Origin of the sequence: Streptomyces sp. NPDC058052 (genome assembly GCF_042885515.1) — a bacterium.
Lineage (GTDB): Bacteria > Actinomycetota > Actinomycetes > Streptomycetales > Streptomycetaceae > Streptomyces.
In genome coordinates, this window is sequence record NZ_JBHVRX010000048.1 from 1 (window position 1) to 48,904 (window position 48,904).

45 protein-coding genes and 1 tRNA gene are annotated in these 48,904 nt (G+C 73.4%); 26 read left to right on the forward strand and 20 right to left on the reverse strand.

From position 1 onward, the window contains the following. On the reverse strand, positions 1–1,994 hold a 1,994-nt coding region (locus tag ACFVU3_RS37115; protein ID WP_390073199.1), incomplete at its 3' end, for a homocysteine S-methyltransferase family protein. A 256-nt stretch (positions 1,995–2,250) separates the two neighbouring features. On the opposite strand from ACFVU3_RS37115, the gene ACFVU3_RS37120 reads away from it, so the two are divergent. The 6 genes from ACFVU3_RS37120 to ACFVU3_RS37145 all read left to right on the forward strand — a co-directional run bounded on the left by ACFVU3_RS37120 (position 2,251) and on the right by ACFVU3_RS37145 (position 9,875). Further along, positions 2,251–3,015 (forward strand): IclR family transcriptional regulator, encoded by a 765-nt coding sequence (locus ACFVU3_RS37120; RefSeq protein WP_390073200.1) that lies wholly within the window; start codon positions 2,251–2,253, stop codon positions 3,013–3,015. A 277-nt stretch (positions 3,016–3,292) separates the two neighbouring features. Beyond that, on the forward strand, positions 3,293–4,051 hold the full coding sequence (locus ACFVU3_RS37125; protein WP_390073201.1) for an MIP/aquaporin family protein: 759 nt from the start codon (positions 3,293–3,295) through the stop codon (positions 4,049–4,051). A 59-nt stretch (positions 4,052–4,110) separates the two neighbouring features. Beyond that, on the forward strand, positions 4,111–5,637 hold the full coding sequence (gene glpK / locus ACFVU3_RS37130; protein ID WP_390073202.1) for a glycerol kinase GlpK: 1,527 nt from the start codon (positions 4,111–4,113) through the stop codon (positions 5,635–5,637). A 16-nt stretch (positions 5,638–5,653) separates the two neighbouring features. Then, complete coding sequence (locus ACFVU3_RS37135; protein ID WP_390073203.1) at positions 5,654–7,261, forward strand: FAD-dependent oxidoreductase; 1,608 nt, start codon at positions 5,654–5,656, stop codon at positions 7,259–7,261. 258 nt (positions 7,262–7,519) lie between these two features. Beyond that, the gene (locus tag ACFVU3_RS37140; RefSeq protein ID WP_390073204.1) at positions 7,520–8,581 is read left to right on the forward strand and encodes an LLM class flavin-dependent oxidoreductase; all 1,062 of its coding nucleotides are present in this window, start codon (positions 7,520–7,522) and stop codon (positions 8,579–8,581) included. Positions 8,582–8,723: 142 nt separating this feature from the next. After that, complete coding sequence (locus ACFVU3_RS37145; protein ID WP_390073205.1) at positions 8,724–9,875, forward strand: PAC2 family protein; 1,152 nt, start codon at positions 8,724–8,726, stop codon at positions 9,873–9,875. Between the two features lie 69 nt (positions 9,876–9,944). Here the strand turns inward: ACFVU3_RS37145 and mshC are convergent, their stop codons facing one another. The 4 genes from mshC to ACFVU3_RS37165 form a co-directional block, all read right to left on the reverse strand. After that, positions 9,945–11,174 (reverse strand): cysteine--1-D-myo-inosityl 2-amino-2-deoxy-alpha-D-glucopyranoside ligase, encoded by a 1,230-nt coding sequence (gene mshC / locus ACFVU3_RS37150; protein WP_390073206.1) that lies wholly within the window; start codon positions 11,172–11,174, stop codon positions 9,945–9,947. A gap of 220 nt (positions 11,175–11,394) precedes the next feature. After that, on the reverse strand, positions 11,395–12,201 hold the full coding sequence (locus tag ACFVU3_RS37155; RefSeq protein ID WP_390073207.1) for an SCO1664 family protein: 807 nt from the start codon (positions 12,199–12,201) through the stop codon (positions 11,395–11,397). Further along, positions 12,198–12,788 (reverse strand): DUF3090 domain-containing protein, encoded by a 591-nt coding sequence (locus ACFVU3_RS37160; RefSeq protein WP_390073208.1) that lies wholly within the window; start codon positions 12,786–12,788, stop codon positions 12,198–12,200. The genes ACFVU3_RS37155 and ACFVU3_RS37160 overlap by 4 nt, the downstream gene beginning before the upstream one ends. A gap of 67 nt (positions 12,789–12,855) precedes the next feature. Further along, positions 12,856–13,545 (reverse strand): histidine phosphatase family protein, encoded by a 690-nt coding sequence (locus tag ACFVU3_RS37165; RefSeq protein WP_390073209.1) that lies wholly within the window; start codon positions 13,543–13,545, stop codon positions 12,856–12,858. An 85-nt stretch (positions 13,546–13,630) separates the two neighbouring features. Here ACFVU3_RS37165 and corA point away from each other — a divergent pair, with 85 nt between their 5' ends. Further along, complete coding sequence (corA, locus tag ACFVU3_RS37170; protein ID WP_390073239.1) at positions 13,631–14,623, forward strand: magnesium/cobalt transporter CorA; 993 nt, start codon at positions 13,631–13,633, stop codon at positions 14,621–14,623. Positions 14,624–14,657: 34 nt separating this feature from the next. Here corA and ACFVU3_RS37175 read toward each other — a convergent pair whose 3' ends face one another. Both ACFVU3_RS37175 and ACFVU3_RS37180 read right to left on the reverse strand, forming a co-directional pair. After that, a complete protein-coding gene (locus ACFVU3_RS37175) occupies positions 14,658–15,443 on the reverse strand; it encodes a ferritin-like domain-containing protein (protein ID WP_390073210.1) in 786 nt (261 codons plus the stop codon). Positions 15,444–15,664: 221 nt separating this feature from the next. Beyond that, positions 15,665–16,714, reverse strand: coding sequence for an LLM class F420-dependent oxidoreductase (locus ACFVU3_RS37180; RefSeq protein WP_390073211.1), 1,050 nt, complete (start codon positions 16,712–16,714; stop codon positions 15,665–15,667). A 153-nt stretch (positions 16,715–16,867) separates the two neighbouring features. Here ACFVU3_RS37180 and ACFVU3_RS37185 point away from each other — a divergent pair, with 153 nt between their 5' ends. After that, the gene (locus ACFVU3_RS37185; protein WP_390073212.1) at positions 16,868–17,845 is read left to right on the forward strand and encodes an aldo/keto reductase; all 978 of its coding nucleotides are present in this window, start codon (positions 16,868–16,870) and stop codon (positions 17,843–17,845) included. Next, on the forward strand, positions 17,842–20,142 hold the full coding sequence (locus ACFVU3_RS37190) for a helix-hairpin-helix domain-containing protein (protein WP_390073213.1): 2,301 nt from the start codon (positions 17,842–17,844) through the stop codon (positions 20,140–20,142). Before ACFVU3_RS37185 ends, ACFVU3_RS37190 begins: the two co-directional genes overlap by 4 nt. Positions 20,143–20,223: 81 nt before the next feature. Here the strand turns inward: ACFVU3_RS37190 and ACFVU3_RS37195 are convergent, their stop codons facing one another. Next, positions 20,224–20,877 carry a hypothetical protein gene (locus tag ACFVU3_RS37195; RefSeq protein WP_390073214.1) on the reverse strand — a complete coding sequence of 218 codons (654 nt, stop codon included), beginning with the start codon at positions 20,875–20,877 and terminating at the stop codon, positions 20,224–20,226. Between the two features lie 47 nt (positions 20,878–20,924). Here ACFVU3_RS37195 and ACFVU3_RS37200 point away from each other — a divergent pair, with 47 nt between their 5' ends. Beyond that, positions 20,925–21,113 carry a DUF5703 family protein gene (locus ACFVU3_RS37200; protein WP_319013159.1) on the forward strand — a complete coding sequence of 63 codons (189 nt, stop codon included), beginning with the start codon at positions 20,925–20,927 and terminating at the stop codon, positions 21,111–21,113. Positions 21,114–21,170: 57 nt separating this feature from the next. Here the strand turns inward: ACFVU3_RS37200 and ACFVU3_RS37205 are convergent, their stop codons facing one another. The 3 genes from ACFVU3_RS37205 to ACFVU3_RS37215 form a co-directional block, all read right to left on the reverse strand. Further along, a complete protein-coding gene (locus tag ACFVU3_RS37205) occupies positions 21,171–22,025 on the reverse strand; it encodes a chaplin (RefSeq protein WP_390073215.1) in 855 nt (284 codons plus the stop codon). A 156-nt stretch (positions 22,026–22,181) separates the two neighbouring features. After that, positions 22,182–22,415 (reverse strand): chaplin ChpH, encoded by a 234-nt coding sequence (gene chpH, locus ACFVU3_RS37210; RefSeq protein WP_015032475.1) that lies wholly within the window; start codon positions 22,413–22,415, stop codon positions 22,182–22,184. A gap of 151 nt (positions 22,416–22,566) precedes the next feature. Next, positions 22,567–23,892 carry a M20/M25/M40 family metallo-hydrolase gene (locus ACFVU3_RS37215; RefSeq protein WP_390073216.1) on the reverse strand — a complete coding sequence of 442 codons (1,326 nt, stop codon included), beginning with the start codon at positions 23,890–23,892 and terminating at the stop codon, positions 22,567–22,569. Positions 23,893–24,134: 242 nt separating this feature from the next. Between ACFVU3_RS37215 and ACFVU3_RS37220 the strand changes: the two genes are divergently transcribed. Together ACFVU3_RS37220 and ACFVU3_RS37225 are read left to right on the forward strand one after the other, a co-directional pair. Further along, positions 24,135–24,222, forward strand: a tRNA-Leu gene (locus tag ACFVU3_RS37220). An 87-nt stretch (positions 24,223–24,309) separates the two neighbouring features. Further along, positions 24,310–25,236 (forward strand): RluA family pseudouridine synthase, encoded by a 927-nt coding sequence (locus tag ACFVU3_RS37225; RefSeq protein WP_390073217.1) that lies wholly within the window; start codon positions 24,310–24,312, stop codon positions 25,234–25,236. On the opposite strand, the gene ACFVU3_RS37230 is transcribed toward ACFVU3_RS37225, so the two are convergent. From ACFVU3_RS37230 to ACFVU3_RS37245, 4 genes are all read right to left on the reverse strand, one after another. Beyond that, positions 25,220–25,849: an MBL fold metallo-hydrolase gene (locus ACFVU3_RS37230; RefSeq protein WP_390073218.1), complete on the reverse strand. Its 630-nt coding sequence runs from the start codon at positions 25,847–25,849 to the stop codon at positions 25,220–25,222. The genes ACFVU3_RS37225 and ACFVU3_RS37230 overlap by 17 nt on opposite strands. Further along, positions 25,849–26,934, reverse strand: coding sequence for an S-(hydroxymethyl)mycothiol dehydrogenase (locus ACFVU3_RS37235; protein ID WP_390073219.1), 1,086 nt, complete (start codon positions 26,932–26,934; stop codon positions 25,849–25,851). Before ACFVU3_RS37235 ends, ACFVU3_RS37230 begins: the two co-directional genes overlap by 1 nt. Before the next feature lie 136 nt (positions 26,935–27,070). Next, positions 27,071–28,528 carry an amino acid permease gene (locus ACFVU3_RS37240; RefSeq protein WP_390073220.1) on the reverse strand — a complete coding sequence of 486 codons (1,458 nt, stop codon included), beginning with the start codon at positions 28,526–28,528 and terminating at the stop codon, positions 27,071–27,073. 218 nt (positions 28,529–28,746) lie between these two features. Further along, positions 28,747–29,448: a FadR/GntR family transcriptional regulator gene (locus tag ACFVU3_RS37245; protein WP_390073221.1), complete on the reverse strand. Its 702-nt coding sequence runs from the start codon at positions 29,446–29,448 to the stop codon at positions 28,747–28,749. A gap of 192 nt (positions 29,449–29,640) precedes the next feature. Between ACFVU3_RS37245 and ACFVU3_RS37250 the strand changes: the two genes are divergently transcribed. Together ACFVU3_RS37250 and ACFVU3_RS37255 are read left to right on the forward strand one after the other, a co-directional pair. Then, on the forward strand, positions 29,641–30,183 hold the full coding sequence (locus ACFVU3_RS37250; protein WP_390073222.1) for a gluconokinase: 543 nt from the start codon (positions 29,641–29,643) through the stop codon (positions 30,181–30,183). Positions 30,184–30,279: 96 nt separating this feature from the next. After that, on the forward strand, positions 30,280–31,677 hold the full coding sequence (locus ACFVU3_RS37255) for a gluconate:H+ symporter (protein WP_390073223.1): 1,398 nt from the start codon (positions 30,280–30,282) through the stop codon (positions 31,675–31,677). Positions 31,678–31,808: 131 nt separating this feature from the next. Here the strand turns inward: ACFVU3_RS37255 and ACFVU3_RS37260 are convergent, their stop codons facing one another. Both ACFVU3_RS37260 and ACFVU3_RS37265 read right to left on the reverse strand, forming a co-directional pair. After that, positions 31,809–32,693: a TIGR03619 family F420-dependent LLM class oxidoreductase gene (locus ACFVU3_RS37260; protein ID WP_390073224.1), complete on the reverse strand. Its 885-nt coding sequence runs from the start codon at positions 32,691–32,693 to the stop codon at positions 31,809–31,811. A 198-nt stretch (positions 32,694–32,891) separates the two neighbouring features. Beyond that, positions 32,892–34,547, reverse strand: a complete 1,656-nt coding sequence (locus ACFVU3_RS37265; protein WP_390073225.1) for an FAD-binding dehydrogenase — start codon at positions 34,545–34,547, stop codon at positions 32,892–32,894. Between the two features lie 94 nt (positions 34,548–34,641). On the opposite strand from ACFVU3_RS37265, the gene ACFVU3_RS37270 reads away from it, so the two are divergent. Genes ACFVU3_RS37270 through ACFVU3_RS37290 form a run of 5 tightly spaced genes read left to right on the forward strand, consistent with a single transcriptional unit; the run spans position 34,642 to position 37,380 of the window. After that, positions 34,642–35,271: a TetR/AcrR family transcriptional regulator gene (locus ACFVU3_RS37270; RefSeq protein WP_390073226.1), complete on the forward strand. Its 630-nt coding sequence runs from the start codon at positions 34,642–34,644 to the stop codon at positions 35,269–35,271. 29 nt (positions 35,272–35,300) lie between these two features. After that, positions 35,301–36,065 carry a glucose 1-dehydrogenase gene (locus ACFVU3_RS37275; protein ID WP_390073227.1) on the forward strand — a complete coding sequence of 255 codons (765 nt, stop codon included), beginning with the start codon at positions 35,301–35,303 and terminating at the stop codon, positions 36,063–36,065. Positions 36,066–36,110: 45 nt separating this feature from the next. Further along, complete coding sequence (locus tag ACFVU3_RS37280; protein ID WP_390073228.1) at positions 36,111–36,638, forward strand: NUDIX hydrolase; 528 nt, start codon at positions 36,111–36,113, stop codon at positions 36,636–36,638. 23 nt (positions 36,639–36,661) lie between these two features. Further along, on the forward strand, positions 36,662–37,054 hold the full coding sequence (locus ACFVU3_RS37285) for a YidH family protein (RefSeq protein WP_390073229.1): 393 nt from the start codon (positions 36,662–36,664) through the stop codon (positions 37,052–37,054). Further along, complete coding sequence (locus tag ACFVU3_RS37290) at positions 37,054–37,380, forward strand: DUF202 domain-containing protein (protein ID WP_390073230.1); 327 nt, start codon at positions 37,054–37,056, stop codon at positions 37,378–37,380. Before ACFVU3_RS37285 ends, ACFVU3_RS37290 begins: the two co-directional genes overlap by 1 nt. Positions 37,381–37,507: 127 nt before the next feature. Here the strand turns inward: ACFVU3_RS37290 and ACFVU3_RS37295 are convergent, their stop codons facing one another. Further along, the gene (locus ACFVU3_RS37295) at positions 37,508–38,437 is read right to left on the reverse strand and encodes an NADP-dependent oxidoreductase (RefSeq protein ID WP_390073231.1); all 930 of its coding nucleotides are present in this window, start codon (positions 38,435–38,437) and stop codon (positions 37,508–37,510) included. A gap of 152 nt (positions 38,438–38,589) precedes the next feature. Here ACFVU3_RS37295 and ACFVU3_RS37300 point away from each other — a divergent pair, with 152 nt between their 5' ends. From ACFVU3_RS37300 to ACFVU3_RS37310, 3 genes are all read left to right on the forward strand, one after another. Beyond that, positions 38,590–39,501 carry an MBL fold metallo-hydrolase gene (locus tag ACFVU3_RS37300; protein ID WP_390073232.1) on the forward strand — a complete coding sequence of 304 codons (912 nt, stop codon included), beginning with the start codon at positions 38,590–38,592 and terminating at the stop codon, positions 39,499–39,501. A gap of 269 nt (positions 39,502–39,770) precedes the next feature. Further along, the gene (locus ACFVU3_RS37305; protein ID WP_390073233.1) at positions 39,771–40,796 is read left to right on the forward strand and encodes a phosphotransferase family protein; all 1,026 of its coding nucleotides are present in this window, start codon (positions 39,771–39,773) and stop codon (positions 40,794–40,796) included. A gap of 6 nt (positions 40,797–40,802) precedes the next feature. Further along, positions 40,803–42,017 carry an acyl-CoA dehydrogenase family protein gene (locus ACFVU3_RS37310; RefSeq protein WP_390073234.1) on the forward strand — a complete coding sequence of 405 codons (1,215 nt, stop codon included), beginning with the start codon at positions 40,803–40,805 and terminating at the stop codon, positions 42,015–42,017. 4 nt (positions 42,018–42,021) lie between these two features. On the opposite strand, the gene ACFVU3_RS37315 is transcribed toward ACFVU3_RS37310, so the two are convergent. Together ACFVU3_RS37315 and ACFVU3_RS37320 are read right to left on the reverse strand one after the other, a co-directional pair. Beyond that, positions 42,022–42,615 (reverse strand): TetR/AcrR family transcriptional regulator, encoded by a 594-nt coding sequence (locus ACFVU3_RS37315; protein WP_390073235.1) that lies wholly within the window; start codon positions 42,613–42,615, stop codon positions 42,022–42,024. A gap of 84 nt (positions 42,616–42,699) precedes the next feature. Beyond that, a complete protein-coding gene (locus ACFVU3_RS37320; RefSeq protein ID WP_390073236.1) occupies positions 42,700–43,476 on the reverse strand; it encodes an SDR family oxidoreductase in 777 nt (258 codons plus the stop codon). A gap of 165 nt (positions 43,477–43,641) precedes the next feature. Here ACFVU3_RS37320 and ACFVU3_RS37325 point away from each other — a divergent pair, with 165 nt between their 5' ends. The 4 genes from ACFVU3_RS37325 to ACFVU3_RS37340 all read left to right on the forward strand — a co-directional run bounded on the left by ACFVU3_RS37325 (position 43,642) and on the right by ACFVU3_RS37340 (position 48,373). Beyond that, positions 43,642–44,898, forward strand: coding sequence for an exo-beta-N-acetylmuramidase NamZ domain-containing protein (locus ACFVU3_RS37325; RefSeq protein ID WP_390073240.1), 1,257 nt, complete (start codon positions 43,642–43,644; stop codon positions 44,896–44,898). Positions 44,899–44,973: 75 nt separating this feature from the next. Next, on the forward strand, positions 44,974–46,311 hold the full coding sequence (locus ACFVU3_RS37330) for an erythromycin esterase family protein (protein WP_390073237.1): 1,338 nt from the start codon (positions 44,974–44,976) through the stop codon (positions 46,309–46,311). A 124-nt stretch (positions 46,312–46,435) separates the two neighbouring features. Further along, the gene (locus ACFVU3_RS37335; RefSeq protein ID WP_390073241.1) at positions 46,436–47,632 is read left to right on the forward strand and encodes a serine-threonine protein kinase; all 1,197 of its coding nucleotides are present in this window, start codon (positions 46,436–46,438) and stop codon (positions 47,630–47,632) included. 129 nt (positions 47,633–47,761) lie between these two features. After that, on the forward strand, positions 47,762–48,373 hold the full coding sequence (locus ACFVU3_RS37340) for a hypothetical protein (RefSeq protein ID WP_390073238.1): 612 nt from the start codon (positions 47,762–47,764) through the stop codon (positions 48,371–48,373). The last annotated feature ends 531 nt before the right edge of the window (positions 48,374–48,904 follow it).

The window sequence follows — 48,904 nt, forward strand, 5'->3', positions numbered from 1 at the left end:
TTCTCGCCGTCGATGATCCGCCGCTTGAGGCGCTCCTCCAGCGGCAGCGCGGCCAGCTCCTCGGCCTTGCCGGCCTTCAGGGACTTGGTGGTGGCGCCCTCGAAGAGGGCCATCAGCTTCTGCAGCGGGTCGTAGCCCTCGGCACGCCGGTCGTAGATCAGGTCGAGGGCGGTGGTGACCTGCTCCTCGTCGAAGCGGGCGATCGGCAGGATCTTCGAGGCGTGCACGATCGCCGAGTCCAGGCCGGCCTTGACGCACTCGTCGAGGAAGACCGAGTTGAGCAGGATCCGGGCGGCCGGGTTGAGACCGAAGGAGATGTTCGACAGACCCAGCGTCGTCTGCACCTCGGGGTGGCGGCGCTTGAGCTCGCGGATCGCCTCGATCGTGGCGATGCCGTCCTTGCGGGACTCCTCCTGGCCGGTGCAGATGGTGAAGGTCAGCGTGTCGATGAGGATGTCCGACTCGTGGATGCCCCAGTTGCCCGTCAGATCCGCGATCAGCCGCTGGGCGATGGCGACCTTGTGCTCGACGGTCCGGGCCTGGCCCTCCTCGTCGATGGTCAGGGCGATCAGCGCGGCACCGTGCTCCCGGGCGAGCCGGGTGACCTTCGCGAAGCGGGACTCCGGACCGTCGCCGTCCTCGTAGTTGACCGAGTTGATGACCGCGCGGCCGCCCAGCTTCTCCAGCCCGGCGCGCAGAACGCCGACCTCGGTGGAGTCCAGCACGATCGGAAGGGTGGAGGCGGTGGCGAAACGGCCGGCCAGCTCCTCCATGTCCGCGACACCGTCCCGGCCCACATAGTCCACACACAGGTCCAGCATGTGCGCGCCCTCACGGATCTGGTCCCGCGCCATCTCCACACAGTCGTCCCAGCGGCCCTCCAGCATGGCCTCGCGGAACTTCTTCGACCCGTTCGCGTTCGTCCGCTCGCCGATCGCCAGGTACGACGTGTCCTGCCGGAACGGCACGGTCTGGTAGAGCGAGGCGGCACCGGGCTCGGGGCGCGGGTCGCGCGGGCTGGGCGTGAGGTCGCGGACGCGCTCGACGACCTGGCGCAGGTGCTCGGGGGTGGTGCCGCAGCAGCCGCCGACGAGGGAGAGGCCGTACTCGCGGACGAAGGTCTCCTGGGCGTCGGCGAGCTCGGCCGCGGAGAGCGGGTAGTGGGCGCCGTCGGAGGTGAGGACCGGCAGACCGGCGTTGGGCATGACCGACAGCGGGATCCGTGCGTGCCGGGCGAGGTAGCGGAGGTGCTCGCTCATCTCGGCGGGGCCGGTGGCGCAGTTCAGGCCGATCATGTCGATGCCGAGCGGCTCCAGGGCCGTCAGGGCGGCGCCGATCTCGGAGCCCAGGAGCATCGTGCCGGTGGTCTCCACGGTGACGGAGACGATGAGGGGCACGTCGGCGCCGAGCGCCTCCAGGGCGCGGCGGGCGCCGATGACGGACGCCTTGGTCTGGAGCAGGTCCTGGGTGGTCTCGACGATGAGCGCGTCGGAGCCGCCGGCGAGGAGGCCCTCGGCGTTCTGCTGGTAGGCGTCGCGCAGGACGGTGTAGGGGGCGTGGCCGAGGGTCGGGAGCTTGGTGCCGGGGCCGATGGAGCCGAGCACCCAGCGCTGGCGGCCGTCGGCGGCGGTGAACTCGTCGGCGACCTCGCGGGCGACGCGGGCGCCGGCCTCGGAGAGCTCGTGGACGCGGTGGGCGATGTCGTACTCGCCGAGGGCCGCGTGGTTGGCGCCGAAGGTGTTGGTCTCGACGCAGTCGACACCGGCGGCGAAGTACTCGCGGTGGACGGAGGCGACGATGTCGGGCCGGGTGAGGCTGAGGATCTCGTTGCAGCCTTCGAGGTTCTCGAAGTCCTCGAGGGTGGGCTCCTGGGCCTGGAGCATGGTGCCCATGGCTCCGTCGGCGACGACGACGCGACTGGCGAGTGCCTCGCGGAGGGCGGCGGCGCGGCTCCGGCTGTCGGCGGAGACGGAAGGGGTAGGCGACGAGGCCATGAAGGAGCTCCCTGGGATGCGACGGCTGTCGGCTTTGCACCCTGGGCACAGGGTGCACGGGCTCAGCGTAACCGCGGATCGACCGGGGCGGACACGGCGTCCCACGTGGCGGACGGCATCCTTTGTGCGAGGACTCCCGGTACGGCCCCTTCTTCGAGGACACTGTCAGGTGCGAGGCAAGGTCGGCATCGACCGATAGTGTTCAGCATTGTCGAACGTCGGTATCTGTGCGTACGTGAGGGAGAAGGGCCGGGCGATGGCGAAGAACATCCAGTCGCTTGAACGGGCGGCGGCGATGCTGCGACTGCTCGCGGGTGGCGAGCGCCGGCTCGGACTGTCCGACATCGCGTCCTCGCTCGGACTGGCCAAGGGCACCGCCCACGGCATCCTGCGCACCCTCCAGGCGGAGGGCTTCGTGGAGCAGGACGCCCCCTCGGGCCGGTACCAGCTGGGCGCCGAGCTGCTGCGTCTGGGCAACAGCTATCTGGACGTGCACGAGCTGCGGGCGCGGGCGCTGGTGTGGACGGACGACCTGGCGCGGTCCAGCGGGGAGAGCGTGCACCTGGGAGTGCTGCACCAGTCGGGCGTACTGATCGTCCACCACGTCTTCCGGCCGGACGACAGCCGGCAGGTCCTGGAGGTGGGGGCGATGCAGCCGCTGCACTCCACGGCGCTGGGCAAGGTGCTGTCGGCGTACGACCCGGTCGCGCACAGCCAGGCCGTGGAGGTGGAGCGGGAGCCGTTCACGCCGCGCACGGTCACCGGCCTGGAGGACTTCGAGGCGCTGCTCGACATGACGCGGGCGCGCGGCTGGGCGGCGGACGAGGAGGAGACCTGGGAGGGCGTGGCCTCGGTGGCGGCGCCGATCCACGACCGGCGCCGGATGCCGGTGGGGGCCGTGGCGGTCACCGGGGCGGTGGAGCGGGTCTGCCCGGCCGGCGAGCTGCGCCCGGAGCTGGTGGCGGCGGTGCGGGACTGCGCCCGGGCGGTCTCCCGGGACCTGGGGGCGGGCCGCTTCTGAGCCCGCGCCGCGGGGGCCGGTGAGCCGGTCCGCACGGAGAGCGAACCCGTCGGTAACGATCGCGTTATCGGCGGGTCTTTCGTTTCCCAGACCCTTGACGCGCTGTTAACCCCGGGGCAAAACTTCCGTTCATCGGTCGGCATTGTCGAACACCTACCGGCAATACGCGTTAGAGTGTGGCAGTGCCAAGGGCCGTGGACGCCCTCACACGAGGGCGCGGACCACCGGCGAGATCCGGGGTCCGCCATCCCCTGGACGAAGGACAAAGGAGTCGCGGGTGTCCAGCTCCGACATCTTCCTCGGCGAGACCATCGGTACCGCCGTACTCATTCTTCTCGGCGGCGGCGTGTGCGCCGCCGTGACGCTCAAGAGCTCCAAGGCCCGTGGCGCGGGCTGGCTCGCGATCACCTTCGGGTGGGGCTTCGCCGTCATGACGGCGGTCTACATGACCGCTTCCCTCTCCGGCGCCCATCTGAACCCCGCCGTCACCGTCGGCATCGCCGTCAAGGACGGCGAGTGGGGCGACGTGCCCGTCTACATCGCCGGCCAGATGCTCGGCGCGATGATCGGCGCCGCCCTGGTCTGGGTCGCCTACTACGGCCAGTTCCTCGCCCACCTCACCGACCCGGAGACGGTCGGCGAGAAGCCCGCCGAGGGCCCCGGCCCCGTGCTCGGCATCTTCTCCACGGGACCCGAGATCCGGAACACCTGGCAGAACCTCGCCACCGAGATCATCGGCACCGTCGTGCTCGTCCTCGCCGTGCTCACCCAGGGCCTCAACGACAGCGGCAAGGGCCTCGGCGTCCTGGGCGCCCTCATCACGGCCTTCGTCGTGGTCTCGATCGGCCTCTCGCTCGGCGGCCCGACCGGTTACGCGATCAACCCGGCGCGCGACCTCGGCCCGCGCCTCGTGCACGCCCTGCTCCCGCTGCCGAACAAGGGCGGCTCCGACTGGAGCTACGCCTGGATCCCGGTCGCCGGTCCGCTGATCGGTGGAGCGCTCGCCGCGGGTATCTACAACATCGCGTTCGCCTGAGCCGTAGAACAGCACCAGAGCCCCGAGCCGTCCTTCCCAGACTTTCCCAGGAGCACACCGTGACCGACGCCCACACCGCCGGCCCGTTCATCGCCGCCATCGACCAGGGCACCACCTCGTCCCGCTGCATCGTCTTCGACAAGGACGGCCGGATCGTCTCGGTCGACCAGAAGGAGCACGAGCAGATCTTCCCGAAGCCGGGCTGGGTCGAGCACGACGCCACCGAGATCTGGACCAACGTCCAGGAGGTCGTCGCCGGCGCCATCGTCAAGGCCGGCATCACCGCCGCCGACGTCAAGGCCATCGGCATCACCAACCAGCGCGAGACCACGCTGATGTGGGACAAGAACACCGGCGAGCCCGTGCACAACGCGCTCGTCTGGCAGGACACCCGCACCGACGCCCTCTGCAAGGAGCTCGGCCGCAACGTCGGCCAGGACCGCTTCCGCCGCGAGACCGGCCTCCCGCTCGCCTCCTACTTCTCCGGCCCGAAGGTCCGCTGGCTGCTCGACAACGTCGAGGGCCTGCGCGAGCGCGCCGAGCGCGGCGACATCCTCTTCGGCACCATGGACTCCTGGGTCATCTGGAACCTCACCGGCGGCACCGAGGGCGGCGTCCACGTCACCGACGTCACCAACGCCTCCCGCACCCTCCTGATGAACCTGCACGAGATGGCCTGGGACGAGCGCATCCTCCAGTCGATCGACATCCCGGCCGCCGTCCTCCCCGAGATCCGCTCCTCCGCCGAGGTGTACGGCGCGGTCAAGGGCGGCGTCCTCGACGGCGTCCCGGTCGCCTCGGCGCTCGGCGACCAGCAGGCCGCCCTCTTCGGCCAGACCTGTTTCGCCGAGGGCGAGGCCAAGTCGACGTACGGCACCGGCACCTTCATGCTGATGAACACCGGCGACAAGATCATCAACTCCTACAGCGGCCTGCTGACCACGGTCGGCTACCAGATCGGCGACGCCAAGCCGGTCTACGCCCTGGAGGGCTCCATCGCCGTCACCGGCTCGCTCGTCCAGTGGATGCGCGACCAGATGGGCCTGATCAAGTCCGCGGCCGAGATCGAGACCCTGGCCTCCTCCGTCGAGGACAACGGCGGCGCCTACTTCGTGCCCGCCTTCTCCGGCCTCTTCGCCCCGTACTGGCGCTCCGACGCCCGCGGTGTCATCGCCGGCCTCACCCGGTACGTCACCAAGGCGCACATCGCCCGTGCCGTCCTGGAGGCCACCGCCTGGCAGACCCGCGAGATCACCGACGCCATGACCAAGGACTCCGGCGTCGAGCTGACCGCGCTCAAGGTCGACGGCGGCATGACCTCCAACAACCTGCTGATGCAGACCCTCTCGGACTTCCTGGACGCCCCCGTGGTGCGCCCCATGGTCGCCGAGACCACCTGCCTCGGTGCCGCCTACGCCGCCGGCCTGGCCGTCGGCTTCTGGCCGGACACCGACGCGCTGCGCGCCAACTGGCGCCGTGCCGCGGAGTGGACCCCGCGCATGGACGCCGACAAGCGCGACAGCGAGTACAAGAACTGGCTCAAGGCCGTGGAGCGCTCCATGGGCTGGCTCGAAGAAGAGAAGTGACGAGGAGTAGACCGAGATGACCACCCCGCAGACCGTTCCCGCCCTCGGAACGCACCCGGCCGCCGGCTCGCTTCCGACCCGCGCCGAGACCAGAGAGCAGCTTGCCAAGGCGACGTACGACCTCCTGGTGATCGGCGGCGGCATCCTGGGCATCTCCACCGCCTGGCACGCCGCGCAGTCCGGTCTGCGGGTGGCCCTGGTGGACGCCGGCGACTTCGCCGGCGCCACCTCCTCGGCCTCCTCCAAGCTCCTCCACGGCGGCCTGCGCTACCTGCAGACCGGCGCCGTGAAGCTCGTCGCCGAGAACCACTTCGAGCGGCGCGCCGTCTCCCGGCAGGTCGCCCCCCACCTGTCCAACCCGCTCACCTTCTACCTGCCCGTCTACAAGGGCGGCCCGCACGGCGCCGCCAAGCTGGGCGCCGGCGTGTTCGCGTACTCCGCGCTCTCCGCCTTCGGTGACGGCGTCGGCCACCTCCTCTCCCCCGCCAAGGCGGCCCAGGACGTGCCCGAGCTGCGCACCGACAACCTCAAGGCCGTCGCCGTCTACGGCGACGACCAGATGAACGACGCCCGCATGGCGCTCATGACGGTCCGCGCGGCCGTCGACGCCGGCGCCGTCGTCCTCAACCACGCCGAGGTCACCGGGCTGCGCTTCACCAAGGGCCGGGTCACCGGCGCCGAGCTGCGGGACCGCATGTCCGGCGAGGAGTTCGGCGTCACCGCGCGGCTCGTCCTCAACGCCACCGGCCCGTGGGTGGACCACCTGCGCCGCATGGAGGACCCCAACGCGGCCCCCTCCATCCGCCTCTCCAAGGGCGCCCACCTGGTCCTCAAGCGGACCGCCCCGTGGAAGGCCGCGCTGGCCACCCCGATCGACAAGTACCGGATCACCTTCGCCCTCCCCTGGGAGGACATGCTCCTGCTCGGCACCACCGACGAGGAGTACGAGGGCGACCCGGGCGAGGTCGCGGTCACCGAGAAGGACACCGCCCAGATCCTGGACGAGGCCGCCTTCTCCATCCGCGACCAGCAGCTCGACCGCTCCCTCATCACCTACGCCTTCGCCGGCCTGCGGGTGCTCCCGGGCGGTCCCGGTGACACCTCCAAGGCCAAGCGCGAGACGGTCGTCACCGAGGGCCGCGGCGGGATGCTGTCGGTCGCCGGCGGCAAGTGGACCACCTTCCGCCACATCGGCCGCACCATCATGAAGAAGCTGGAGGCGCTCCCCGGCCACCCGCTGGGCGAGGACTACGAGTCGGTCTCCACGCTCCCGAAGCGGCTGCCGCTCCCGGGCATCGCCAACCCCAACGCGGTCGCCCACCGCCTGCTCGTCGACGGCCCGGCCCCCGGCCCCCGGATGGCCGCCGACACCGCCAAGCACCTGGCCACGCACTACGGTTCGCTCTCCTTCGACATCGCCCGGATGGCGAACGAGAACCCGGAGCTGGCCCGCCGGATCCACCCGGACGCGCCGGAGATCTGGGCCCAGGTCGCCTACGCCCGCGACCACGAGTGGGCCGAGACCGCCGACGACGTGCTGCGCCGCCGCACCACGCTGACCATCCGCGGCCTCGCCACCGACGGGATCCGCGCCGAGGTCGACGCGATGCTGCGCGCGAAGTAGTCCCCCGAACCGAGGGGCGGTCTTCTCCGGGGAGGGTGGAGGCCGCCCCTCGCGCATGCCCGCCGGCGGCGTGGTCCGCGTGGCGGCGTGGTCCGCGTGGCGGCGTGGTCCGCGTGGCGGCGTGTTCCGCGTGGCGGCGTGGCGGCGTGTTCCGCGCGTGGCGGCGTGTTCCGCGTGGCGGCGGGGGGGCTCCCGCGGCCCGGGCGCGTGCCACGCGGCCGCCACACCGCCGCAACACTCGGCGCGCAGAGTGGGGGCATGAAGTTTCAGGTGCTCTCGATCGTCCCCCACTCCCCGCACCCGCTCACCGGTGGACTTCTCTCGGCGGCCGACAGGCTGGAGCAGGTCGTGGCGCTCGGCGAGGCCGCCGAGCGGCTCGGCTTCGACGCGTACGCGATCGGCGAGCGGCACGCCGGTCCGTTCCTCTCCTCCGCGCCGACCGTGCTGCTCGCCGCGCTCGCCGCCCGCACCTCCCGGATCCGGCTCCTCACCGGCGTCACCGTGGTCGCGATCCTCGACCCGGTCCGGGTCGCCGAGGACTACGCCACCCTCGACCAGCTCTCCCGCGGCCGGCTCGAACTCGTCGTCGGCAAGGGCGCGGAGGCCGGCCACTTCGACCTCTTCGGCCTTGACGAGGAGCGGCAGTGGGAGCTCCAGAAGGAGAAGTACGAGCTCCTGCGCCGGCTCTGGACCGAGGAGGGCGTCGACTGGGAGGGCGGCTCCCGGCCGCCGCTGAGGAACGTCACCACGATCCCCCGGCCGTACGCCGGTCCGCCGAGGATCTGGCACGGCTCGGCCACCAGCCTGCACTCCCCCGAACTCGCCGCCCGCCACGGCGACCCGCTCTTCACCGCCAACGCGATCCAGCCCCGCGAGGCGTACGCGCGGCTGATCGCCCACTACCGCGAGCGGTTCGAGGCGTACGGGCACGACCCCGCGCACGCGCGCGTGGCGGCCGGTTCGGGCGGGCTGCTCATCGCGGACACCCCCGAGCAGGCCGTACGGCGGTACAAGGAGCTGTACGAGGCGAAGGTGGCGCAGAGCTTCCGGCCGCACCTGGAGGGCAGGGCCGGGTACAACACCCCCTTCCGCACCGTCGAGGAGGCGATCGCGGACGGTCCGCAGCTGATCGGCTCCCCCGAGCAGATCGCGGAGAAGATCCTCGGCTTCCACGCCGACTACGGCCATGACCTCCAGTCCGTGACGGTGGACGGTTTCGGACAGTCGACGGCCGAACAGACCGAGACCCTGGAACGGTTCGCCGAGGAGATAGCGCCGGTGCTCAGGAAGGAGGCGCCGAGCACGCTCTGGGAGGTGTGACGTGACCGTGTGCGGGGCCTCGTTCGTGGGTAGTCGATCAGCGCCGCACGGGTTCTCGGGCGAGTCCGGGGGCTGCGGACGGACGACCGGGAAGCCGTAAGGTTGCTCCGTACGACACGAACTTCGAAGAAGGAGGCGCTGGGTGATCGAGCTCGAGGGGGTACCCGAGCTGATCGACCCGGTCATGGTGGCCGCGTTCGAGGGCTGGAACGACGCCGGCGACGCCGCCTCCACCGCGGTCGCTCATCTGGACCGGGAATGGAAGGGCGAGGTCTTCGCGGCGCTCGACGCCGAGGACTACTACGACTTCCAGGTCAACCGTCCGACGGTGTTCCTGGAGAACGGCGTCCGGAAGATCACCTGGCCGACGACCCGGCTCTCCGTGGTCCGGATCGGCGGCGACAAGCCCCGCGACCTGGTTCTGGTCCGGGGCATCGAGCCCTCGATGCGCTGGCGCTCCTTCTGCAACGAGCTGCTGGGCTTCGCGCACGAGCTGGGCGTGGAGATGGTGGTGATCCTGGGCGCGCTGCTCGGCGACACCCCGCACACGCGTCCGGTTCCGGTCAGCGGCGTCACCTCCGACCCGGACCTGGCGCGGACGATGGACCTGGAGGAGACCCGGTACGAGGGGCCGACGGGCATCGTCGGGATCCTCCAGGAGGCGTGCACCCACGCGGGCGTGCCGGCGGTGAGCCTGTGGGCGGCCGTGCCGCACTACGTGTCGCAGCCGCCGAACCCGAAGGCGACGCTGGCGCTGCTGAACCGGCTGGAGGACCTGATCGGGCTGCGGATCCCGCTGGGCGAGCTGCCCGAGGACGCGCGGGCCTGGCAGCTGGGGGTGGACCAGCTGGCGGCGGAGGACAGCGAGGTCGCCGAGTATGTGCAGACGCTGGAGGAGGCCCGGGACACCGCGGAGCTCCCGGAGGCGTCGGGCGAGGCGATCGCGCGCGAGTTCGAGCGCTATCTGCGGCGGCGCGACCCGGGCGCGGGCCCGGCCGGCGGCGGTCCGGGGCTGGCGACGGAGAGCGGGGACACCTCGTACCTGCGGGATCCGGGCAGCGGCCGGACCCGCCCGCCCAAGCCGGAACAGCCCGGTCGGCCGGACCAGGCCGAGCAGGCCGAGCAGACCGAGCAGACCGAACCGGACGAGTCGGCCGCACAGGCGGAGGAGACCGGTCCGGCGGAGCAGGCCGAACAGGCCGGACAGCCGGGAACGGTCGAGCGGGCCGGACAGGCGGAGCCGCCGGAGACGTCCGGGGAGCCCGAGGCGGGCGAGGCGGGCGACGAGACGTAGGGCCGGGAACGGAGAGACGGAGAGGGAGGGGCGGCCGCGGCCGCCCCTCCCTCTCCGTCTCGTCCTGGGTTACAGCGCGACGCCGAGGAGCGCGTCAACCGTGCGGGAGACGAGTCCGGGGGCGGACTCGTCGGTGCCTCCGTCCGCCTCCTGGCGGGCGGCCCAGCGGTCGACCGCGGCGAGCGCGGCCGGGGCGTCGAGGTCGTCGGAGAGGGCCTCGCGGACCTCCTCGACCAGGGCGTCGGCGGACGGGCCGTCGGGCCGGGAGACCGCGGCGCGCCAGCGGTCGAGGCGGTCGACGGCGTCCTGGAGGACCTGGTCGGTCCACTCCCAGTCGGCGCGGTAGTGGTGGGCGAGGAGGGCGAGCCGGACGGCGGCCGGGTCGACGCCCTCGCGGCGGAGCGCGGAGACGAAGACCAGGTTGCCCTTGGACTTGGACATCTTCTCGCCGTGCAGGGCGACCATGCCGGCGTGGACGTACGCCTTGGCCATGGGGAACTCGCCGGTGAGGGCCTGGGCGTGCGAGGCGCCCATCTCGTGGTGCGGGAAGATCAGGTCGGATCCGCCGCCCTGCACGTCGAAGCCCATGCCGAGGTGGTCGAGGGCGATGGCGACGCACTCGATGTGCCAGCCGGGGCGGCCGGCGCCGAGGCTGCCGCCGTCCCAGCTGGGCTCGCCCTCGCGGGCGGCCATCCACAGCATCGGGTCGAGCGGGTTCTTCTTGCCGGGACGGTCGGGGTCGCCGCCGCGCTCGGCGGAGAGGTGCCGCATCAGCTCGGTGTCGTAGTGCGAGACCTCGCCGAAGTGCGGGTCGGCCTCGACGGAGAAGTAGATGTCGCCGTCGAGCTCGTAGGCCGCGCCGGAGTCCCGGAGCCGCTCCACCAGCGGGATGATGGACGGTATCGACTCGACCGCGCCGACGTAGTGGCGCGGGGGCAGCATCCGCAGGGCGGTCATGTCCTCGCGGAAGAGGGCCGTCTCGCGCTCGGCCAGGCCGACCCAGTCGATGCCGTCGCGCAGCGCCCGCTCCAGGAGCGGATCGTCGACGTCCGTGACGTTCTGGACGTAGTGGACCTGCCGCTTGGTGTCGAGCCACACGCGCTGAACGAGGTCGAACGCGTTGTAGGTCGCCGCGTGACCCATGTGGGTCGCGTCGTACGGCGTGATGCCGCAGACGTAGATACGGGCGACGGGGCCAGGGGCGAGGGTCACTCGTCCGCCGGTCGCGGTGTCGTGGATCCGGAGGTCGCGGCCCTTGCCAGGAAGGGCGGGGACCTCGGAAGCGGGCCAGGCATGCATGACCCGAGCGTAACCGGACAGCTGTTTCGGATACGAACCGGATCCGGAATCTTGTCCGATCATGCGCTCTTGCGGGTGAGCGAGGTGTGTGTATACCCCCCAGGGGTCCGGAGGGCTCCGGGAGGCCCCGCGCGGGCGTGGCCGAAACCACACGGTTCCGGGGCCCCTTCCCGGACCGGCCGCTCCTGGGCCGTCTCTTCCGGGTCCTGCCGGGCTCGTCCTAGACCGGCGGCCACGGGATCGCCGGCCACTGGCCGGACGGCTCCGGATGGCGCCCGGAGGCCAGCAGCGCCGCCACCCGTTCCCGTACGGCGGACACCTCGGCGGCCGTGAGCAGTTCCCCCAGGCGGGTGGCGAGGGGCGCTCCGGGGGCCAGCGCGCCATCGAGCGTCCCGAGGACCTCGGTGGCCTCCTGGGGCAGCTCCTGGCCCGCCCAGCCCCACAGCAGGGTGCGCAGCTTGTCCTCGACGTGGAAGGAGACTCCGTGGTCGATGCCGTAGAGCCGGCCGCCGGGGGCGGGGAGCAGATGGCCGCCCTTGCGGTCGCCGTTGTTCATCACCGCGTCGAGGACGGCGAGCCGGCGCAGACCGGTGGTGTCGGCGTGGACGAGGAGCGCGGTGCGGCCCTCCCCCACCTCGGCGGGACCGATCGCCTTCCAGCCCTCGCCGGCCTCCTCGTCCTCGGTGAGGGCGAGCAGCCGGGCCTCGGGGTCGGCCTCGACCCAGAGCTGGACCATGCCCTCGCCGTACGGGCCGTCCCGCAGCACCGTGGGCGGGACCAGGCCCCAGCCGGTGGCCTCGGAGAGCTCGTACGCGGCGACCTCGCGCTCGGCGAGGGTGCCGTCGGGGAAGTCCCACAGGGGGCGCTCCCCCGCGACCGGCTTGTAGACGCAGGCGGCTTCCCGGCCCTCGTACGCGACCGTGCAGTAGAGCACCGCGTTGGACGCCTCGCGGACCTGCCCCCGCACGGTGAGCTCACCGCGGGCGAGCAGCTCGACGTCCTGCGGGAACTCGGGGCTGCTGCTCATGCTCCGCGGCGGTATCCGTTCTGGCGGGGACAGACGTGGCCCTCCGGGTCCAGCGGGAGGCTGCACAGCGGGCACGGCGGGCGCCCGGCGTTGACCACGTCCAGGGCCCGCTTGGCGAAGGCGCGGGCCTGGGCGCCGCTGAGGCGGACGCGGAGCATCGGCGGGCCGTTCTCCTCGTCCTGGAGCAGCCGCTCCTCGGCCGCGGCGAGGTCCTCCTCGGAGTCCGCGTCGAGTTCGACGAGGGCCTGGGCCTCGACGATCATGCGCTGCTCCTCGCCGTCCCAGGCGAGCGCCATGGTGCCGACCCGGAACTCCTCCTCGACGGGGGTGTCGAGGGGGGCGGTGTCGGCGATGTCGGCGGGGGCGACGGCGGGCACCGGGGCGTTGCCCCCGGTGCGGCGCAGCACCTCGTCGAGGAGTTCGTCCATGCGCTCGGCCAGGGCGGCCACCTGGGTCTTCTCCAGGGCGACGCTGGTGATCCGGCCGGACGCGGACGCCTGGAGGAAGAACGTCCGGCGGCCAGGCAGCCCGACCGTGCCGGCCACGAAACGCTCCGGAGGGTCGTAGAGGAACACCTGACGGGACACGCTTCCGGCTCCCTTGACTGTCGACTGTCGTACTGCAACGGCGAGTCCACCCTACTGCGCGGGGGGATCACGGTGCGCCCGCACCGCCCCCGACCTCGGCCGTCCCACTGGTGCCGGGGGTCTCACGGGGGGCCAGGGCGGCGAGGTCGCCGGTGTCGCCGAGGCGGACCAGGAAGGGGCGCAGCCGGGTGTAGCGGATCACCGTGAGCGAGCAGGGGTCGACGTGGATGCGCTGGAAGAGGTCGAGGTGGAGGCCGAGGGCGTCGGCGACGAGGGACTTGATGATGTCGCCGTGGGAGCACATGGCGTAGACGGCGTCCTCGCCGTGCTCGGCGTCGATCCGCGCGTTCCAGTCGCGCACCGCCTCGACGGCCCTGGTCTGCATGGCGCGCATGGACTCGCCGCCGGGGAAGGCGGCGGCGGAGGCGTGGGCCTGGACGACCTCCATCAGCGGCTCGTCGTTGAGCTCGGCGAGCTTGCGGCCCGACCAGTCGCCGTAGTCGCACTCGTTGATCCGCTCCTCGACGTGGAGCGGGAGGTCCGGGCGGGCGTCCAGGAGCGGCCGGAGGGTCTCGCGGCAGCGCTGGAGGGGGCTGGAGACGGCGGCGGCGAGCGGGACGCCGGCGAGCCGGGCGGGCAGGGCGGCGGCCTGGGCGGCCCCGCGCTCGTCGAGCGCCACGCCCGGCGTGCGCCCGGCGAGCAGACCGGAGGTGTTGGCGGTGGAGCGTCCGTGCCGGACGAGGATCAGCGTGGCCATGCCGGCCAGCCTACGGCGCACGCGCGCGTGTCGGACGGTGCGCGGCGGGTAGGCGCGCGTGCGGAACCGGCGGCACGGAGGGAGAATACGGCGCGTGATCGTCGACTCTGCCCTCTACCGCGACGGCCGCCGCACGGAGTGCGGCGGCGACCTCTCCCGGTCCCTGGCGGAGGCGCGGGCCATCGGACACGCCTTCCTGTGGGTGGGCCTCTACGAACCGACGGAGGCCGAGTTCGACCACGTGGCCTCCGAGTTCGCGCTGCACCCGCTGGCGGTCGAGGACGCGCTGAAGGCGCATCAGCGGCCCAAGCTGGAGGTCTACGACGACTCCCTCTTCGTGGTGCTGAAGCCGGTCGTCTACGAGCCGGAGAGCGACCGGGTCTCGTCCGGGGAGCTGATGCTCTTCCTCGGCGACTCCTTCGTGGTGACGGTCCGGCACGGCGAGGGCGCGCCCCTGGCGGCCGTGCGCAAGCGCCTGGAGACCCATCCGGAGGTGCTGCGGCACGGGCCGACCGCGGTGCTGTACGCGGTGAGCGACGCCGTGGTGGACCACTACCTGGACGTGGCGGGCGAGCTCCAGGTGGACCTGGAGGAGCTGGAGGCGGACGTCTTCGCGCCGGGCGGGACGGGGACGGCGAACACGGCCGAGCGGATCTACACGGCGAAGCGGCAGGTGCTGGAGTTCCGTCGGGCGTCGGGACCGCTGGCGGGCCCGATGGCCCGGCTGCAGGCGGGGGCCGTGCCCTTCGTGAACGAGGAGTCGCAGCCCTTCTTCCGGGACGTCAACGACCACCTGCTCCGGGCCAACGAGCAGGTGGAGGGGTTGGACCGGCTGCTGTCGGACGTGCTGTCCGCGCACCTCGCGCAGATGGGGGTGCGGCAGAACGACGACATGCGGAAGATCTCGGCCTGGGCGGCGATGGCGGCCGTGCCGACGATGGTGGCGGGGATCTACGGCATGAACTTCGACCACATGCCGGAGCTGCACTGGACGTGGTCGTACCCGGCGGTGATCTTGGTGATGGCGGGGATCGAGCTGGGGCTGTACCGCCTGTTCAAGCGGCGCGACTGGCTGTGAGCCGGCCGCGCCGGGCGTGCGCGGGTCCGGCCGGTCAGAAGGCCGGGGCGGGGGTGGCGGGACCGCCGAGGGCGTCGAGCCGTTCGGGCATCCGCAGGGAGATCATCTTGTGCCAGCCGGCCGCGCGCTCGTAGACGTACACGCCGTGGATTCCGGCGGCGAGCGCCGCGCCCTTGGCCTTGGGCCAGTCCAGGATGCGGCCCATGTGGCGCATCACGGCGAGGCTGACGTCGCGGTAGACCTGGATCTCGGCCAGGGCGGATTCGCGCAGGGTGCGCTGGATGAGCCGGCCGTGGCCGGCTCGGGCCAGCCGGAGCAGTTCCTCGTGGCAGTAGGCGAGGTGGTTGTCCTCGTCGTTGCAGATCATGCGGATGGCCCTGCCGAGCTCCGGATGGTCGCCGAAGTACGTGACGAGGAGCTGCATCTGGGCGGCGGCGCGTTCCTCGGTGACCCGGCTGTGGGCGAGGTAGACGACGACGTCCTCCTCGGTCAGCGGCTGGTCGCGGCGGAGCTTGTCGTGGGCGAGGCCGATGCCGCGGCGCTCCAGGAGCATCGTGTAGTCGGTGTCCGGCGGCACGGGGACGGGTTCGAGGCCGCGTTTGCGCATGAGGGCGTGGAAGATCCGGCCGTGCTTGTCCTCGTCGGCGCCGTGCCGGGTGATCTTCGGGGTGAGGTCCCGCATGCCGGGGGCGACGAGGGCGGCGATCCGGGCGTTCTCCCAGCCGCCCTGCGACTCGCCGCTGGCGGCGATCGAGCAGAAGAGCCGGAACGCCTCGTCGTCGTCGATGATTTCCTGGAACAGGCCCTTGGCCGTGAGCATCGCTGCCACCTCCCTGCGGACGTCCGCGCTCCGCGGGTCCGGGAGACCGAGTCAAATGCGGTCCGGGGCGGCGGGCAACAGGAGGGCTCCGCGGTATCGGCCGAAAGAGTGAGGGCCGGGGCCGTAACCGGGGGCGCCGTGGCGCGTTGAACGGCATGACGGCCGTGGCGGGGAAGACCCCCGAGCCCCCACCACGGCCGCGGAACGTTCCTTCGCTCCCGTTACGCCAGGCCGGCCCGCTCCAGGGCGTCCACGCCCGCGCGCAGGGCGGTGAGGCGCTCGTCGAGGGTGAAGCCGGCGGGGGCGAGGGTCAGGGTGGTGACACCGGCCTCCGCGTAGGCGGTCATGCGGTCCGCGATCCGCTCGACGGTGCCGAGCAGGGCGGTCTGGTCGATCAGGGTGCGGGGCACGGCCGCCGCGGCGCCCGTCTTGTCGCCGGCCAGGTACTTGTCCTGGATCTCGGCGGCCTCCTTCTCGTAGCCCATGCGCTGCGCGAGCTGGTTGTAGAAGTTCTGCTTGCGGCTGCCCATGCCGCCCACGTAGAGGGCGGTGTACGGGCGGAAGACGTCGGCGAGCGCGTCGACGTCTTCGCCGAGGGCGAGCGGCAGCGTCGGACAGACGTCGAAGCCGTCCATGGTCAGGCCGGCCTTCTCGCGGCCCGCCCGCAGCGGGCGCAGGGCGGTCTCCTCCAGGTGCTCGGCGGAGGGGAAGATCAGCAGGGCGCCGTCGGCGATCTCGCCGGTCTGCTCCAGGTTCTTCGGGCCGATCGCGGCGATGTAGACCGGGATGTGCTCGCGCTGCGGGTGGACGGTCAGTTTGATCGGCTTGCCGGGTCCGCCGGGCAGCGGGAGCGTCCAGTGCTCGCCGTCGTGGGTCAGGCGCTCGCGGGACATCGCCTTGCGGACGATCTCCACGTACTCGCGGGTCCGGGCGAGCGGCTTGTCGAACTTCACGCCGTACCAGCCCTCGGAGACCTGCGGGCCGGAGACGCCGAGCCCGAGGCGGAACCGGCCGCCGGAGAGCGAGTCCAGGGTGGCGGCGGTCATCGCCGTCATGGCGGGCTGGCGGGCCGGGATCTGCATGATCGCCGAGCCGACGTCGATCCGCTCCGTCTTCGCGGCGACCCAGGAGAGCACCGTCGGCGCGTCCGAGCCGTACGCCTCCGCCGCCCAGCACACGTCGTAGCCGAGGCGGTCGGCCTCCTGGGCCACGGCCAGATTGTCGCCGTCCATGCCGGCGCCCCAGTAGCCGAGGTTGATGCCGAGCCGCATGTCCACACACCCCTTACCCATGAGTAACGTCTTTCGTCCCGGACTCTAGCGCGCCCTCCCCGGATCCGTCAGGAGCCGCACGCCACGCCGTCGTCCACAGGTTCTGTCCACAGGGTCTCTCCGCGTGGTGCCCCGGCCAGTAAGGTCCCGCCCATGGAGCAGAGGCATCTCGGACGTACCGGCCTGCGCGTCTCGCGCATCGGGCTCGGCACGCTCACCTGGGGGCGGGACACCGACGAGCACGACGCCGCCGCGCAGCTGAAGGCGTTCTGGGACGCGGGCGGCACGCTCGTGGACACCGCCGACGTGTACGGCGGAGGCGAGGCGGAGTATCTGCTCGGGCGGCTCATGGAGCGGCTCGTGCCGCGCCGCGACCTGGTCCTGTCCACCAAGGCCGGCAGCGTCCCGGACCCGGACCGGCGCACCGACGGCTCGCGCGGCCACCTCCTCGCCGCGCTCGACGCCTCCCTGGCCCGGCTCGGCACGGACCACGTGGACCTCTGGCAGCTGCACGCCTTCGACCCGTACACGCCGCTGGAGGAGTCGCTCCAGGCCCTCGACATCGCGGTGCGCAGCGGACGGGCGCGGTACGCGGGCGTGGCGAACTTCTGCGGCTGGCAGCTCGCCAAGGCGGGCACCTGGCAGCTGGCCGGCGACCGGACCCGGCTCGCCGGCGCGCAGCTGGAGTACTCGCTGCTCCAGCGGGGCGTCGAGCGGGAGGTGCTGCCCGCCGCGATCGACCTCGGCATAGGTCTGCTGCCGTCCTCCCCGCTCGGCCGCGGCGTGCTCACCGGCAAGTACCGGAGCGGCACCCCTTCCGACTCCCGGGGCGCTTCGGAGGCGCTGGCACCGTTCGTGGAGCCGTACCTCGACGAGGCCGCGAGCCGGATCGTGGAGGCCGTCAGCACCGCCGCCGACGGACTCGCCACGAGCGCGCTGCACGTGGCGCTCGCCTGGGTCAGGGACCGGCCCGGCGTCACCGCGCCGATCGTCGGCGCGCGCACGGCACGGCAGCTCACGGCCGCGCTGTCGGTGGAGGGCCTTAGTCTTCCTGACGAGATCTGCCGGGCTTTGGACGATGTGTCCGCGCCCGTGCACCGCTATCCGGATCACGACTGGAGCACCTTGTGACCGAGCCTTCCGGGGAGACCGCGCCCGAGGCAGCCGAGGACATCGCCCCCGAGGACGTGGCGCAGTCCGCCGCGCCCGAGGACGGGACGGCCGCCGCCGACGCCGCCGGGGAGGACTCCGCGGGACCGGAGACCCCCGGGAGCGGGTCCGCCGAGACGGCGGACGCGTCGGAGGAGGCATCGGAGGAGCCGGAAGCGCCCGGAGCCGCCGCGGAGGCCGAGGACTCCGGATCCGCCGGGTCCACCGGGGCCTCCGCGTCCGGCGAGTCCGGCGAGTCCGCCGAGAGCGCCGAGTCCGCCGAGTCCGCCGAGGGCGCGTCGCCGGAGCTGAGCGAGGCCCAGGCGGAGCTGGCGGCCCAACGGGAGCTGCGGGCCCGGATCGAGGCGCGGAAGGCCGACAAGTCCGGGACCGTGGAGAGCGGCGCCAAGCTGAGCGGGGCCGCCGCCGACCTGCTCGCCGCCGTACGGGCCGTGGAGGGCGGTTCCGCGTCCGGCGGCGCCTTCTTCGAGCCGGCGCCCGAGCCGCCCCGCGCCGCCCGGCCGGCCGAGACCACCGTCCGGCCGCCCGCCCCGTCCGCCCCGCCCGCGCCCACCGCCGGGGCGCTCACCGGGGTGCGCGAGGTGCTGGCCCGTGGCGGCGCGCCCGAAACGCTGGCCGGCCAGGTCGCCGCCGCGCTCGGCGAGCGCGCGGCCGAGGCGCTGGCCGAGGACCCGTGGCGGCTGCTGGCCGTCGCCGGGGTGCGTCCGGAGCAGGCCGACGGCTTCGCGCGGGCCCTGCTCGGCGGGGCCTGCGGTCCGGACGATCCGCGGCGCGCCGTCGCCCTGACCGTGTGGCTGCTCGACCGGGCCGCCCTCCAGGGCCACACCGCGCTCACCCTGGACGAGGTGCGGGCCGGCCTCGCCCGGCACGAGGTCCCCGACCCGGAGAAGGCCGTCGAGGCCGCGATCTCCGAGGGCGCCGTCCTCGTCTTCCAGGAGGAATCCGAGGAGCCGGACGAGACGGACGAGACGGAGGAGGCCGCGGCGTCCCCGAGGGACGAGGGCGTCGGAGACGGCTCCGTCGAGCCCCCGCTGCTCGGCCTCGACCGGTACGCGCTCGCCGAGGAGAGCCTCGCCGACGGGCTGGCCCGCCTGGTGCGCACGGTCACCGCCGGGGAGTGGGACGGCGGCGAGCTGGAGCGGGCCGTCGGCGGTCACGGTCTGGTGCTGCACACCGGCGGCGAGGCCGCCCGCGCCGAACCGCTGGCCCTGGCCGCCGCCGCGCGGGAGCGCGGGCTGCGCGTGCTGGTCACCGTGCACGACGCGGAGCGGCTCGGTGAGGAGGAGCGCGCCGCCGGGACGGTCGTGCCGCTCACCGCGCTGCTCTCCGGGACGGCCGGTCCGGGCCGCGACGAGGAGGGCGGGCTCGCCCTCGACCTGCTGGTGGTGCTCGACGCCCCGCAGCTCGACGTGGAGACGGGCGCGATGCTCGTCGAGGCGCTGCCCGACGGCTGCCGGCTGGTCCTCAGCGGCGACCCGGACGTCCTCGGGGCGGCGGGTCCCGGTGCGGTCTTCGCCGACGCGCTCGCGGCCCGCGTCTGCCCCCGGGTGGCCTCCCGCCGGCCCGACCCGGGCCCGCTGGGCGAGCTGGTCTCGGGCGTCGGCATCGGCGAGCTGAACCAGGTCGCCGCGCCCGGCAAGGAGGTCGTGATCGTCCCGGTGCGGGACGCCGGCGAGGCCGTGCACCGCACGGTCCAGCTGGTCGCGGACTCGGTGCCGCGCGCCTTCGGGCTGACCCCCGAGCAGACCCGGGTGATCACCGTCGGCCACGGCGGTTCGGCCGGGACGCGCGCGCTGAACACGGCCCTGAAGCAGCGGCTGAACCCGGGCCCCGGCCGCTTCGGCGGCTACGACCCGGGCGACCGGGTGGCGTACGCGCCGGTGCCCGGCCGGACGGTGGCGGGCACGGTCCTCGGGGCCGACGCCGAGGGGCTGCGGCTGCGTACCGCGGACGGCGAGGTCGTCGTGCCGAAGGAGCGGGTGGAGTCGGCACTGCGGCACGGCTGGGCGCTGACCGCGCACCAGGCGGCCGGCGGCCGGTGGCCCGCGGTGGTCGTGGTGCTGCCGGGCGACGCGGCGCCGGGGCTGAGCCGGCCGTGGGTCTACACGGCCTTCGGCCGGGCGGAGCGTCATCTGTCGGTCGTGCACGGTGTGGACCAGGCGCTGCCCCGGGCGGTGGCCGAGGTCCTCGCCCCGGCGCGGACGACCCGGCTGCGGCCGCTCCTGGTCGGTCTGCTCGCCGTCCCCGGCGAGGAGTGAGCCGACCCCGGAGGCGGAACGCCGGAGGGCCGGGACATCCGCGGTGGTGTCCCGGCCCTCCGGCGTCCTCCCCGGCGCGTGTCAGCGGTCGGTGCCCCCGTCCTGTCCCGCGTGGGCCGTCCCGCCTCCCTCCTCGTCGTCCTCGTCGTCGAAGACGGAGCTGATGTCGAAGCGGCAGACGATCCGCTCCGGATCGGCCTGCTCAAAGGGGGCGGCGAGCCACTCCCCCGGCTCCGGGAGGTCCCCGGCGGCGGTGACCCAGAGGGTGGAGTCGCCCTCCTCCAGGCCGAACTCCTTGTGCCGGGAGGCGATCTCGTCGGGTTCGTACTCCCCGAAGAGGACCCCGAGCGCGGCGGCGGTGCCGCGGGGTCCGTCCTCGTCGTGGTCGAGGTCGGCGACGAGCCGGGCCTGGGCCACGAGCCGACGCGGCTCGGCCACGGCGTAGTCGCGGCGGATGAGCACGCTGAGGGCATGCGGTTCGTCAGGTCCGGCGTAGGGGGGCAGCCCGTCGTCGGCCCCGGGGATCTCGAAGGGGGTCACCTCGTCGTAGCGGTCGTAGAGGAGTTCGTCATAGGTCTCGGCGGCCGCGGCGAGGGCGTTGAACGCCTCGTACACGGCCGTGTCGTCGTCCCCCGTGCGGCGTTCGACCGCCGCGAGGTGGCGGTCCAGTGCGGTCTTGACCGCCTCTGCGGCGGCACGTACCTCGGCAGCGGTGGGCTGCGCAGCATCAGACATGGGACAGACGCTATCCGTACCGGGCAGGTGCCCGCACAATAGATGCGATGCCGGAATACGAATTTGTCGACGTGTACGTGCCGCGTGGCGTCTCCCGCAAGGAGACCGCGCGGCTTCTTACGGACCATGCCGAGTACGGGCACTGGGAGTTGGACCGCCTCACCCTGCGCCGGGACGGCAGCCGCAGAGTGCGGCTGAAGCGGCGGATCATCCGTCAGATCCGCGCGACCTGGTGACGGACGCGAAAGGGGCCCCGCGCGTGCGGGGCCCCTTCGCGTTCCGGCCGGTCCGGTTCAGGCGCGGCGACGGGTGCGGCGGTAGACCAGCGAGCCCGCGAGGAGCATGCCCGCGGCGGCCGGCACGATGACGCCGAGCGGCGCGGAGGATCCGGTCTCGGCGAGCTCGTCCGGCGAGGCCGGGGGCGGCGTGAGCTGCGGGCCGGGCTGGTTCGTCCCGCCGTCCGAGCCGGGCGGCACACCGGGAGTGCCGGGCGTACCCGGGGTCCCGGGGGTCCCCGGCGTACCGGGAGTGCCGGGAGTGCCGGGAGTGCCGGGAGTGCCGGGGGTCCCGGGAGTCCCCGGCGTACCGGGGGTGCCCGGAGTCCCCGGCGTACCGGGAGTGCCCGGAGTACCAGGCGTGCCGGGGGTCCCGGGGGTGCCCGGCGTGCCGGGCGTCTCGGGCTCCTCGCCGTACCCGCCCGGCTCCTCCTCGCCGTAGCCGGTGTCGGGGTTCCCGCCGTTCGCGCAGTCGTTGCCCGCGGCGGCGTTGCCGAGGCCGATGCCCGTGACGCTGTTGCCGCACACGTTCACGGGCACGTCGACCGGCACCACCACCGTGTTGCCGGAGGCCACGCCCGGGGAGTCGCTCGCCCGCGCGTCGCCGGACGCTCCGCGTCCGGCCTGCGAGGGGATGTTCGCGCAGGAGTTGCCCATCGCCGGGTTGAGCACCCCGACCACGTTCACGGTGTTGCCGCAGGCGTTGACCGGGGCGTGGACCGGGACCTGCACGGTGTTCCCGGACGCGACGCCGGGTGAGTTCGCGGACGTGCCGCTCGCACCGGAATCCGCCTGGGCGATGCCGCCGCCGAGCGCGAGGACGCCTCCGGCCGCCGCGACGGTGATGATGCTCTTGCGCGTGACCTGTCGCATAGCTTGCTTACCTGCCTTCTCGGCGATGTCGCCTGATCGGCTTGGAGTGAGGGCCACCGGGCCCGTGCCCGGGGCGGAAATCGCCACCGGCCCCGGAGTGCATGGCACGCACTCCGGGGCCGGACGGCTCACGCCCTCAAGGGGCGGGGCACAACGTCAGGCGTTGACGCAGGTGTTGCCGAAGGCGGGGTTCAGCAGGCCGATCACGGAGACCGTGTTGCCGCAGACGTTCACGGGAACGTGAACCGGGACCTGCACGACGTTGCCCGAGAGGACACCGGGGGAACCGATGGCCGCACCCTGGGCACCCGCGTCGGCGACGGCCATGCCCGCGCCCGCGAGAACGAGACCGCCGGTGGCAGCCGCAGCAGCGACGACCTTCTTGATCATTATTCCTCCTAGTTGACAAGTGCGGCCCCAGCCGCGGACCGCAACACCTGTAACGAGGGGGAACGGAGGGGGCTACGAGCCCCCGGGTGCATTCACTCTTTCCGGGCACGGGCAAACGCGCTGTCGATTACGGCGGCGCCCGGGCCCCGGATCAGCAGGCGTCGATGAAGCGGTCCAGGACGCGCACGCCGAACTTCAGGCCGTCGACGGGGACGCGCTCGTCGACGCCGTGGAACATGCCGGCGAAGTCGAGCTCCGGCGGCAGCTGGAGCGGGGCGAAGCCGAAGCAGCGGATGCCGAGGTCGTCGAAGGACTTGGCGTCGGTGCCGCCGGAGAGCATGTACGGGACGGCGCGGGCGATCGGGTCCTCGGCGCGCAGGGCGACCTGCATGGCGTCCACCAGGGCGCCGTCGAAGCTGGTCTCCAGGGCCTTGTCGCCGTGGACGTCCTCGCGCTTCACCCGGGGGCCGAGGATCCGGTCGAGGTCGGCCAGGAACTCCTGCTCGTAGCCGGGGAGGAAGCGGCCGTCGACGTGGGCGGTGGCCTGGCCGGGGATCACGTTCACCTTGTAGCCGGCCCCGAGCATGGTGGGGGCGGCGGAGTTGCGCAGGGTGGCGCCGACCATCTTGGCGATGCCGCCGAGCTTGGCCAGGGTGGCCTCCATGTCCTCCGGGTCGAGCGGGGTGCCGAGGGCGTCGGAGAGCTCGTCGAGGAAGCTGCGGACGGTCTTGGTGACGCGGACCGGCCACTGGTGGCGGCCGAGCCGGCCGACGGCCTCGCACAGCTCGGTGATGGCGTTGTCGGAGTTGGTCATCGAGCCGTGCCCCGCCGTGCCCTCGACGGTGAGCCGCATCCAGTGCATGCCCTTCTGGGCGGTCTCGACCAGGTAGAGGCGCAGGTTCTCGTTGACGGTGAAGGAGAAGCCGCCGACCTCGCCGATCGCCTCGGTGACGCCGTCGAAGAGGCCGCGGTGCTTGTCGACCAGGTGGCGGGCGCCGTAGGTGCCGCCGGCCTCCTCGTCGGCGAGGAAGGCGAGGACGATGTCGCGCGGGGGCTTGCGGCCGCTGCGCAGCCGGTCGCGGACGACCGCGAGGGTCATCGCGTCCATGTCCTTCATGTCGACGGCGCCGCGGCCCCAGACGCAGCCGTCGGCGACCTCGCCGGAGAAGGGGTGGTGCGTCCAGTCCTCGGCGTTGGCCGGGACGACGTCGGTGTGCCCGTGGATGAGGAGCGCGGGCCGGGACGGGTCCTCGCCCTCGATGCGGGCGACCGTGGAGGCGCGGCCCTTGTGCGACTCGATGATCTTCGGGTCGAGGCCCACCTCGGCGAGCTTCTCGGCGACGTACTCGGCGGCGGCCCGCTCGCCGGGGCCGGAGTGGTCGCCGTAGTTGCTGGTGTCGATGCGGATGAGGTCCCGGCAGAGGTCGACGACCTCGTCCTCACCCGAGACGGTCCGGCCGGTGTTCGACTCGCTCACGCTGCTTCCTCCCACGACGTGCCCCCCATGCTTGCTGGTGGTCGTCCCCATCCTCCCGCGCTCCCGCCCCGGCGGCGCAAGGGCGTCCACCGGCCGACACACCCCCGACACATGCCGAGACGGGGGCGCCGGCGGGGCGGGAGGGGCCGGTGGGGCGGGTGAGGGGGTGGTGATGGGCCACCCCGAATGTTTGCTATGGTTTTCCTCGTCGGAACGGCCCAGGGCCGCGAGACACACACCCTGTCCGGGTGGCGGAATGGCAGACGCGCTAGCTTGAGGTGCTAGTGCCCTTTATCGGGCGTGGGGGTTCAAGTCCCCCCTCGGACACCAGTTGAAGTCCCGGTCGAGATCTCTCGGCCGGGACTTCTGCGTGCCGGGACCCCCCTCCGGTACGGCGGACGACGGTGAGGTGGAGCGGTGCGAAGGAAGAGGGTGCCGGCCGCGCCGCTGCCGCAGCGGGACGGGATCGATCCCGTACGGCTCCGGCTGCCGGAGGATCCCGAGGGGGTCTGGCCGACCGTGGGGGCGTATCTGCTCGGGCGGTACGGGGCGGCCGTGGGCGCGGAGCGGCTCGGCGCGATGCTGGACGCGGGGCGGTTCGTCGGGGCCGACGGGCGGGCGGCGGCGGCCTCGGAGCCGTACGAGCCGGGGCGGTGGCTGTGGTTCCACCGGGATCTGGCGCCCGAGGAGCGGGTGCCGTTCGAGATCGGGGTGGTGTACCGGGACGAGCGGATCCTGGTCGCGGACAAGCCGCACTTCCTGGCGACGACCCCGCGCGGACGGCATGTGACGGAGACGGCGGTGGCGCGGCTGCGGGCCGGGCTCGGCCTGCCGGCGCTCCAGCCGGCGCACCGCCTGGACCGGCTGACGGCGGGGCTGGTGCTCTGCGTGGTGCGGCCCGGGGACCGGGGGGCGTACCAGCTGCTGTTCAAGGAGCGGCGGGTGCGCAAGGAGTACGAGGCGCTGGCGCCGTTCGACCCGGGCGTGGAGCTGCCGGTGACGGTGCGGAGCCGGATCGAGAAGGAGCGGGGCGTGCTGGCCGCCCGGGAGGTCCCGGGCGAGCCGAACGCGGTGAGCCGGATCGAGCTGGTGGAGCGGCTGGGCGCCTTCGGGCGGTACCGGCTGCTTCCGGAGACCGGGAAGACGCACCAGCTGCGGGTGCACATGAACGCGCTGGGGCTGCCGATCCTGGACGATCCGCTCTATCCGGTGGTGCGTGAGGACGGGCCGGAGGACTACCGGCGGCCGCTGCGTCTGCTGGCGCGGGCGCTGGAGTTCACCGACCCGTTCACGGGCGAGGAACGGCGGTTCGTGAGCCGCCTGTCGCTCAGTGGCCCCGCTTGAGCCACTCCTCCAGGTGCGGGGCTTCGGCGCCGATGGTGGTGGAGTCTCCGTGGCCGGTGCGGACGACCGTCTCCGGCGGGAGGGTCAGGAGCTTCTCGCGGATCGAGTCGACGATCGTGGGGAAGTCCGAGAAGGACCGGCCGGTGGCGCCGGGGCCGCCCTGGAAGAGGGTGTCGCCGGTGAAGACCGTGCCCAGGTCGGGGGCGTGGAGACAGACCGCTCCGGGGGCGTGGCCGGGGGTGTGGAGGACCTTCAGGTCGGTGCCGGCGATGGTGAGGACCTGGCCGTCGGCGAGCTCGCCGTCGGGGGTGTGGTCGGGGTGGGTGAGCTTCCACAGCGGCTGGTCGGCGGGGTGGAGCAGGATGCGCGCGCCGGTGGCGGCGGCGAGCGCGGGGGCGGCGCCGACGTGGTCGTCGTGGGCGTGGGTGCAGACGATGGCGCGCAGGGTGCGGCCGTCGAGGGCGTCGAGGATCGCGGCGGGGTCGTGGGCGGCGTCGATGACGATCGCCTCGTCGTCGTCGCCGACGATCCAGACGTTGTTGTCGACCTCCCAGGTGCCGCCGTCGAGGCTGAAGGTGCCGGAGGTGACCAGGTGGTCGATGCGGGCGGTCATCACAGCACCACCACCGAGCGGAGGACGTCGCCCTCGTGCATGCGGGCGAACGCCTTCTCGACCTCGTCGAGGGCGATGGTCTCGGTGACGAAGGCGCCGAGGTCGATGCGGCCCTGGCGGTGCAGGTCGATGAGCATCGGAAAGTCGCGGGACGGCAGGCAGTCCCCGTACCAGGAGGACTTGAGGGAGCCGCCGCGGCCGAAGACGTCGAGCAGGGGCAGTTCGAGCTGCATCTCGGGGGTGGGGACGCCGACGAGGACGACGGTGCCGGCGAGGTCGCGGGCGTAGAACGCCTGGCGGTAGGTCTCGGGGCGGCCGACGGCCTCGATGACGACGTCGGCGCCGAAGCCGCCGGTGAGCTCGCGGATCGCCTCGACGGGGTCGGCGGTGCGCGAGTCGACGGTGTGGGTGGCGCCCATCTCCTGCGCCTTGGCCAGTTTCCGCTCGTCGATGTCGACGGCGATGATCTTCGCGGCTCCGGCGAGGCGGGCGCCGACGATCGCGGCGTCGCCGACGCCTCCGCAGCCGATGACGGCGACGGTGTCGCCGCGGGAGACGTTCCCGGTGTTGATCGCGGCGCCGATGCCGGCCATCACGCCGCAGCCGAGGAGGCCGGCGATCTCGGGGGCGACGGCCGGATCGACCTTGGTGCACTGGCCGGCGGCGACGAGGGTCTTCTCGGCGAAGGCGCCGATGCCGAGGGCCGGGGAGAGCTCGGTGCCGTCGAGCAGGGTCATCCGCTGCTTCGCGTTGTGGGTGTCGAAGCAGTACCAGGGGCGGCCGCGTCGGCAGGCGCGGCACTGGCCGCAGACGGCCCGCCAGTTGAGGATCACGTAGTCGCCGGGGGCGACGTCGGTGACGCCCTCGCCGACCGACTCGACGGTGCCGGCGGCCTCGTGGCCGAGCAGGAAGGGGAAGTCGTCGTTGATCCCGCCCTGCTTGTAGTGGAGATCGGTGTGGCATACGCCGCACGCCTGGATCCTCACGACGGCCTCACCGGGGCCGGGATCGGGGATCACGATGGTCTCGACACGGACCGATTCGTTCCTGCCGGGGGCGATGACCCCCTGGACGTGCTGCGGCATCGCGAACTTCCCTTCCTCCGACTGGATCTTGTAAGCCTCCTGCGTACCACTATCTCCCGATAAAAGGCGAGACCCCCGCAGGCCGTGCCTGCGAGGGTCCGCCGCTCCCGTGGGGGGAGTTCGAGGGGGTGGGTGGTCAGTCCCGCCGCGCGGCGGTCTCCCGGACCCGGCCGCGGACCAGGAACCAGCCGCCGACGAGGGCCGCGGCGATCAGCGGCAGGCAGTTGACGGTGGTGCGGCCGATGCCGCCGTCCATCCACATGAGGACGAGGACGGAGCCGAGGAAGACCAGGGTGACGATCTGGGTGTACGGGGCCCAGGGCAGCCGGTAGGCGGGGCGGGCGAGCACGCCCTGCTCGGCGCGGCGGACGAAGAGCAGCGAGCACACCATGATCATGGCCCAGGTGCCGATGATGCCGATGGAGGCGAAGTTGAGGACCAGCTCGAAGGCGTCCTCGGGCATCCTGGCGTTGAGGATCACGCCGACGACGCCGAAGCCCGCGGTGAGCAGGATGCCGCCGTAGGGGACGCCGCCCTTGTTCATGACGCCGGTGAACTTCGGCGCGGAACCGGACAGCGACATGGAGCGCAGGATGCGGCCGGTGGAGTACAGGCCGGAGTTGAGGCTGGAGAGGGCGGCGGTGAGGACCACGAGGTTCATCACGCCGGCGGCGCCGGGGATGCCCAGCTTGTCGAAGACGGTGACGAAGGGGCTCTGGTCGCCGGAGTAGGCGGTGTACGGGAGGATCAGCGCGAGCAGGACGACGGAGCCGACGTAGAAGAGGCCGACACGCCACATGATCGAGTTGATCGCCTTCGGCATGATCTTCTCGGGGTTCTCGGTCTCGCCCGCGGCGACGCCGCAGAGCTCGACGGAGGCGTAGGCGAAGACGACGCCCTGGATGAGCAGGAGCATCGGCATCATGCCGTTGGGGAAGATGCCGCCGTTGTCGGTGATGTTGGCGAGGCCCGGGGTGGAGCCGCCGACGTCGTGGGAGGTCACGACGAGGAAGATGCCGACGAGCATGAAGGCGACGAGCGCGGCGACCTTGATGATCGCGAACCAGAACTCCATCTCGCCGAAGTACTTCACCGAGATGAGGTTGGCGGCGAGGACGACCGCGAGGGCGATCAGGGCGAGGATCCACTGGGGGACGTCGCTGAACATCGACCAGAAGTGGGCGTAGGTGGCCGCGGCGGTGATGTCGGCGACGGCGGTGGTCGACCAGTTGAGGAAGTAGAGCCAGCCGGCCGTGTAGGCGCCCTTCTCGCCCATGAACTCACGGGCGTAGGAGACGAAGGCGCCGGAGGAGGGGCGGTACAGCACCAGCTCGCCGAGGGCCCGGACCACGAAGAAGGCGAAGACGCCGCAGACCGCGTACGCGATGAAGAGCGAGGGGCCGGCGCTGGCCATCCGGCCGCCGGCGCCGAGGAAGAGCCCCGTGCCGATGGCGCCGCCGATGGCGATCATGTTGATGTGCCGGGACTTGAGGTCCTTGCGGTATCCGGCGTCGCCGGCGTCGACGTGGGGGGAGGCGGCCGTGTTCGCCGGTGCGGCGGACAGCGGCTCGGCCGCGGTGACGCGGTCACTCATGGAGTTGTTCGCCTTCGTGAGGGGGTGGGGGCTGTGCGGTACCCGGCCGTGCCCCGGGGTCCCTTCGTGGGGGTCGCCCCTGCACGGCCAGCCGACATCCTCACGGCAAGGCGCGCTCACTGACTGTGAGCGAATTCACTGAACGCCCGTATTTGAGCTAGTTCAGAGGTTACGCAGCGCTGTACGGCGTACGACCCGTGCGCGACGGGCGGGGGCCGTCACGGAGCCAGGACGTCCAGCTCCTTGAGCGCGCCGACGGCGATCTCGCGGGTCAGCGCCTCCGCGCGGGCCGCGTCCCGCTCCCGTACGGCCTCGGCGACCTGGACGTGGAGGGTGACGGCGGCCGGGTCGGGGTCCTCGAACATCACGTGGTGGTGGGTGCGGCCGGTGAGGACCTCGGCGACGACGTCGCCGAGGCGGGCGAACATCTCGTTCCCCGACGCGTTGAGGACCACCCGGTGGAAGGCGATGTCGTGGACGAGGTACCCCTCCAGCTGCCGGCCGCGCGAGGTGGCGACCATGCCGAGGGCCTGCTCGGTCAGCTCGCGGCACTGGGCGGGGGTGGCGTTCAGGGCGGCGAGACCGGCGGCGACGGGCTCGACGGCGGAGCGCAGCACGGTGAGGGAGCGGAGCTGGCGGGGCCGGTCGGCGCCGGCCAGGCGCCAGCGGATGACCTGGGGGTCGTACACGTTCCAGCTCTCGGTGGGCAGCACCGTGACGCCGACCCGGCGCCGCGACTCCACCAGGTGCATCGACTCCAGGACGCGGACGACCTCGCGGACGACCGTCCGGGAGACGTCGAAGTCCTGGGCGAGCTCGTCGGTGCGCAGCACGGTGCCGGGCGGGTGCTCCCCCGCGGTGATGGCCAGGCCCAGGGTGGCGAGCACGTGCGAGTGGAGCCCCTGGGCCGATGTCGTCATGGTGCTCAGCCTATGCGGGGCCGGGCCGCTGATCACACCGGGAACGGGGCGGGGAGCGGGGTGACGGAGGGGCGGGAGCCCGCGGGGAATTAAAAGTATGACTTTTATGTCACAGACTCTTGAATACGTCGTACTCAATGGGTTTCATGAGCGCGACGGATCGATGTCGAAGAAGACAGCGAGGCACCCCCCATGCGCTCCACCCCCCACACCGCCGCTCCCCCGGTCGTCGTCGTCATGGGCGTCGCCGGGACCGGCAAGACCACGATCGGCCCGCTGGTCGCCGAGGCCCTCGGCCTGCCGTACGCGGAGGGCGACGACTTCCACCCGGCGGCCAACGTGGCCAAGATGTCGGCCGGCGTCCCGCTGGACGACGCCGACCGGGAGCCGTGGCTCGACGCCATCGGCGCCTGGGCGCACGGCCGGGCCGGGCTCGGCGGGGTGGTCAGCAGCTCCGCGCTGAAGCGGATCTACCGGGACCGGCTGCGCGCGGCCGCCCCCGGGGTCGTCTTCCTCCACCTCACCGGCGACCGGGAGCTGATCGAGTCCCGGATGGCGGCGCGCAAGGGTCACTTCATGCCCACCGCGCTGCTCGACTCGCAGTTCGCCACCCTCCAGCCGCTGGAGGAGGACGAGGCCGGAGTCGCGGTCGACGTCTCGGGCACCCCGGAGGAGATCGCCGCCCGGGCGGTGGCGGCCCTGCGGGCCTTCGCCCGGCCCGTCCCCCTCTTCTGATCCCGCTCGTCCTGATCCGTCCCCCCGTCCTCCGACCTCCCCTCCCGCCCCCTCCGCACCTCCTGCCCCTCCCCTCAAACCCCCAAGGGACCCACCGTGACCAGTCTCAGCGTCGAGATGCTGGCAGCGGACGCCGCCGAACCGATCACCTCGGCGGGCAACGCACAGCTGGGCATCGCCGTGCTCGCCGGCATCGCCGTCATCGTCCTGCTCATCACCAAGTTCAAGCTGCACGCGTTCCTGGCCCTGACCATCGGCTCGCTCGCGCTCGGCGCGTTCGCCGGGGCGCCGCTGGCGGACACCATCAAGTCGTTCAGCACCGGTCTCGGCAACACCGTGGCGGGCGTCGGCGTGCTGATCGCGCTCGGCGCGATCCTCGGCAAGCTGCTCGCCGACTCGGGCGGCGCCGACCAGATCGTCGACACGATCCTCGCGAAGGCGAGCAGGCGCTCCATGCCGTGGGCGATGGTGCTGATCGCCTCCGTGATCGGTCTGCCGCTCTTCTTCGAGGTCGGCATCGTGCTGCTGATCCCGGTGGTCCTGATGGTCGCCAAGCGGGGCAACTACTCCCTGATGCGGATCGGCATCCCGGCCCTCGCCGGCCTGTCGGTGATGCACGGGCTCATCCCGCCGCACCCCGGCCCGCTCGTCGCGATCGACGCCGTCGGCGCCAACCTCGGCGTGACGCTCGCCCTCGGCCTGGTCGTCGCGATCCCGACCGTGATCATCGCGGGCCCGGTCTTCTCCCGGTACGCGGCCCGCTGGGTGGACATCCAGCCGCCCGAGAACATGATCCCGGCGCGTCCCTCCGAGGACCTGGAGAAGCGCCCCGGCTTCGGCGTCACGGTCGCCACCGTCATGCTGCCGGTCGTCCTGATGCTGGTGAAGGCGCTCGTCGACATCGTGGTCGACGACCCCGAGAACGCCGTGCAGAAGGTCACCGACGTCATCGGCTCGCCGCTGATCGCCCTGCTCGCCGCCGTCATAGTGGCCCTGTTCACGCTGGGCCGCGCGGCCGGCTTCACCAAGGAGCGGCTCTCCTCCACGGTGGACAAGTCCCTCGCCCCGATCGCGGGCGTGCTGCTGATCGTCGGCGCGGGCGGCGGCTTCAAGCAGACCCTGATCGACATCGGCGTCGGCCAGATGATCCTGGAGTTCTCCCAGGACTGGTCGATCCCGGCGCTGCTCCTCGCCTGGCTGATCGCGGTCGCCATCCGGCTCGCGACGGGCTCCGCCACGGTCGCGACGATCTCGGCGGCGGGCCTGGTGGCCCCGCTGGCCGCGGGCATGTCGACCGGTGAGACGGCGCTCCTGGTGCTGGCGATCGGTGCCGGTTCGCTCTTCTTCAGCCACGTCAACGACGCCGGTTTCTGGCTGGTGAAGGAGTACTTCGGCATGAACGTCGGCCAGACGATCAAGACCTGGTCGGTGATGGAGACCATCATCTCGGTGGTGGCCCTGGTGTTCGTGCTGCTGCTGTCGCTGCTGGTGTAGCGCCGGCGGTGCCGCGAAGGGCCCCGGACCTCCCCTGCGGAGGTCCGGGGCCCTTCGTCGTGCTCGACCCTGCGGCGAGCCGGGCCCTACGTCGTACTCAGCCCCGTAGAGGCCCGGGCCCTTCGTCGTGCTCAGCCCCGCAGCAGGCCCAGGACCGCGCTCCCGAGCTCCAGGGCCTCGTCCGGCGAGCCGACCGCCTGCTGGAGGTCGACGAAGCAGCCGTCGGCTCCGGTGGCGCGCACGCCGTCGAGAACGGCGGCGATCGAGTCGGCCGTGGCGCCGGGGGCGGGGTTGCAGCGGATCCGGCGGCGCAGCGCCGCCGGGTCGCGGCCCGCCTCCTCGGCGGCGCGGCGCGCCACGTCCCACAGCGCCTCGGCCGCTCCGGGCGGCAGGACGGCGCCGGCCCAGCCGGCGGCCCGGCGGCCGACCCGGCGCAGGGCGGCGGGGCTGAAGCCGCCGAGGAGGACGGGCGGTCCGGCGGGCCGGACGGGGCGGAGGCCGACGGACGAGGCGGGGATCGTCCAGCGGGGGCCCCGGTGGCCGAACTCCTCCTGGGTCCAGATGCCGTGGAGGACGTCGAGCAGCTCGTCGAGGAGGGCGCCGCGCCGGCCGAAGTCGGCGCCGACGGCCGTGTACTCGTCGCGCATCCAGCCGAGCCCGAGACCGACGTCGAGGCGGCCGCCGCTGACCTGGTCGAGGGAGGTGAGGGAGCGGGCGAGGAGCACCGGCGGGTACCAGGGGCCGTTGAGGGTGCTGGTGCCGAGCCGGGCGCGGGTGGTCGCGCCGGCGGCGACGGTGAGCACGGTCAGCGGGTCGAGGAAGGTCCGGTACTGGCGGGGGTACGGGTTCTCCGGCGTGTGCCCGGGATAGAGGTCACTGGGGGCCAGCGGGGTGAGGACCCGGTCGCCGGCCCAGAGCGAGTCGAAGCCGGCCTCCTCGGCGTCCCGCGCGAAGCCCGCGATGCGGTCGGCGCGGGCGTGGGTGCCGTACTGGGGCAGTGCGATGCCTACATCCATGCCTCATCCTGGGCGGCCGGAGGGCCCGCGACACGAAGGGCTCGGCCTGTGACCCGCGCCACGCACCGCCGCGGCCGGGCGGGCGTTCCCGGCCGTGGGGGTGCGGGGGCTCGATCCGGCCGTGCCGGTGCCGGCGCCGCGGGCGCCCCTTCCCGGCCGTGGCGGGGCTCGTTCCCGGTCGTGCCGGTGCGGACGTCCCTACGCCGTCGCCGCGGCGGCCGCCCGGCCCGCCGCGCGGCCGGAGAAGACGCAGCCGCCGAGGAAGGTGCCTTCGAGGGAGCGGTAGCCGTGGACGCCGCCGCCGCCGAAGCCGGCGGCCTCGCCGGCCGCGTACAGGCCGGGGAGGGGTTCGCCGGTGTCGGTGAGGACCCGGGAGGAGAGGTCGGTCTGGAGGCCGCCGAGGGACTTGCGGGTGAGGATGTTGAGGCGGACCGCGATGAGCGGGCCGGCCTTGGGGTCGAGGATGCGGTGCGGGGCGGCGGTGCGGATGAGGCGGTCGCCCAGGTAGCTGCGGGCGCCTCGGACCGCGGTGATCTGGAGGTCCTTGGTGAAGGGGTTGGCGATCTCGCGGTCGCGGGCCGTCACCTCGCGGCGGACGACCTCCTCGTCGACGAGGTCCTGGCCGGTGACCCGGTTCATGCCGCGGACGAGGGCCGCCAGGTCGTCCTCGACGACGAAGTCGGCGCCCTTGTCCATGAACGCCTGTACGGGACCCGGGACGTCGGCGCGGGCGCGGCCGAGGACGTCACGGACGGACTTGCCGGTGAGGTCGGGGTTCTGCTCGGATCCGGAGAGGGCGAACTCCTTGCCGATGATCCGCTTGTCGAGGACGAACCAGGTGTGGTCGTGGCCGGTCCGCATGATGTGTTCGAGGGTGCCGAGGGTGTCGAAGCCGGGGAAGAGCGGCACCGGGAGGCGCTTGCCGGTGGCGTCGAGCCAGAGGGAGGAAGGGCCGGGCAGGATGCGGATGCCGTGCCGGGCCCAGATGGGGTTCCAGTTCTCGATGCCCTCGGTGTAGTGCCACATGCGGTCGCGGTTGACCTGCCGGGCGCCGGCCTTCTCCGCGATGCCGAGCATCAGGCCGTCCACGTGGGCGGGGACGCCGGAGAGCAGTTTCCCGGGCGGGGTGCCCAGGCGGGCGGGCCACTGGGCGCGGACCAGGTCGTGGTTGCCGCCGATGCCTCCGGTGGTGACGATCACCGCCTGGGCCCTCAGCTCGAAGGTGTCCGTCACGGTCCTGCCGCTCGCGGTGCCGCGCTCGGCGTCCGACGGCTCCAGGACCTCGCCGGAGACCGTGTCGAGGGCCCCGGCGGTGCGGCCCAGCGAGGTGACGCGGTGGCGGAAGCGGAAGGTGACGAGGCCGCGGGCGACGCCCTCGCGGACCTTCGCCTCGAAGGGGGCGACGAGGCCGGGGCCGGTGCCCCAGGTGATGTGGAAGCGGGGGACGGAGTTGCCGTGCCCGTTGGCGTCGTAGCCGCCGCGCTCGGCCCAGCCGACGACCGGGAAGAAGCGGACCCCGCGCGCGTGGAGCCAGGAGCGCTTCTCGCCGGCCGCGAAGTCGACGTACGCCTCCGCCCAGCGGCGGGCCCAGTCGTCCTCGGGGCGGTCGAAGCCCGCGGTGCCCATCCAGTCCTGGAGGGCGAGCGCGTGGCTGTCCTTGATCCGCAGCCGGCGCTGTTCGGGCGAGTCGACGAGGAAGAGCCCGCCGAAGGACCAGTGGGCCTGGCCGCCGAGGGACTGTTCGGGCTCCTGGTCCAGGAGGATCACGGACCGGCCGGCGTCGACCAGCTCGGCGGTGGCGACGAGACCGGCGAGGCCGGCCCCGATGACGATCACATCGGCGTCGTAGGACATGGACCGCATCTTGGATACACGAATGTATCGAGTCAACCGTTCGGGCCCGGACGACCCCCTCCCGTTTTCTAATGCCGAGCATTAATATGAACGTATGGCAAGGACGTCAGGACCCGAGACCCGGGAGAAGCTGATCCGCGCGGCGGAGGAACTCTTCGCCGCCCAGGGCGTCGACGGCGCGCAGCTGCGGGACATCACCCGGCTCGCCGGGCAGGCCAACCCCTCCGCCGTCCAGTACCACTTCGGCTCCCGCGCCGGACTCCTGGACGCGGTCATGGCCGGCCGGCTGGCCCGCACCGAGCAGGTGCTGGCCTCCCTCCCGTACGACGAGGAGGCCGGCGTCCACGGGCTGATCACCGCCCTCGTCACGGCCGAGGCCGGCGAGCTGCGCACCGAGCGCGGCTGCCGCTGCCTGCGGGTCTCCGCACAGCTCAGCCACGAGAGCGGCGTCCGCGCCCGCACCCCGCACCCCACCCTCGCCGGCACCTCCTACTGGACGCTGATCGAGCGGATCGCCGGGCGGCTCGCCGCCGACGGGCTGCCCGAGCCGCTGCTCCTGGAGCGCCTGGACCTGGCCCTCACGGTCGTCGGCGCGGCGCTCGCCGACCGGGCCCGGCAGTACCTCGACGGGACGGAGCCGCTCACCGACGAGCCCCTCTTCCTCGCCGACCTCGCCGAGACCACCACCGCGCTTCTCCGGGCCGCACAGCCCCGGAGGACCTGATGCGAAGCACCACCCCGAAAGGACCCCCCATGAACGACCTCTCCGGCAAGACCGTCCTCATCACCGGCGGCGCCCGCGGCCTGGGCGCCGAGGCGGCCCGCCAGGCCGTCGCCGCCGGGGCGAACGTGGTCGTCACCGACGTCCTCGACGAGGACGGCGCGGCGACCGCCGCGAGCCTCGGCGAGCGCGCCCGCTTCTTCCACCACGACGTCACCTCCGAGGAGGAGTGGGCGGCCGCCGTCGCGTACGCCGTCGCCGAGTTCGGCGGCCTTCACGGCCTGGTGAACAACGCCGGCATCTCCACCGGCGCCCTGCTGGAGACCGAGAGCGTCGAGCACTTCCGCAAGGTCCTCGACATCAACCTCACCGGCGTCTTCATCGGCATGAAGGCCGCGATACCGGCGATGCGGGAGGCCGGCGGCGGCTCCATCGTCAACATCTCCTCCGCGGCCGGCCTGATGGGGCTCGCGCTGACCGCCGGATACGGCGCCTCCAAGTGGGGCGTGCGCGGCCTCACCAAGATCGGTGCGGTGGAGCTCGGCACGTCGAGGATCCGCGTCAACTCCGTCCACCCGGGCATGACCTACACCCCGATGACCGCCTCGGTCGGCATCCAGCGCGGCGAGGGCATGTACCCGAACACGCCGATGGGCCGGGTCGGCGAGGCCGACGAGATCGCCGGCGCCGTCGTCTTCCTGCTCTCGGACGCTGCCTCGTACGTGACGGGCGCCGAGCTCGCCGTGGACGGCGGCTGGACCACCGGCCCGACGGTCAAGTACGTCATGGGGCAGTGAGGCCCACCGCGGATCACCCGGCCCGGCCGGTGCTTGGATGGGCGCATGAGCGCTTCCGATGAAGTACTGGACGTCGTCGACGAGCAGGACCGGGTGATCGGGCGGGCCCCGCGCGGCGAGGTGTACGCGCGGGGCCTGATCCACCGCTGCACCTTCATCCGCGTACGGGACGCCGGGGGACGGGTCTTCGTCCACCGCAGGACGCCGACGAAGCTGGTCTTCCCGTCGATGTACGACCTGTTCGTCGGCGGGGTCGTCGGCGCCGGCGAGTCCTACGACGACGCGGCGCTGCGCGAGGCCGAGGAGGAGCTGGGCGTCTCCGGGCTGCCCCGCCCCGACTTCCTGTACAAGTTCCTGTACGACTCCGGGGGCGTGGCCGGGAAGTGGTGGTCGGCCGTGTACGAGGTCCGCTGCGACCTGCCGGTGCGGCCGCAGGCGGAGGAGGTGGCCTGGCACGCCTTCCTCACCGAGGACGAGCTGCGGGAACGGCTGCCGGGCGCGGCCGGGGCCTGGGAGTGGGTGCCGGACGGGCTCGCCGCGTACGAGCGGCTGGTGGCGGACCGGAGCTGGTGACGGTGGGCCGTTAGGGTGCCGGGGTGAGGCAATTCGTGCAGAGTCTGCGGCTGTGGTTCGCGCCGCAGCGGATCCGGGACGAGGGCGAGACCCCCGACTACCGCTTCTCGCTCGCCAACGAGCGGACCTTCCTCGCCTGGCTCCGGACCGCGCTCGCGCTCATCGGCGGCGGCTTCGCCGTCGACCAGTTCCTGCCGGACCTGCGGTGGGCGGTCCGGGTCGGACTGGCGCTCGCTCTGCTCGCCGCCGGCGTGCTGTGCGCGCTGCGCGCGGTGAACCACTGGATCCGCTGCGAGCGGGCCATGCGCCGGGGCGAGGACCTGCCGGTCTCCCGCTTCCCCGCCGTCCTGAGCCTCACCGTGGCGGTGGTGGCGGTCGCGATGGTGGTGCTCGTGGTCTTCGGCCGGGCCGGCTAGTGGCCGGTCCGGCGCCCGGGGACGAGGCCCGCGATCCCGGGCTCCAGCCGGAGCGGACCCGGCTGGCCTGGCGGCGGACGACGCTGTCGTGCACGGTCGTGGCGGTCCTCGGCGTCAAGCTGGCCCTCGTCGACGGCGCGACGGCGGCGGGACTCACCGGGCTCGCCCTCTCCGCGCTCCTGTGGATCGGCTTCCTGGCCGTCGCCCACCGGCGCATCCGCTCCCTGGACACCGCACGGCCCCGGGTCCTGTCGATCCGGGGCGCGCTGCTGGCGACCGGGTGCACGGTCGCCCTGGCGGTGTGCGGGGCGGCGCTGATCTGGTGATCCGGGATCTCGGATCCAGCCTCCTGGATCCGAGATTTCGTATCCGGGAGGCTGGATACCGGAGGTTCGATTCCGGAGGTTGGTTTTCGGAGGTCGGATCCCGCACCCCGTCGGGCCGCCGCCCCGGCTACGGGACCGTGACCACGACCTTGCCCCGCAGCCCGCCCTCCGCGTTGGCGCGCTGCGCGTCGGCCGCGCGCTCCAGCGGGAAGGTCTTCGCCACCCGGACGTCCAGGACGCCCTCGTCGACAAGACCGGCGAGGGCGTCCAGGTCGGCGGCGTCCGGGCGGACCCAGTAGTAGCGGCCGCCGAGCGCCAGGACCTCGCCGTCGGCGATGGAGGCGAGCCGGCCGCCGGGGGCCAGCAGCTTCGCCGCGTGCTGGAGGAAGGGGCCGCCGAGGGTGTCGAGGACGGCGTCCACGCCGTCCGGGGCGAGCGCGCGGACCTGGCGGGTGAAGGTCTCCTCGTCGAAGAGGACCGGCTCGGCGCCCAGTTCCGTCACCCGTGCCCGGCCGGACTCGCGGGCGGCGCCGAGGACCCGGCAGCCGAGGTGGCGGGCGATCTGCACGGCCATGGAGCCGACCCCGCCGGCCGCCGCGAGCACCAGGACCGTCTCCCCCGCCCGTACCGAGAGCGCGGTGTGCAGGGCCTGGTAGGCGGTGAGCCCGGCCAGGGGGAGCCCTGCGGCCTCCTCGAAGGAGCAGGTGCGGGGTTTGCGGCCGAGGGTGCGGACGGGGGCGGCGACGTACTCCGCGAAGGTGCCGTGCGAGAGGACGTCCTCCCGGACGTACCCCATGACCTCGTCGCCCGCCGCCCACTCGGTGACCGAGACGCCTGGCCGGACGACGACGCCGGAGACGTCCCAGCCGGGGACGACCGGGAAGACGGCGTCGATCATGCCGTCGAGGTAGCCGGCCTGCGCCTTCCAGTCGACCGGGTTGACCGCCGCAGCGCGGACCTCGACGAGGACCTCGTCGGGCCCCACCTTCGGGTCGGGCAGCTCGCCGTACTCCAGGACCTCGGGGCCGCCGTACCGGCGGTAGCTGATCGCCTTCATGGATCCGACCCTCGGTGGGGGCGGGGCACCTCGCAAGCCGGACGGGGCAGGCGGGGCGGCGGGGCGCCTCCGGTCTCCGGAACCGGCCCCCGGGCGGGCCCGCCGGTGGGAGGCTTCCCCTGTCTCGTCGATCTTCTTCCCGGGGGAGCCCTGTGCCTGCCACCGATCCGTACGTGGTCACGCTCGCGCCGCACGTCCACGCCTACGTCCAGCCCGACGGAGGCTGGTGTCTGAACAACGCCGGGTTCCTCGGCGACGCGGGCGAGTCGCTGCTCGTCGACACCACCGCCACCGAGCGGCGCGCCCTGCTGCTGCGCGAGGCGGTGCTCGCCGCCGGACTGCCGCTGCCGCGCACGGTCGTGAACACCCATCACCACGGCGACCACACCTACGGCAACGGGGTGTTCCGGCCCGAGGCGCGGATCGTCGGGCACGAGAACTGCCGCTCCGAGCAGCTGGGCGCCGGGCACCAGCTGCACCTGCTGTGGCCGCAGACCGACTTCGGCCGGGTCGAGATCACCCCGCCCGACGTGACGTACCACGACCGGATGACGGTGTACGCGGGCGGCATCGAGGTGCGGCTGCTGCACCCGGGCCCCGCGCACACCACCGGCGACTCGATCGTGCACCTGCCGGAGCAGGGCGTGGTCTTCACCGGGGACCTGGTCTTCCAGGGCGGCACGCCGTTCCTGCCGATGGGTTCGCTGGCCGGATCGCTGCGCGCGCTCGGCCTGCTGAGGTCGCTGGACGCGGAGCGGGTGGTGCCGGGGCACGGGCCGGTGACGGACCCGGGCGCGTACGACGCCACCGAGCGGTATCTGCGGTGGGTGGCGGAGCTGGCCGCCGAGGGCCACGCGAAGGGGGACCCGCCGCTGGAGACCGCCCGCCGCGCGGAGCCGGGCGAGTTCGCCGCGTGGCGGGAGAGCGAGCGGCTGGTGGCGAACCTGCACCGGGCGTACGCGGAGCTGGACGGGCTCCCGGAGGGGCACCCGCTCGACCCGGTGACGGTCTTCGGCGACATGGCGGTGATGAACGGCGGCGTGCCGGTGGCCTGCCACGCGTGAGGCGGACCGCCGCACCGGCCCCCGGGTGAGGCTCACCGCCGCGCACCGGCCCCGCGTGAGGCGGACCGCCGCGCACCGGCCCCCGCGCGCGCGTGGGCCGGTGCGGCTCCGTGCTCGTGTCCCGCGCGGGGACGCCCGGGCGCGGGAGGCGGACGGTGGGGGACCCGGGGTGGAGCTCGGGTCCCCCCGGTGTTTCGGGGAGCCCTCTGGACGACATACCGACTGGTCGGTCATCATGAACGCCGACCGACCGACCGGAGGTACGCCCGATGAGCCACACCGCCCCACCGCCCGGCCTCGACCCCGAGCGCCTGCGCCGTCACCTGGACCGCGAGCGGCCGGGACTGGTCGCCGGGCCCCTCGAAGCCCGGCTGATCGAGGGCGGCCGTTCCAACCTCACGTACGTCGTCACCGACGGCACCGGCCGCTGGGTGGTGCGCCGCCCGCCGCTCGGGCACGTGCTCGCCACCGCGCACGACATGAAGCGGGAGCACCGGGTCATCAGCGCCCTCGCCGGGACCGCGGTGCCGGTGCCCGGCACGGTGCTGCTCTGCGAGGACGAGGAGGTGCTCGGCGCGCCCTTCTACGTGATGGAGTTCGTCGAGGGGACCCCGTACCGCTCCGCCTCCCAGCTCGCGCCGCTGGGCCCGGAGCGCACCCGCGCCGCCGTCCTCGGCCTGGTCGACACGCTCGTCGACCTGCACGCGGTGGAGCCCGAGGCCGTCGGGCTCGGCGACTTCGGGCGTCCCGAGGGCTTCCTCGACCGGCAGCTGCGCCGCTGGGGCAAGCAGCTCGCCGCCTCCCGGGGGCGCGACCTGCCCGGGATCGAGGAGCTGCACGCCGCCCTCGGCCGCGCGCTGCCCGACTCCCCCGCGCCGACGGTGGTGCACGGCGACTACCGGCTCGACAACGCGCTGGTCGGCGCCGGCGACCGGATCGAGGCCGTCCTCGACTGGGAGATGTCGACGCTCGGCGACCCGCTGACCGACCTGGGCCTCCTCGTCATGTACAGCACCCCGCTGGACCTGCCCGGTTCGCCGATCTCGACCACCGCGACGGCCGTCGGCCACCCGTCCGCCGCCGAGCTGGTCGAGCGGTACGCCGCCCGCTCCGGCCGGGACGTCTCCGCCCTCTCCTGGTACACGGCCTTCGCCTGGTTCAAGCTCGCCGTGATCCTGGAGGGCATCCACTACCGCTACACCCTCGGGCAGACCGTCGGCGCCGGCTTCGACCGCATCGGCGACCTCGTCCCCGTCTTCATCGAGCACGGCCTGACCACCCTTCAGGAGGGCTGAACCGCCATGGACTTCTCCTACGACGCCCGCACCGAGGAGCTGCGCGCCCGGCTCCTCGCCTTCATGGACGAGCACGTGTACCCGGCCGAGGCCGTCGCCGAGGAGCAGCGGGCCGCGCTCGCCTCCCCGTGGGACGAGCCGCCGGTGGTGGCGGAGCTGAAGGCCGAGGCCAAGCGGCAGGGGCTGTGGAACCTCTTCCTGCCCGACGCGGAGTACGGGGCCGGGCTGACCAACCTCCAGTACGCGCCGCTCGCCGAGATCACCGGCCGCAGCCCGCAGCTCGCCCCGACCGCCCTCAACTGCGCGGCCCCGGACACCGGGAACATGGAGCTGCTCGCCCAGTTCGCCGACGAGGCCCAGAAGAAGCAGTGGCTGGAGCCGCTGCTCGCGGGCGACATCCGGTCCGCCTTCGCGATGACCGAGCCCGAGGTGGCCTCCTCCGACGCGACCAACATCGAGACGCGGATCCGGCGGGACGGCGACGGGTACGTCGTCGACGGGCGCAAGTGGTACATCTCCGGGGCGATGAACCCCGACTGCAAGGTCTTCATCGTCATGGGCAAGACCGACCCGGACGGGTCGGACCTCCGCCGCCAGCAGTCGATGATCCTCGTCCCGCGCGACACCCCGGGCGTCGAGGTGCGCCGGGCGATGCGGGTGTACGGCTACGAGGACCACTACCACGGCGGCCACGCCGAGGTGGTCTTCGACGGGGTGCGGGTCCCGGCCGCGAACCTGATCGGCGAGGAGGGCGGCGGCTTCGCCATCGCGCAGGCCCGGCTGGGCCCCGGCCGCATCCACCACTGCATGCGGCTGATCGGCATGGCCGAGCGGGCCGTGGAGCTGATGTGCCGGCGGGCCGTCTCCCGCACGGCCTTCGGCAAGACCCTCGCCCAGCAGGGCGTGGTGCAGAACTGGATCGCGGACGCGCGGGTGACGATCGAGCAGCTGCGCCTGCTCGTCCTCAAGACGGCCTGGCTGATGGACACGGTCGGCAACAAGGGCGCCCACACCGAGATCCAGGCCATCAAGATCGCCACCCCGCGCGCGGTGGTGGACATCATCGACAAGGCGGTGCAGGCGCACGGCGCCGGCGGCGTCTCGCAGGACTTCCCGCTCGCCGAACTCTGGGCGGCGGCGCGGACCCTGCGGCTCGCGGACGGACCCGACGAGGTGCACCAGCGGTCGCTGGCCCGCCGCGAGCTGAAGCGCTACCTCTGACGGCTCACGGACGCAGGGCCCGCAGCAGGAGGTCGGCCAGGTGGTCGGCGACCTGCTGCGGGGTCAGCGGGCCGTCCGGGCGGTACCACGTGGACAGGTGGTGCACGGAGCCGAAGTGGTAGTCCACGACGAGGTCGGCGGGCGTGGCGGAGGAGAAGACGCCCGCCCGCTGGCCTTCCTCGATCAGGGCGCGGAAGCGCTCGTGGTAGCGGCGGCGCTCCGAGCGGACCTGCTTGTTCTTCTCCGGGCTCAGGTGGTGCATGGAGCGGAAGAAGATCGAGGCGTCGTCGAGGTTCTCGATCGTGGTGACGACGACGTCGGCGGCGGCGGCGCGCAGCCGTTCCCCGACGGGCGCGTCGGAGTCCGCGAAGTCGTCGAGCCGCTCCTGCTGGAGCCGGAGCACGCGCGCGTACACCTCCTGGAGGAGGTCCTCCTTGGAGCCGAAGTAGTGGTAGAGCGCACCCTTGGTGACGCCCGCCGCCTCGACGATCTCCTGCACGGAGGTGCGGTCGTAGCCCTGCTCCGCGAAGAGCCGGGTGGCGGCGGCGAGGAGCCTCTGGGGGACGGGAGAGCCGTCCCCGTCCGTCGTCCTGGCCATGCTCCGCCGCCTTCCGGTCCGCCGCCCCGTCCCTGACGTCCGGGGTCTGTCGTCGGTAGATCTTCCCATCCGTCGCCGGGTGCGCTACCGCGCGCCCGCCTCCCAGTGCCGCTGGAGCTTGTTCATGCCGCCGATCCACCGCTCGGGGTCGTCCGCGCGGTGGCGGTAGTAGTCGGCGACCTCCGGGTGCGGGAGGACGAGGAAGCGGTCGGCGGCGATGGCGTCGAGGAGGGCGTCGGCGACGGCCTCGGGCTCGACGGCGGTCGGGACCAGGACGAGGTCGCCGGCCGAGCCGGTGGCGGCGAGCATGTCGGTGCGGACGCCCTGCGGGCAGATGGCGTGGACCTTCAGGCCGCGGTGGCGGTAGGTGAGGGAGAGCCACTCGGCGAAGGCGTAGGCGCCGTGCTTGGAGACGCTGTAGGGGGCCGCGCCGATCATGGTGAGCAGGCCGGCGGCGGAGACGGTGGAGACGAAGCGGCCGGTGCCGCGCTCCAGCCAGTCGGGGAGCAGGGCGCGGGCGGCGCGGACGTGGGCCATGACGTTGACGTCCCAGGCGGCGGCCCAGACGGCCTCGTCGGCGAGGGCGTCGCCCGCGGAGGCGAGTCCGGCGTTGGCGCACCAGACGTCGACGGTGCCGCCGAGGGCGTCGCGGGCCTCGTCGACGATCGCGGAGGCGTCGCCGGGCACGGCGAGGGCGCCGATCTCCTCGGCGACGGCCTTGGCGCGGACGGCGTCGAGGTCGTTGACGACGACGCGGGCGCCCTCGGCGGCGAAGCGCCGGGCGAGGGCGGCGCCGATGCCGCCGCCCGCTCCGGTGACGACGACGGCGGCGCCCCGGACCTCGTGCGTGTCCGCGTTCATGGACCCCTCCAGGTGGTTCGGCTCACGTTCCGGTGACACCGGGCAGACTAACCGGTCGGTATGGAGGGTGGAAGACCCGGAAGGGCGGCTCGCCGGGTCCGCACGCCTCGTTCCCCCGGGGCGTCGGGAGCGCTAGCCTGCGTGCCCATGTCACGCATGAGGCGGTTGAAGCTGTCGCGCCGGGATCTGCTGGCGGCCGGAGGGGCCCTGACCGCCGGAGGGGCGCTGACCGCGGCGGCCTCCCCCGCCGCGGCCGACCCCGGGCGGGGGCACGCGCGCGTACGGACCGGTTTCGAGCGGCTGGCGGCGGACGGGTACGCCCTCCTGTCCGGGGAGCGGGTCGGCGTCGTCACCAACCCGACCGGGATCACCCCGGACGCCCGGCACCTGGTGGACCTGATGCACGCCGACGAACGGGTGGACCTGGTGGCCGTCTTCGGCCCCGAGCACGGCTTCCGCGGCACCGCGCAGGCGGGCGGTTCGGAGGGCCGGTACGACGACCCGGCGACCGGGCTGCCGGTCTACGACACGTACCTGAAGAGCGGGCAGGCGCTGGCGGACGTCTTCACGGCCTCCGGCGTCGACACCGTCGTCTTCGACATCCAGGACGCGGGCGCCCGCTTCTACACGTACATCTGGACGCTCTACGACTGCATGGTGGCGGCCGAGCTGGCCGGGAAGCGGCTCGTGGTCCTGGACCGGCCGAACCCGGTGAGCGGCCGGGCGGCCCTCGGCCCCGTCCTGGACCGGGCCTTCGCCACCTTCGTCGGGAGGGAGCCGATCGCGCAGGCGCACGGCATGACGGTGGCGGAGCTGGCCCTCCTCTTCAACGCCGAGTTCCTGGCCCGGCCGGTGGAGCTGGAGACGGTCCGGATGTCGGGCTGGCGGCGGTCGGACTTCTTCGACGCCACGGGGCTCCCGTGGGTGCCGCCGAGCCCGAACATGCCGACCCCGGAGACCGCGCTCGTCTACTCCGGGACCTGCCTCTTCGAGGGCACCAACCTGTCCGAGGGCCGGGGCACCACCCGCCCCTTCGAGCTCCTCGGCGCGGAGGGCGTCGACCGGCGCTGGGCCGAGGCCGCGAACGCCCTGGACCTGCCCGGGGTCCGCTTCCGCGAGGCGTACTTCGCCCCGACCTTCTCCAAGTTCCAGGGCCGCACGGTGGGCGGGGTCCAGCTCCACGTGCACGACCGCGTGTCCTTCGACCCCGTCCGCACCGGCATCGCCCTCCTGGTCACCGCCCGCGCCTCCTGGTCCGGATTCGCCTGGCGCCCCGACCACTGGATCGACAAGCTCACCGGCTCCACCCGCGTCCGTACGCTCGTCGACGCCGGCGCCGGGACCGACGAGGTCGTGGGGGCCTGGTCCGCGGACCTGGCGGCCTTCCGGGCGGTGCGGCGGGAGCATCTGCTGTACCGGTGACGGGGGTTGTCCCCCCAGTCGGAACGGGGGCGACCGGGATGTCGCGGCGGACGCGGCGGCGGACACGATGGCGCCATGAAGCCCTCCTTACTCCGTCGACTGCCCCTCGCCGGGCTCCTGGCGGCCGCCTGCCTCGCCTCCGTCACCCCCGGCGCCGCCGCGTCCGCTCCTCCGGCGCCGGGGTCCGGCCCCGTCCGTGAACTCGCCCGCTCCGCCGCGCTCCTGGACGACCCGCGGGCCCTCGACCGGCTGATCGGACCGGCCCGGGTCGTCGGCATCGGCGAGGCCACCCACAGCTCGGCCGAGTTCTTCACGGCGAAACACCGGATCTTCGAGCACCTCGTGGAGGAGAAGGGGTTCACCACCTTCGCGCTGGAGGCCAACTGGTCCACGGGGCTCCTGATCGACCGGTGGGTGACGACCGGCGAGGGCGACATCGAGCGGATCATGCGGGACGAGTTCCAGGAGTCGTACCGGCTCTGGAACACCGGGGAGTACCTCGACCTCTTCCGCTGGATGCGCCGCCACAACCAGGCGAACCCGGACCGCCCGGTCCGCTTCATGGGCAACGACCTCGGGTACGCGGGACCCAACCTCTTCGACACCGTCACCGCCCACGTGGCCGCGCACCACCCGGATCTCCTCCCCCGCTTCCGGGGGCTCTACCGGGAATCCCGGCCCACCGGCGAGGTCGAGAGCTGGATGAAGGGGTACCTGGCCAGGCCGCTCGCCGAGCGGCGCGCGATGGCCGCGGACGTGGGCAGGGCCCTGAGCCTCCTGGAGGAGCAGCCGCCGGGCAGGGGTGCGGAAGCCCGCGAGGCGCACCTCTGGGCGGTGCAGCACGCCCGGGCCGTCGCCCAGGTCGGCACGGAGTACGCCCACGACGCCGACACCCCCGAAGGGGTCGCGGCGGCCATGCTCTACCGGGACCGGATCATGGCCGAGAACACCGCGTGGTGGCAGCGGCACACCGGCGACCGGATGGTGCTCTCGGCGCACAACGGGCACCTGGCGTACGAGACGATGAAGCCCGACCAGTACCCGCGGACGCAGGGGGCGTTCCTGCGGGACCTGCTCGGCCGGGGGTACGTGGCGATCGGCGCCTCCTTCGGGCGGGGCTCCTTCAACGCGCACGACACCGAGGCCCCCGGGGAACCGCTGCGGGTGTTCACCGTGGGCCCGCGGGGACCCGGCAGCGCCGCGCACACCCTGGACCGGGTCCGGCCCGCCCCCTTCCTGCTGGATCTGCGGCGGACCGGCCCGGCGGCCCGGGCCTGGCTCGCGGAGCCCCGGGAGGTGCGGCACATCGGGACCGCCTACCCCTGGCCGGGGACGACGCCGTCGGTGCGGCTCTCCGCCGCGTACGACGGGCTGATCCACTTCCCGGTGGTCACGGCGGCGCGGCTGCGCTGAGTCCGGGTCCGGCCGCCGCCGGAGGTCTGACGGTGGCCGGATCCGGGCATGCTGCCCAGGGGTTGCGGGACGCGGACCCCTGGGCGCTTCCTCGACGGGGAGGGACGGGCGGGCCGTGAGCGGAATGAGTGTGGATCCGTACCGGGAGATCGTCTTCGACAAGGACGGGGACGGTCCGGCCGGTCAAGGTGCCGAGCTGGTGGCGCTGGCGCGGCGGGGGGTGACGGATCTGGTGGTGTTCGCGCACGGCTGGAACAACTCTCCGTCCGGCGCGACCCTGCTGTACTCCGACTTCTTCGCGCCGTTCCCGGGGCTGCTGGCCCCGGGGGTGGAGGCGGGGTACGCGGGCGTGGTCTGGCCGTCGATGATGTTCACGGACGAGCCGGTGCCGGACTTCAGGGCGCTGGTGACGACGCTGCCGGAGAAGGAGCGGGCGATCGTCCGCCTCACCGAACTGGTGGCGCTGGCGCCGGCCGAGGAGGCGGCGTTCGCGGAGTTCGGGGCGCTGCTGCGGGAGCTGGCGGACGTGGGCGGGGAGGGCCTCGTCCCGGACGCCGCGGTACCGGACTTCCTGCTGGCGGATCCGGTGGAGACCTGTGCCGTGTTCACCGGGGCGCTGGAGGGCGCCGCTCCGCGGGCGGTGCTCGGCGACGGGCTCGGGCGGCTGTGGAAGGGCGGCCGCGAGGCGCTGCGGCAGGCCACGTACTACGTGATGAAGAAGCGGGCGGGGCACGTGGGCGAGCGGGGGCTCGGGCCGCTGCTGGCCGAGGTGGCGCGGGCCGCGCCGGGGCTGCGGGTGCACCTGGTGGGGCACAGCATGGGCGCGCGGCTCGTGACGTACGCGCTGCGCGGGCTGCCCGGGGCGCTGCGGCCGGTCCGTTCGATGACGCTGCTCCAGGGCGCCTTCTCGCACTACGCGTTCGCGGCCCGGCTCCCGCACGACCCGGGGCGGTCGGGGGCGCTGAAGGACATGCAGCTGCGGGTGCGGGGGCCGGTGGTGGCCTGTCACTCGCGGCACGACACCGCGCTCGGCGTCGTCTACCCGCTGGCCTCCCGCGCCGCCCGGGACTCGGCCTCGCTGACGGAGCCGCTGGGGCGGCTCGTGGCCCGTGATCCGCGGTGGGGGGCGATCGGCTGGGACGGCGTCCAGGGCGTGCCGGGAGCGGCGCGGCGGACGCTGGCGACGGTGCTGCGGGACGGGGTTCCGGCCTCGGGCTGTGTGAGCGTGGACGTGGCGGACGCGGTCCGCTCGCACAGTGACATCCGGCGGCCGGAGCTGGCCGGGGTGGTGGTCTCGGCGGCCCGGATCGGCCGCCGGTAGGCGCCGCGCCGGTGGCGAGTTCCCGCCAACGAGCGGGGTGTTCCGCCTCCGGGCGGAACACGGCGGCTCCGTCGTTCGTCCCTCTGGTACCGCGGATGCGCGAAGGACCAGCGACGGAGGTGGCGAGCGATGGCCGGTTTCCGGAGTCTCGCGAGACAGGTGCGCGATCAGGGGTGCGACACGGCGTTGCGCAGGTATTCGCTGCGCAAGTGCCTGGAGCGGTTCGCCCCCTACGGGCACCGGGCGACCTGGGACCACCTGTGCCGGAGGCACGGGTTCGGACCCGACGACCGGGAGCTCGATCCGGCGCGGCTGGTGGCCGCCCTGGAGGAACTGGAGGAGGCGCGGACGGTCTGGCTGGCGTACGAGGAGGAGTTCGCCGCCCGGCGCCGCCGCGAGAAGCACGGCGGGCTGCGCGCCCTGGGGGCGCTGGACGACTGGCACCGGGACGTGTGGGGCGGCAACGGGGTGGTGCGGTGCGGCGATCCCGCCGTCCACCCGACGGATCCCCTGCCCGAGGTGGTACGGCGCCTGGTCACGGCGCTGGAGGACGGCCCGGGCGAGGCGTGCCCGGTCTGCGCGGGGGCGCGGATCGCGTGGGCCGGCGGCTCCGGCGACGGGACCTGGTACGGACCGGTGTGCGGGGACTGCGGGGTCGAGGTGCCCCGGGCGGTCCTCACCCCGGGGGCCCTGGCCCGGGCCCGTGAGGTACGCGGCCGCCCGCTGGTCCCCGCGGCGTGACGCGTCCGGGACGGGCGTCCGGCACGCCCGCGGCGGTGCCGCGACGGCCGGCACCGGGCGGCGTGCGGGGGTCCGGGGAGTCCGCGGCGATGCCGCGACGGTCGGCGGCGTGCGGCGTGCGGCGTGCGGGAGTCGGGGACGTCCGCGGCGGTGCCGCGACGGTCGGCGGCGTGCGGGGGTCCGGGACGTCCGCGGCGTGACGCGGCCCGGTGCCGCGCCGCTGCGGCGGCGCTGAACGGCGCGCGGGGCCCGGGAGTCCTCGGCGGTGCCCACGGGCCCGGCCCTGTTCACCCGCTCCCCGCCGGCCGGCCGGGTGCGGCGGATCGTGGCGGAGCTCCCGGCCGGGGAGGTCGCGCCCCGGGATGACGCCCCTGCGGCCGGGTACGGCGGGATCCCCGTCCTTCCGCACGGCTCCGGCCAACCGGCACCCCCGCCGCCCCCGCCGCCCCGGACGCCCGAAACGCCGCCCTGTCTGTAATACAAAACACCAACCCCACGAGACCGCTACCCAACTGTTTTTACCTGGTGAGA

What these genes read in the sequence shown, in the direction of transcription:
- ACFVU3_RS37120 (WP_390073200.1), top strand. Translation starts at nt 2,251, where the DNA reads ATGGCGAAGAACATCCAGTCGCTTGAACGGGCGGCGGCGATGCTGCGA.
- ACFVU3_RS37135 (WP_390073203.1), top strand. Translation starts at nt 5,654, where the DNA reads ATGACCACCCCGCAGACCGTTCCCGCCCTCGGAACGCACCCGGCCGCC.
- ACFVU3_RS37140 (WP_390073204.1), top strand. Translation starts at nt 7,520, where the DNA reads ATGAAGTTTCAGGTGCTCTCGATCGTCCCCCACTCCCCGCACCCGCTC.
- mshC (WP_390073206.1), bottom strand. Translation starts at nt 11,174, where the DNA reads ATGCATGCCTGGCCCGCTTCCGAGGTCCCCGCCCTTCCTGGCAAGGGC.
- ACFVU3_RS37155 (WP_390073207.1), bottom strand. Translation starts at nt 12,201, where the DNA reads ATGAGCAGCAGCCCCGAGTTCCCGCAGGACGTCGAGCTGCTCGCCCGC.
- ACFVU3_RS37165 (WP_390073209.1), bottom strand. Translation starts at nt 13,545, where the DNA reads ATGGCCACGCTGATCCTCGTCCGGCACGGACGCTCCACCGCCAACACC.
- ACFVU3_RS37175 (WP_390073210.1), bottom strand. Translation starts at nt 15,443, where the DNA reads ATGCTCACGGCCAAGGGCCTGTTCCAGGAAATCATCGACGACGACGAG.
- ACFVU3_RS37180 (WP_390073211.1), bottom strand. Translation starts at nt 16,714, where the DNA reads ATGCGGCTCGGCATCAACCTCGGCTACTGGGGCGCCGGCATGGACGGC.
- ACFVU3_RS37185 (WP_390073212.1), top strand. Translation starts at nt 16,868, where the DNA reads ATGGAGCAGAGGCATCTCGGACGTACCGGCCTGCGCGTCTCGCGCATC.
- ACFVU3_RS37195 (WP_390073214.1), bottom strand. Translation starts at nt 20,877, where the DNA reads ATGTCTGATGCTGCGCAGCCCACCGCTGCCGAGGTACGTGCCGCCGCA.
- ACFVU3_RS37200 (WP_319013159.1), top strand. Translation starts at nt 20,925, where the DNA reads ATGCCGGAATACGAATTTGTCGACGTGTACGTGCCGCGTGGCGTCTCC.
- ACFVU3_RS37205 (WP_390073215.1), bottom strand. Translation starts at nt 22,025, where the DNA reads ATGCGACAGGTCACGCGCAAGAGCATCATCACCGTCGCGGCGGCCGGA.
- chpH (WP_015032475.1), bottom strand. Translation starts at nt 22,415, where the DNA reads ATGATCAAGAAGGTCGTCGCTGCTGCGGCTGCCACCGGCGGTCTCGTT.
- ACFVU3_RS37230 (WP_390073218.1), bottom strand. Translation starts at nt 25,849, where the DNA reads ATGACCGCCCGCATCGACCACCTGGTCACCTCCGGCACCTTCAGCCTC.
- ACFVU3_RS37235 (WP_390073219.1), bottom strand. Translation starts at nt 26,934, where the DNA reads ATGCCGCAGCACGTCCAGGGGGTCATCGCCCCCGGCAGGAACGAATCG.
- ACFVU3_RS37240 (WP_390073220.1), bottom strand. Translation starts at nt 28,528, where the DNA reads ATGAGTGACCGCGTCACCGCGGCCGAGCCGCTGTCCGCCGCACCGGCG.
- ACFVU3_RS37245 (WP_390073221.1), bottom strand. Translation starts at nt 29,448, where the DNA reads ATGACGACATCGGCCCAGGGGCTCCACTCGCACGTGCTCGCCACCCTG.
- ACFVU3_RS37250 (WP_390073222.1), top strand. Translation starts at nt 29,641, where the DNA reads ATGCGCTCCACCCCCCACACCGCCGCTCCCCCGGTCGTCGTCGTCATG.
- ACFVU3_RS37260 (WP_390073224.1), bottom strand. Translation starts at nt 32,693, where the DNA reads ATGGATGTAGGCATCGCACTGCCCCAGTACGGCACCCACGCCCGCGCC.
- ACFVU3_RS37265 (WP_390073225.1), bottom strand. Translation starts at nt 34,547, where the DNA reads ATGTCCTACGACGCCGATGTGATCGTCATCGGGGCCGGCCTCGCCGGT.
- ACFVU3_RS37270 (WP_390073226.1), top strand. Translation starts at nt 34,642, where the DNA reads ATGGCAAGGACGTCAGGACCCGAGACCCGGGAGAAGCTGATCCGCGCG.
- ACFVU3_RS37275 (WP_390073227.1), top strand. Translation starts at nt 35,301, where the DNA reads ATGAACGACCTCTCCGGCAAGACCGTCCTCATCACCGGCGGCGCCCGC.
- ACFVU3_RS37280 (WP_390073228.1), top strand. Translation starts at nt 36,111, where the DNA reads ATGAGCGCTTCCGATGAAGTACTGGACGTCGTCGACGAGCAGGACCGG.
- ACFVU3_RS37295 (WP_390073231.1), bottom strand. Translation starts at nt 38,437, where the DNA reads ATGAAGGCGATCAGCTACCGCCGGTACGGCGGCCCCGAGGTCCTGGAG.
- ACFVU3_RS37305 (WP_390073233.1), top strand. Translation starts at nt 39,771, where the DNA reads ATGAGCCACACCGCCCCACCGCCCGGCCTCGACCCCGAGCGCCTGCGC.
- ACFVU3_RS37310 (WP_390073234.1), top strand. Translation starts at nt 40,803, where the DNA reads ATGGACTTCTCCTACGACGCCCGCACCGAGGAGCTGCGCGCCCGGCTC.
- ACFVU3_RS37315 (WP_390073235.1), bottom strand. Translation starts at nt 42,615, where the DNA reads ATGGCCAGGACGACGGACGGGGACGGCTCTCCCGTCCCCCAGAGGCTC.
- ACFVU3_RS37320 (WP_390073236.1), bottom strand. Translation starts at nt 43,476, where the DNA reads ATGAACGCGGACACGCACGAGGTCCGGGGCGCCGCCGTCGTCGTCACC.
- ACFVU3_RS37330 (WP_390073237.1), top strand. Translation starts at nt 44,974, where the DNA reads ATGAAGCCCTCCTTACTCCGTCGACTGCCCCTCGCCGGGCTCCTGGCG.
- ACFVU3_RS37335 (WP_390073241.1), top strand. Translation starts at nt 46,436, where the DNA reads ATGAGTGTGGATCCGTACCGGGAGATCGTCTTCGACAAGGACGGGGAC.
- ACFVU3_RS37340 (WP_390073238.1), top strand. Translation starts at nt 47,762, where the DNA reads ATGGCCGGTTTCCGGAGTCTCGCGAGACAGGTGCGCGATCAGGGGTGC.